Source organism: Luteibacter sp. 621 (assembly GCF_050435445.1).
Taxonomy (GTDB): domain Bacteria; phylum Pseudomonadota; class Gammaproteobacteria; order Xanthomonadales; family Rhodanobacteraceae; genus Luteibacter.
The window spans coordinates 1-44,552 of record NZ_JBNDKI010000030.1 but is presented as its reverse complement, the minus strand read 5'-3'; the positions used below and the strand labels follow the sequence as shown (position 1 = coordinate 44,552).

Annotated in this window: 33 protein-coding genes; 18 read left to right on the top strand and 15 right to left on the bottom strand. The window is 65.8% G+C overall.

Features of this window, described 5'->3' with window-relative positions:
* Nucleotides 1-195 precede the first annotated feature (195 nt).
* On the top strand, nucleotides 196-1,047 hold the full coding sequence (locus tag ABIE56_RS21760; protein ID WP_429245901.1) for an EamA/RhaT family transporter: 852 nt from the start codon (nucleotides 196-198) through the stop codon (nucleotides 1,045-1,047).
* Nucleotides 1,048-1,158: 111 nt separating this feature from the next.
* Here ABIE56_RS21760 and proP read toward each other — a convergent pair whose 3' ends face one another.
* The 3 genes from proP to ABIE56_RS21745 form a co-directional block, all read right to left on the bottom strand.
* Nucleotides 1,159-2,649, bottom strand: coding sequence for a glycine betaine/L-proline transporter ProP (gene proP, locus ABIE56_RS21755; protein ID WP_429245900.1), 1,491 nt, complete (start codon nucleotides 2,647-2,649; stop codon nucleotides 1,159-1,161).
* Nucleotides 2,650-2,930: 281 nt separating this feature from the next.
* Nucleotides 2,931-3,959, bottom strand: coding sequence for a LacI family DNA-binding transcriptional regulator (locus tag ABIE56_RS21750; protein WP_429245899.1), 1,029 nt, complete (start codon nucleotides 3,957-3,959; stop codon nucleotides 2,931-2,933).
* 65 nt (nucleotides 3,960-4,024) lie between these two features.
* On the bottom strand, nucleotides 4,025-5,314 hold the full coding sequence (locus tag ABIE56_RS21745) for a sugar MFS transporter (protein ID WP_429245898.1): 1,290 nt from the start codon (nucleotides 5,312-5,314) through the stop codon (nucleotides 4,025-4,027).
* A gap of 366 nt (nucleotides 5,315-5,680) precedes the next feature.
* On the opposite strand from ABIE56_RS21745, the gene glk reads away from it, so the two are divergent.
* From glk to ABIE56_RS21730, 3 genes are all read left to right on the top strand, one after another.
* Nucleotides 5,681-6,706, top strand: coding sequence for a glucokinase (glk, locus tag ABIE56_RS21740; protein WP_429245902.1), 1,026 nt, complete (start codon nucleotides 5,681-5,683; stop codon nucleotides 6,704-6,706).
* A 118-nt stretch (nucleotides 6,707-6,824) separates the two neighbouring features.
* Complete coding sequence (locus ABIE56_RS21735; protein WP_429245897.1) at nucleotides 6,825-9,557, top strand: TonB-dependent receptor; 2,733 nt, start codon at nucleotides 6,825-6,827, stop codon at nucleotides 9,555-9,557.
* A 156-nt stretch (nucleotides 9,558-9,713) separates the two neighbouring features.
* On the top strand, nucleotides 9,714-11,990 hold the full coding sequence (locus ABIE56_RS21730) for a beta-N-acetylhexosaminidase (RefSeq protein WP_429245896.1): 2,277 nt from the start codon (nucleotides 9,714-9,716) through the stop codon (nucleotides 11,988-11,990).
* A gap of 76 nt (nucleotides 11,991-12,066) precedes the next feature.
* Here the strand turns inward: ABIE56_RS21730 and ABIE56_RS21725 are convergent, their stop codons facing one another.
* Nucleotides 12,067-16,338: a DEAD/DEAH box helicase gene (locus tag ABIE56_RS21725; RefSeq protein ID WP_429245895.1), complete on the bottom strand. Its 4,272-nt coding sequence runs from the start codon at nucleotides 16,336-16,338 to the stop codon at nucleotides 12,067-12,069.
* A gap of 149 nt (nucleotides 16,339-16,487) precedes the next feature.
* Between ABIE56_RS21725 and ABIE56_RS21720 the strand changes: the two genes are divergently transcribed.
* Together ABIE56_RS21720 and ABIE56_RS21715 are read left to right on the top strand one after the other, a co-directional pair.
* Nucleotides 16,488-18,698, top strand: coding sequence for a glycoside hydrolase family 3 C-terminal domain-containing protein (locus tag ABIE56_RS21720; RefSeq protein ID WP_429245894.1), 2,211 nt, complete (start codon nucleotides 16,488-16,490; stop codon nucleotides 18,696-18,698).
* A 74-nt stretch (nucleotides 18,699-18,772) separates the two neighbouring features.
* On the top strand, nucleotides 18,773-19,543 hold the full coding sequence (locus ABIE56_RS21715; RefSeq protein WP_429245893.1) for a transporter: 771 nt from the start codon (nucleotides 18,773-18,775) through the stop codon (nucleotides 19,541-19,543).
* A gap of 3 nt (nucleotides 19,544-19,546) precedes the next feature.
* Here the strand turns inward: ABIE56_RS21715 and ABIE56_RS21710 are convergent, their stop codons facing one another.
* The 4 genes from ABIE56_RS21710 to mprF all read right to left on the bottom strand — a co-directional run bounded on the left by ABIE56_RS21710 (nucleotide 19,547) and on the right by mprF (nucleotide 23,750).
* Nucleotides 19,547-19,681, bottom strand: a complete 135-nt coding sequence (locus ABIE56_RS21710) for a hypothetical protein (RefSeq protein ID WP_429245892.1) — start codon at nucleotides 19,679-19,681, stop codon at nucleotides 19,547-19,549.
* 368 nt (nucleotides 19,682-20,049) lie between these two features.
* The gene (locus tag ABIE56_RS21705; RefSeq protein ID WP_429245891.1) at nucleotides 20,050-20,223 is read right to left on the bottom strand and encodes a hypothetical protein; all 174 of its coding nucleotides are present in this window, start codon (nucleotides 20,221-20,223) and stop codon (nucleotides 20,050-20,052) included.
* 120 nt (nucleotides 20,224-20,343) lie between these two features.
* The gene (locus ABIE56_RS21700) at nucleotides 20,344-21,144 is read right to left on the bottom strand and encodes an AcvB/VirJ family lysyl-phosphatidylglycerol hydrolase (protein ID WP_429245890.1); all 801 of its coding nucleotides are present in this window, start codon (nucleotides 21,142-21,144) and stop codon (nucleotides 20,344-20,346) included.
* A complete protein-coding gene (mprF, locus tag ABIE56_RS21695) occupies nucleotides 21,141-23,750 on the bottom strand; it encodes a bifunctional lysylphosphatidylglycerol flippase/synthetase MprF (RefSeq protein WP_429245889.1) in 2,610 nt (869 codons plus the stop codon). The genes ABIE56_RS21700 and mprF overlap by 4 nt, the downstream gene beginning before the upstream one ends.
* 214 nt (nucleotides 23,751-23,964) lie before the next feature.
* On the opposite strand from mprF, the gene ABIE56_RS21690 reads away from it, so the two are divergent.
* Nucleotides 23,965-25,890 carry an LTA synthase family protein gene (locus ABIE56_RS21690; protein WP_429245888.1) on the top strand — a complete coding sequence of 642 codons (1,926 nt, stop codon included), beginning with the start codon at nucleotides 23,965-23,967 and terminating at the stop codon, nucleotides 25,888-25,890.
* A 3-nt stretch (nucleotides 25,891-25,893) separates the two neighbouring features.
* Here the strand turns inward: ABIE56_RS21690 and ABIE56_RS21685 are convergent, their stop codons facing one another.
* Nucleotides 25,894-26,595, bottom strand: a complete 702-nt coding sequence (locus ABIE56_RS21685; RefSeq protein ID WP_429245887.1) for a pirin family protein — start codon at nucleotides 26,593-26,595, stop codon at nucleotides 25,894-25,896.
* A gap of 121 nt (nucleotides 26,596-26,716) precedes the next feature.
* Nucleotides 26,717-27,142 carry a hypothetical protein gene (locus tag ABIE56_RS21680; RefSeq protein WP_429245886.1) on the bottom strand — a complete coding sequence of 142 codons (426 nt, stop codon included), beginning with the start codon at nucleotides 27,140-27,142 and terminating at the stop codon, nucleotides 26,717-26,719.
* 183 nt (nucleotides 27,143-27,325) lie between these two features.
* Between ABIE56_RS21680 and ABIE56_RS21675 the strand changes: the two genes are divergently transcribed.
* Both ABIE56_RS21675 and ABIE56_RS21670 read left to right on the top strand, forming a co-directional pair.
* Nucleotides 27,326-28,333 carry an LLM class flavin-dependent oxidoreductase gene (locus ABIE56_RS21675; protein WP_429245885.1) on the top strand — a complete coding sequence of 336 codons (1,008 nt, stop codon included), beginning with the start codon at nucleotides 27,326-27,328 and terminating at the stop codon, nucleotides 28,331-28,333.
* The gene (locus tag ABIE56_RS21670; protein ID WP_429245884.1) at nucleotides 28,330-28,764 is read left to right on the top strand and encodes a putative toxin-antitoxin system toxin component, PIN family; all 435 of its coding nucleotides are present in this window, start codon (nucleotides 28,330-28,332) and stop codon (nucleotides 28,762-28,764) included. The genes ABIE56_RS21675 and ABIE56_RS21670 overlap by 4 nt, the downstream gene beginning before the upstream one ends.
* A gap of 22 nt (nucleotides 28,765-28,786) precedes the next feature.
* Here ABIE56_RS21670 and ABIE56_RS21665 read toward each other — a convergent pair whose 3' ends face one another.
* Nucleotides 28,787-29,434, bottom strand: coding sequence for a DUF6348 family protein (locus ABIE56_RS21665; RefSeq protein ID WP_429245883.1), 648 nt, complete (start codon nucleotides 29,432-29,434; stop codon nucleotides 28,787-28,789).
* Between the two features lie 30 nt (nucleotides 29,435-29,464).
* On the bottom strand, nucleotides 29,465-30,289 hold the full coding sequence (locus ABIE56_RS21660) for a DUF72 domain-containing protein (protein WP_429245882.1): 825 nt from the start codon (nucleotides 30,287-30,289) through the stop codon (nucleotides 29,465-29,467).
* A 100-nt stretch (nucleotides 30,290-30,389) separates the two neighbouring features.
* Between ABIE56_RS21660 and ABIE56_RS21655 the strand changes: the two genes are divergently transcribed.
* Nucleotides 30,390-31,010: a response regulator gene (locus ABIE56_RS21655; RefSeq protein ID WP_429245881.1), complete on the top strand. Its 621-nt coding sequence runs from the start codon at nucleotides 30,390-30,392 to the stop codon at nucleotides 31,008-31,010.
* A 6-nt stretch (nucleotides 31,011-31,016) separates the two neighbouring features.
* Here ABIE56_RS21655 and ABIE56_RS21650 read toward each other — a convergent pair whose 3' ends face one another.
* Nucleotides 31,017-31,988 carry a GlxA family transcriptional regulator gene (locus ABIE56_RS21650; protein WP_429245880.1) on the bottom strand — a complete coding sequence of 324 codons (972 nt, stop codon included), beginning with the start codon at nucleotides 31,986-31,988 and terminating at the stop codon, nucleotides 31,017-31,019.
* 139 nt (nucleotides 31,989-32,127) lie between these two features.
* Here ABIE56_RS21650 and ABIE56_RS21645 point away from each other — a divergent pair, with 139 nt between their 5' ends.
* From ABIE56_RS21645 to bla, 3 genes are all read left to right on the top strand, one after another.
* The gene (locus ABIE56_RS21645; protein ID WP_429245879.1) at nucleotides 32,128-34,350 is read left to right on the top strand and encodes a TonB-dependent receptor family protein; all 2,223 of its coding nucleotides are present in this window, start codon (nucleotides 32,128-32,130) and stop codon (nucleotides 34,348-34,350) included.
* Nucleotides 34,350-35,429, top strand: coding sequence for a PepSY-associated TM helix domain-containing protein (locus ABIE56_RS21640; RefSeq protein ID WP_429245878.1), 1,080 nt, complete (start codon nucleotides 34,350-34,352; stop codon nucleotides 35,427-35,429). The genes ABIE56_RS21645 and ABIE56_RS21640 overlap by 1 nt, the downstream gene beginning before the upstream one ends.
* Nucleotides 35,430-35,585: 156 nt before the next feature.
* Entirely contained in the window at nucleotides 35,586-36,395 is an 810-nt protein-coding gene (bla, locus tag ABIE56_RS21635) for a subclass B3 metallo-beta-lactamase (RefSeq protein ID WP_429245877.1), read from the top strand.
* Nucleotides 36,396-36,407: 12 nt separating this feature from the next.
* On the opposite strand, the gene ABIE56_RS21630 is transcribed toward bla, so the two are convergent.
* A complete protein-coding gene (locus ABIE56_RS21630) occupies nucleotides 36,408-37,304 on the bottom strand; it encodes an acyltransferase (protein WP_429245876.1) in 897 nt (298 codons plus the stop codon).
* A gap of 32 nt (nucleotides 37,305-37,336) precedes the next feature.
* Nucleotides 37,337-39,874, bottom strand: a complete 2,538-nt coding sequence (gene ligD, locus ABIE56_RS21625; RefSeq protein ID WP_429245875.1) for a DNA ligase D — start codon at nucleotides 39,872-39,874, stop codon at nucleotides 37,337-37,339.
* A 130-nt stretch (nucleotides 39,875-40,004) separates the two neighbouring features.
* On the opposite strand from ligD, the gene ABIE56_RS21620 reads away from it, so the two are divergent.
* The 5 genes from ABIE56_RS21620 to ABIE56_RS21600 all read left to right on the top strand — a co-directional run bounded on the left by ABIE56_RS21620 (nucleotide 40,005) and on the right by ABIE56_RS21600 (nucleotide 44,421).
* On the top strand, nucleotides 40,005-41,690 hold the full coding sequence (locus ABIE56_RS21620; protein WP_429245874.1) for a copper resistance system multicopper oxidase: 1,686 nt from the start codon (nucleotides 40,005-40,007) through the stop codon (nucleotides 41,688-41,690).
* Nucleotides 41,687-42,655, top strand: a complete 969-nt coding sequence (locus ABIE56_RS21615) for a copper resistance protein B (RefSeq protein WP_429245873.1) — start codon at nucleotides 41,687-41,689, stop codon at nucleotides 42,653-42,655. The genes ABIE56_RS21620 and ABIE56_RS21615 overlap by 4 nt, the downstream gene beginning before the upstream one ends.
* Nucleotides 42,656-42,787: 132 nt before the next feature.
* Nucleotides 42,788-43,693: a LysR family transcriptional regulator gene (locus ABIE56_RS21610; RefSeq protein WP_429245872.1), complete on the top strand. Its 906-nt coding sequence runs from the start codon at nucleotides 42,788-42,790 to the stop codon at nucleotides 43,691-43,693.
* 59 nt (nucleotides 43,694-43,752) lie between these two features.
* Nucleotides 43,753-43,902 carry a hypothetical protein gene (locus ABIE56_RS21605; protein ID WP_429245871.1) on the top strand — a complete coding sequence of 50 codons (150 nt, stop codon included), beginning with the start codon at nucleotides 43,753-43,755 and terminating at the stop codon, nucleotides 43,900-43,902.
* Nucleotides 43,903-43,941: 39 nt separating this feature from the next.
* Nucleotides 43,942-44,421 carry a VOC family protein gene (locus tag ABIE56_RS21600; protein ID WP_429245870.1) on the top strand — a complete coding sequence of 160 codons (480 nt, stop codon included), beginning with the start codon at nucleotides 43,942-43,944 and terminating at the stop codon, nucleotides 44,419-44,421.
* Nucleotides 44,422-44,552: the final 131 nt, after the last annotated feature.

The window sequence follows — 44,552 nt, the reverse complement described above, 5'->3', positions numbered from 1 at the left end:
CCCCGCCCCCCCCCCACACACCCCCCCCCCCCCCCCGCCCCTGCGCCGGCGCGCGGGGGGGGGGGGGGGGGGGGGGGGGCGGGGGGGCCGCCCCCCCCCCCCCCCCCCCCCCCCCCCCCCGCTCCTACAGGAAGCCGCCAATGGGACGCGGTTCGTGCGATGCTTCGCACCTTCGTATACCGCTAAATCGGTCCCATGGTTTACATCTTTCTCGCTGTTCTCTTCAGCGTCGCGGTCTCCGTACTGCTGAAGCTCGCCCGCCGCGCGGGTATCGATATTGTCCAGGCCGTGGCCACGAACTACGTGGTGGCCTCGCTGCTGGCGTGGCAGCTGTTGGGTGCCACGCCGCAGGCCGTGCTGGCGGCCAAGGCCACCTGGCCGCCGCTCATCGCACTGGGCATCCTGCTTCCCGCTATCTTTGTCGTGCTCGCCCATTCCGTGCGCATGGCCGGCATCGTGCGCACCGATGTCGCGCAGCGGCTCTCACTGTTCGTCTCGTTGTTCGCGGCCTTCGTGTTCCTGGGCGATGTGCTCACCGGGCAGAAGGCCTTGGGAATTGGCATCGCGCTGGTCGCCGTGCTCTGCGTACTGTGGCGCAAGCCCAAGGGCAAGGCAGAGGCAGGCAGCTGGTGGGCTCCCCTGCTCGTCTTCGCCGGTTTTGGTGCGATCGATATTTGCTTCAAGCTCGTCGCGAAGGCGGGCGCATCGTTTGCCGCCGGCCTTTTCGGCTCGTTTCTTATCGCGCTGGTGCTGTGCTGGATCGTGGCGCTTGTGCGCGCGGCGTCTGGCAAGGCGGCGATTACCGTACGCAGCATCGGCTTCGGCGTCCTGCTTGGTGCGTTCAACTTCGCCAATATCCTGTTCTACGTGCGAGGCCACCAGATGTTGCCCAACGATCCTTCGCTGGTGTTCGCGTCGATGAACGTGGGTGTGGTCGTGCTGGGTACCCTGGCGGGCGCCGTGGGCTTTCGCGAAAAGCTCTCCCTGGTGAACTGGGCGGGCATCGCCCTTGCTATCGCGGCCATCGCCGTGATGACGGCGCGCTAATCGAATCGCTGTCTGCAGGAGCGCGCTTGCGCGCGATGGGTGCTTGCGGCAAGACCGGATCGCGCGCAAGCGCGCTCCTACAAAAGTGAGGTAACGCTGCTGTGTGCGTGTCTACGCTGGCGTCGGATCGCTCGCGGTGTCTTCCGGCAGCGCGGGCAATGCTTCATCCACCGTCAGCGGTGCATCGCTCGCCAGCAGCTCTTTGGCTTCCGCATGATCGGCCACGGCCGGCGGTGAGCCGCGCAGCGGCAGCCCGGCGGTTTCGGTGACGAACAGCATGGTGATCACGCCGATGACGGCGGCGCCCATCAGGTAGTACGCGGGCACCAGCGGATCGCCGGTGCGTTCCACCAGCCATGCGGTGACCAGTGGCGTGGTGCCGCCGAACAACGACACCGAAACGTTGAACGCGATCGACAGTGCGCTGTAGCGCACCGGTGTGTAGAACAGCGCGGGTAGCGTCGCCGGCATGGTGCTGGTGAAACACACCAGGGCCACGCCGAGCAGCATCAGGCCGGTGAAGATCCACGCATCGTTCCCGGTGCCTACCAGCAGCATGCATGGGATGGCGAGGATGAACATCGCCGCGCACGCACCGATGATCATGGGCCGGCGTCCGAAGCGATCGCTGAAGCGGCCACCCAGAACGTTCAGCGGCATCATGACCAGCATGACGATCAGGATCAGCAGCAGGCCCTTGGCCTCGCTGTAACCCAGGGTCACGGTGAGGTAGCTCGGCATGTACGTCAGCAGCATGTAATCGGTGACATTGAACACCAGTACCAGGCCGATGCACTTCAGCAATTGCGAGCCATGCACGGACACCAGTTCCATCAAGCCGATGCGTGGCGTATCGCCAGCGGCTTCCATCGCCTCGGCATGTGCCTTGAATGCCGGTGTTTCCTCCAGCTTCATACGCATGTACAAGCCGAGCAAACCCAGCGGCCCTGCCACGAGGAACGGTACGCGCCAACCCCACGCGAGCATGTCGTCGTTACCCAGCAGCATGGTCAGCGCCGTGACGACACCCGCGCCGGCAATGTAGCCACCCAGCGTGCCGAACTCGAGCCAGCTGCCCATCTGCCCACGGCGTGCATCGGTGGAATATTCGGCGATGAACGTGGCCGCGCCGCCGTACTCGCCACCGGTGGAAAAGCCCTGCAGCAGACGCGCTAAAAGGAGTAGTACGGGCGCCCACAAACCAATGCGGTCGTATGACGGGATCAGGCCGATGGCGAACGTGCCCAGCGCCATCATGATCATGGTCGCGGCGAGGACACGCTGGCGCCCGAAGCGATCGCCCAGCGGGCCAAACACGAGACCACCGATCGGCCGCACGAGGAACGCGACGGTGAATGTCGCGAACGTGGCGATGACCTGCGCGGTGGGGTTGCTGCCCGGGAAGAACACGTGGCCCAGGGTGACGGCGAGGTAGCCGTACACGCCAAAGTCGAACCACTCCATGGCATTGCCCAGCGCAGCAGCGCCCACGGCACGCTTCAACATGGATTGATCCACGATGGTCAGGTCATCGGGCTTGAGATGTTTGCGGCGGCGGGTGAACCATCCGAAATGGGCATCGTGCCCGGCGGATCCTTGCATGGTGCGTGCTCCTGTTCGCGCGGACGTGCAGGCACGCAAACGCGTGGCCGGAACCAACCGTCCTGGAGATAGGGATGCGCAACGCGGAACGCGGCGCTCGGCGCGGTCCGCTCACGGGGGACACGCGGGATACCCACCGCATAAGGCACGCACAAGCGGCGCGCACGGTGGATATCCCGAAAAGATTAACAAATCACGCGTTAAGGCTATGTAGGAGCGCGCTTGGGCGCGATCCAACGTCACAGCAAGCACCTATCGCGCGCAAGCGCGCTCCTACAGGGTTACAGCCGGCGGGGGGCGGTGGAGCCGCGCACCACCAGGTCGGGGCTGAAGCCTTCGTTGTCGATGGGTGGTGCGCCGCCATCGCGTTCGATTTCGGCGATGAGGCGCTGTGCCGCGTGGCGGCCGATCTCCTCGGTGTTCTGCCGTGCGGTGGTCAACGCGGGCCAGCTTTGCTTGGAGAACGGGCTGTCCTCGAAACCGGCGATGGAAAGCTCCCACGGCACATCGACGCCACCCGACCGTGCGGCGGCAAGCACGCCCGCGGCGATCTCATCGTTGGAGCCGAAGATCGCGGTAGGCGGGTTCCTCAGGGCAAGCAGCTTGCGTGCACCGCGGAAACCATCGTCGAAGGAGTAATCGCCCTCAACCACAAGCGCCGGATCAATATCGATACCGTACTCGCGCAGCGCATCCTCGTAGCCCTGGTAGCGCTCGGGGCTGGAGCGGTGCTCCTTGCCGCCCCACAGGAAACCAATGCGGTGGTGGCCGAGCTGGATCAGGTGCTCGGTGATCGCGTAGGCCGCGTCGCGGTCATCGACGAACACGCAGGGCCAGCCATCCTTCGGATCCTGCCGTGCGGAAATGATCCGCACGAAGGGCACGTTTTGTTCGGTCAGCGTGGCCAGCAACTGCGGTTGTTCCGACATGGGCGGGCACAGTACAAGGCCTGCAAGACGGTTGCGCCGCACCAGGTCACCGAGCTGCTCGGCAAGGCGCGTGGCGGATGAATCGCACGGGTGGATCTGCAGGCCAAACCCGCGTTCCCGGCACACCGAAAGAACGCCGTTCTGCATGGCGATCACGTAGTGCGCATTGGGGTTGTCATAAACCAGGCCCAGCGCGTACGTACGCGAGCTGCGCAGGCTGCGCGCGGCCTGGTCGGGCTGGTAATCCAATGCCTCGATAGCGCGCTGCACCTTGTCGCGGGTGCGGGCGTGCACGGAGGGTTCGTGGTTGATGACGCGGGAGACGGTCTTGAGCGACACGCCGGCCCGCTCGGCCACGTCCTTGATGGTGGGGCTACGCAAATCACGACCCTCGATAGCAAGACGGCCATCCTAGCGGATGGCCGTCACCGAGCGAAGATGGGGCGTCAGTCCTTGACGTGCTGGCCGACCTTATGGCCTGCCGCGCCGTAATAAAGGATGTACAGGTAGCACGGCACCATGATGGCCAGGAACACGAGCTGGAAGTCGTGGCCTTGCTTCAGGTGGGCGAACAGCTGCGGGATGATGGCGCCACCGGCGATGCCCATGATCAGCAGGGCCGAGCCGAACTCGGTCAGGCTGCCCAGGCCCTTGATGGCGAGCGGGAAGATCGCCGGCCACATCATGGCGTTGGCGAAACCCAGCGCGGCCACGAAGGCCACGGAGGTGTAACCGGTGGTGGCATACGTACCGATCGAGAACAGCACGCCGAGCACGGCCGAGATAGCCAGGTACTTGTGCTGCGAGATCACTTTCGGGATCAGCACCAGACCGGCGACGTAGCCGATCAGCATGGCGAACAGCGTGTACGAGGTGAAGTGCTTGGTGTCTTCCGGCGTCATGCCGAAGCCCTGGCCGTAGGTGCCGATGGCGTCGCCCGCCATTACTTCCACGCCCACGTAAACGAACAGGCACAGCACGCCGAGCCACAGGTGCGGAAAGCTGAAAATGCCGCCCTTGCCGTGACCGATGGCACGCTCGGAGTTATCGGTGGAGGCCCGGATCTCCGGCAGCGACGAGCGCACCACCCAGATCGCCAGCACCACCAGCAGGCCGGCCATGGCCAGGTAAGGCATGTGCACCTTCGCGGCGAACGCGTTGAGCAGGGCCTCCTTCTCTTCCGGCGAGCCGGCGGCGGCGATCTGCCTGTCGAAGCCGCCGATGTTGCTCATCACCACCCAGCCGAACACGAACGGGGCCAGCGCGCCGGCGATCTTGTTGCAGATACCCATGAACGCGATGCGCTGCGCGGCGCTATCGATCGGGCCCAGCACCGAGATGTACGGGTTTGAAGCGGTCTGCAGCAGCGACAGGCCGGCGCCGATGATGAACAGGCCGGTGAGCGCGCCCGGGTACACGCGCATGGTGACGAACTGGCCGAACGTGGCCGCGCCGATCGCCATGACGAACAGGCCAAGGCCCATGCCCTTCTTCATGCCGGTCTTCTTCAGGATCAGGGAGGCGGGCAGGGCGAGGAAAAAGTACGACAGGTAGAACGCGCTGGGTACGAGGAACGCGCCCACGTCATCCAGGTTGAAGGCCAGCTTCACGAAGGTGATCAGCGGGCCATTGAGCCAGGTGACGAAGCCGAAGATGAAAAACAGGATGCCGATGATGATCATCGGCCCGACGCTCGAATGGCGCGTCTCGCCGACGGCGGCCGTGGTGGACGACATGGGTTGCTCCCCTTTGGATGTTTGGTGCCGCAGTTTTGTCCCTTTATTGACTCGTGCGAGCAACGTTGTCAATCCGCGTGATGCGCCCGGGCCGTGGGCTGCCGTTTCGCCATGACTTTCGATGTCGCGGCGCCGCAAGCGCCTGATCCTGCGCCTTCAATCGTTCCAAAAGGTCTTGTGGCGCAAGGTCTCGCCGGATACCGGCCCGGGTCGTAAACGTTTCCTGTTGCAGTGCACGATGGGATGTTGGCTGTCCTAGCCATTTGTCCTGTTGACAACGTTGTCATCGCGCTCACAGACTCGGCCGTAACAAGGGGGTCACAGGAATTTCATGTGACCGCATCGCAGGGAACCAAGGGGCAAAACGTGGGCGAACAGGCGAACAAGCGGGAAGCTGTGCGGACGACGCGTGCGGAGGCGTTCATCGCCGCCGACGTGGGCGGTACGCATGCCCGTATCGGCCTGGTCCGTCCCGAGCTGGCTGGGGGCACCTTCGAGGTGCTGCGCTATGAGCGTTATGCCTGCGCCGACTGGCCGAGCCTTACCGCCGTGCTCAAGGATTTCGTTGGCCACCTCGAGGGCCAGTTCGCCGTGCAGCACTGCGCGGTGGCCAGCGCCGGCTACGTGCTGGGCGATGCCATCGTCAACGAGAACCTGCCGTGGCCGGTCTCCATCGGCGATATCCGCGAAAGCCTGCATCTGGCGGGCCTGAGCGTGGTGAATGATTTCGAGGCAGTGGCCTACGCCTGCCAGTTCCTGCGCGACCACGAAACCACCGCCATCATTGAAACCGCCGCCGCTCCGGCCGCCGGCCCCATCCTTGTGATGGGCCCGGGCACGGGCCTCGGCTCGGCGGTGCTCCTGCCGGGCACGCCGCACGCCACCGTGCTGCCCACCGAAGCCGGCCAGATCTCGCTTGCCCCCGGCACCCCGCGCGAAGCCGCCATCCTGGCCGAGCTTGCGAAGAGCCGTGACTACGTATCGTACGAGACCGCCCTCTCCGGCCCCGGCCTCGTCAACCTCTACAAAGCCATTTCAACGCTGCGCGGCACCACTGCGACGCTTGCCGAACCTGCCGCTGTCACCACGGCCGCCCTCGCCGGGAACGATCCCGCCGCGGTGGAAGCCCTGGATGTGTTCTGCGGCCTGCTCGGCAGCTTCGTCGGCGACCTCGCCATGCTCTATGGCGCACGCGGTGGCGTGTTCCTGGCGGGCGGGATCCTGCCCCAGGTTCGCGAGTACCTCGCCACCAGCAGCTTCGCAGACAGGTTTTTCAACAAGGGCGTCATGCGCGCCTTTCTCCAGCAAGTGCCGGTACGTCTGATGGACCACGGACAGTTGGGTGTGATCGGTGCCGCCGGTCTCTACCTGCACGGTTCGATAGCTCATTGATGAGCGGGAAAGGAACGCAGGCTCAGTAAAAAACCGGGCCGAAAGGCCTTTCGATAGCAACGAAGCACGGCGCGGCCGCGAAACCCGCCGGAGCTACATCCTCTGAGGGGAGGACACCATGTCGCATCGTAGGAATCTGCTCACGGCGAGCATTATCGCCGGACTCTGTTGTTTCACGGGCGTTGTCGCCGCGCAGGATGCGTCGACGGACACCACGAAGACGCAGACCGCCCAGCAGAAAGCTGACGCTGCCAAGGCAGCCCAGCTCGAGGGCATCACCGTTACCGGCATCCGCGCCAGCCTCGAGAAGTCGCTCGATACCAAGCGCAATGCCGACGCCATCGTCGAAGCCGTCACGGCCGAAGATATCGGCAAGTTCCCGAACACGAACGTCGCCGAAGCGATGACGCAGATCCCGGGCGTCACCATCGATCGCCAGTTCGGCCAGGGCGACCGCGTGTCGATCGATGGCACCGATCCCAGCCTGAACCTCACGTTCCTCAACGGCCAGCCGGTGTCGCAGACCCCGTGGCAGTACGGCGCGCAGCCGAACCGCGGCTTCGACTTCACCATGCTGGCCCCGGAAATCGTCGGCCGCCTGGAAGTCTACAAGTCGCCCGAAGCCCGCCTGACCGAAGGCAGCCTGGGCGGCACCGTGCTGCTGCACACGCTTGAACCGCTCGACCTGCCGGCCAACACCATCCGTGGTTCGTTCGGCCTGAACTACAACGACCAGGCCACCCCGGGCGTGCGCCCGAACGGCTCGGCGCTGTACAGCTGGAAGAACGATTCCAGCACCTTCGGCGTGATCACCTCGATCCAGCATTACGAGGAAAAGATCGACCGCCAGGGCTTCGAAATCTTCAGCTACAGCCCGGTATCCAAATGGGCTTCCAGCCCGGCCGTGGCCGCCGGCATCGCCAACGGTTCGCTCGATCCGAACGCGAAGGTGCCCGATGAGGTCAACTCCGCCTGGTTCCAGCAGAAGCGCAAGCGCGATACCGCGACGCTCGGCTTCCAGCTGCGCCCGACGGACAATTGGGACCTCGAGTTCAACAACCTGTTCGTCCGCGAGAACTTCGATAACTGGAACCAGTCGCTGTACCCGTTCACCGGCGCCACGCCGGGTAACGTCACCAGCTTTAACCAGGGCCCGAACGGCGTGGTCACCGGTGGCCATGTCTGCGGCAACGATGATCCGACCTGCCCGGCTATCGCACAGGGCACGTTCGACAGCAACATCCGCAAGTCGGTGGTGCGCACGGTTGCGCATGACCTGAAGTCCACCTTCCACGGTGATGGCTGGCAGCTGGCCGGCGCCGCCGGTTACAGCAAGGCGATCAACGACAACATCTCGCAGGCCGTGATGGAGCCGGTGTACGCCGGTGGCTATACCTGGGATATCAACAAGGGCTTCAACTTCGACAGCCCCGCCGCTGCCCGTGACCCGGCCAACTGGCACATGGGTGACGTGGATGGCCTGGGTGGCTGGCCCGGCAACTACGGCTCGTACTCCGCGCACTCGCGTGACACGTATGCGCAGCTGGACTTCTCGAAGTTCTTCGATTCGTTCATCAACGAAGTGGCGGTGGGTTACCGCTGGAACCGCCACGAAGAGGGCATGAACGCCCACGTCTACGGCGGTAACGATCCGACCAACCTGGCGGCGCTCGGTTTTGGCGGCTACACCGATACGCTCGATGCGCTGAATGGCCTCGACGGCTCGGCCAGCCACGTCATGCCCGATCGCGATGCCCAGTACGCCTGGGTGCGCAACACCAACGGCGGCAACGAAGACCCGGGTACCTACCTGAATGGTACGTACAAGCTGGTCGAGAAGACCAATGCGGCCTATCTGCAGGCGAACTTCGCCGGCGGTGGCTTCCACGGCAACTTTGGTATCCGCTATGTGGATACCAAGACCGACGGCACCGGCTTCAACTACAGCGGCGCCCCGGTGCTGCCGGCACCCCCGGGCTCCTGGCAGACCTCGTCGCGCACCACCAAGAACTGGCTGCCCAGCCTGAACGTGGCGTACGACCTGACCGACGATATCGTGCTGCGTGCCGCCGCCGCCAAGGTGATCGCGCGCCCGCCGTACAACATGCAGGTGAACAACCTGTTCCTCAACGATTCGGTGCTGACCGGCTCGGGCGGCAACCCGAACCTGAAGGACTACAGCTCGAAGAATTACTCGGCCTCGGCGGAGTGGTACTTCGCGCCGCAGTCGTACCTGGCGCTGACCGGCTTCTACAAGAAGATCGACAACTACACCGTTGTCGATTCGGCCAACGAACTGCTCTACAACTCGGGCCTGGTCAACGACCCGACCACGTTCGCTCGCCAGGTAGCCCAGGGCCTGTGCTCGCCGGATGGCTTCTGCGAGTACTCGATCAGCCGTCCGCGCAATACCGGCGCCGGCAAGGTTCGTGGCGGCACGCTCAGCTACCAGCAGGCGTTCTGGGATACGGGCTTCGGCATGACCGCAAGCTACACGTATGCCAAGGGCACGCTCGATTCCGGTGGTTCGCTGCCGTACAACTCGAAGAACGCCTACTCGCTCAGCCCGTACTACGAGCAGGGCCCGTTCAGCGCCCGCATCACGTACAACTGGCGCAGCAAGTACCTCGCCGGCGGTTACATCGCCGGTGCGCCGCCGGCCACCACGGCCGATTACGGCGACCTGGGTGCCACCATCGGCTACAAGCTCAACAAGAACGTCTCGTTCACGCTCGCTGGCATGAACCTGACGAACGAGGAATACAAGCAGTACCTGACCGTTACGTCGTTGCCGGTTGCCAAGTACACCACCGGCCGTCGTTACATGGCCTCGGTGCACTTCGACCTCTAAGCGTTTGCGTCATGGCTTGGCGGCCACGGATGGCCGCACATAACCCTCGAAGCACCATTCCCCACGGGCCCGACACTTCCCTAGCCGGGCCCGCTTTTTTTGCTGCGCCATACCGGACACAATCGGACCCTCGCGAAGTCCACGATGGAGCTCTTGATGCGCCGTATCCTCCTCCTCGCCATGGCCACTGGCCTAGCCGCCTGTGCCAGCCAGCCGAGGCAGACCACCGCCCCCGTCGATACGACGCCGCTCTCGCTGATCCCTATGCCTGCCCAGCTGACCCGCGTGCCGGGCCACTTCCGCATCGATGCTTCCACGAAGATCGCCACCGCCGCTGGGGATACCCAGGCGAAAAAGGTGGCCACCCAGCTGCAGGGCTGGCTGCGCCAGGCGCGCGGCTTCACCCTGCCCATCGTGGAAGGCAAACCGGGTACAGGCACCATCTGGCTGCACACCGAAGCCTCGGTGAAGGGCATCGAGGCGTACGCGCTCGATGTGGATGACAAGGGCGTGCGCATTGCGGCCAACGATGAAACCGGCCTGTTCTACGGCGCGGTCACCCTGTGGCAGCTCGCTACCGACCCTGGCGCCCAGAACGGCCTTCCCGGTGTCCATATCGTCGACAAGCCGCGCTTCGAATGGCGCGGCCTCATGCTCGATTCCAGCCGCCACTTCCAGTCGGTCAGCGAGATCGAGCATCTGCTCGACCAGATGGCCATGCACAAGCTCAATACCTTCCACTGGCACCTCACCGATGACCAGGGCTGGCGTTTGCAGATCGAGAAGTACCCCAAGCTGACCGACGTGGCCTCGTGCCGCACGCCGGTGGGCCCGGATATCGCCCTCACCGGTGGTGCCGGCAAGCCCTATTGCGGCTTCTACACCAAGGAAGAAGCAAAGCAGATCGTGGCGTACGCCGCCGAGCGCCACATCACCGTGGTGCCCGAGATCGAAATGCCCGGCCATGCGCAAGCCGCCGTGGCGGCCTACCCGCAGTTCGGCGCCGGCAAGAAGCATACGGTCTCGGCAGACTGGGGCGTCAACACGGCGCTGTTCAACGTCGACGATGGCACCTTCACTTTCCTGGAAGATGTGCTCGACGAAGTGATGGACGTCTTCCCCTCCACGTATATCCACGTGGGCGGCGATGAAGCAGCCAAGGACGAGTGGGAACACTCGCCCAAGGTGCAGGCGAAGATGAAATCGCTGGGCATTACCGATGAAGAGAAGATGCAGGGCTGGTTCGTCGCCCGTATCGGTGAATACCTGGAGCAGCATCACCGCCGCCTGATCGGTTGGGACGAGATTCTCGATGGCAAGGTGCCGGCCAGCGCCACCGTCATGTCATGGCGCGGCACCAAGGGCGCGATCAAGGCCGCGAATGCGGGCCACGACGTGGTGATGGCCCCATCGCCCAACCTCTACATGGATTACCTGCAGTCGAGCATGGCCGATGAGCCTGCCGGCCGTCCGAACATCCAGTCACTCGAAAGCGTCTACAAGTTCGAGCCCGTGCCCGAAGGTATCCCGGCGGACAAGGCCAGCCATGTGCTGGGCGAGCAGATCACCCTGTTCACCGAGTACCAGCCCAACTGGCAGCGTGTGCAGCATGCCTTGTTCCCGCGCATGGCCGCCCTGGCCGAGCGTACATGGACGCCGATCCCGGATTGGAACGGGTTCCTTACCCGCCTGCCTGCGCAGTTCTCGCGCTACCGCGCGGCCGGCATCATGCCGGCGGATAGCGCGTTCGCGGTTTCGATCGATGCGAAGGCCGCAGGTAACGACAAGGCGATGGTGAGCCTGTCGAGCCAGACCGGCTTCGGCAAGATCCGTTACTCCACCGATGGCACGCCGCCGACGGCGCAGTCGCCGGAATACACCGCGCCCTTCGAGGTGTCGCTGCCGTCCACCGTGCAGGCGATCACGTTCGCCAACGGCTTTGGCCTCTCCGGCCCGCGGTCGGAAACCATCGATGCGAAGTCGCTACTGCGCCATAGCAGCGATCAGCTCGGCCTGTGCAGCAGCAAGCTGCCGGTACGCGTGGAATCGCCCACGCTGATCGATGGGGTGCGCCCGGTCTACAAGGTGGACATCATGGACACCTGCTGGACGTGGAAGGACGTGAAGCTGGATGGCCGCTACGGTGTCGCCATCAGCGTGAACCAGCTGCCGTTCAACTACGCGCTGTGGAAGGACACCGCCGGCATCGTGTCGCGCAAGGCCAAATCGCGCGATGGCGAGATCGAGATCCACCAGGACACCTGCGACGGCCCGAAGCTCACGACCATCCCGCTGGCCAAGGCCAAGGGTGGCCCGGCGGTGCTCGATGGCATCCTGCCCAAGCGCGAGGGCACGCACGACCTGTGCATCCTGATCACGGGCAAGCCGGGGCCGTCGACGTTCTGGGTCATCGGCGACGTGCAGTTGCGATAGGAACATAGCGCGCAAGCGCGCTCCTACAGGTCTGCGCAGGACGTGTAGGAGCGTGCTTGCACGCAATCAACGTCAATCAGGCGGGAACGCGCATATCCGCGCGGCGCTGCAACGCCGCGCGCGCCTCACGCTCCTCATCGGGTGGAAGCTCACCCAACACCACGAACTTGCCCGCCACCATCGCCGCCAGCGGAATGCCATCGCGAATCGCGATGCGGTTGCCAATGTTCGCCGGAACCTTCGCTCCCGCCACGATGCCGCCGATCAGGTTCAGCGGATCGTTACCGGCGATGCAGACGATCTCGCCATCGTGTTCGCGGTGGCGGATCTGCCGAAGCGCCGTCAGCGCCTCCGGCAACGCGAACTGTTCGCCGACCAGGCCATCCACGAAGCGGCCGCCGCGGATTTCGCCGCGTGCCTCAAGGCGGTGGTAGACCCGGCGCAGATCACGCCATGCGGGGAGCCAGGCTGCCTCGCGCTCCAGGATGCGCCAGCTCACCACACCGTAGCGGCGCAGCAGCGTGCGGGCGATATGTTCCAGGCCATCGGCATCGTTGCGCGCTTCGCGCGGGCGGCGGGCCAGCGCCCAGCGGCCGGCATCCTCGATACCGCTGAGCATATGCCGACGCGTGCGCCGCGCATGCCCGTTGTTGCGCTTGGCGGAAGGCAGTAGCAGCGCGCGCAGGCCGGCAAAACTATCGGCCGTGACCCGTCCCGCCGCCACCAGCTCGCCCAGCGCATCTTCAAGCTCCGTGCGCAGCAGGCGCGTGATCGTGGCGAGTTCATCAAAGAACAGCGCACCCTCATCGCGGAGCGCTTCCTCCACCGCTTCAGCGCGCGAAGAAAGCTTGAATGCATCAGAGATGGCCGGCGCCGCCGCGGACCACACGGGCAGTTGCCGGCGTGGCAGCAACACGATGGGCGTGGTACGCACCGGGCCACCGCTGCCGGTGCCAAGGCGCAGGCGGCTCCATACAACGCGGCCCGCGCGACACAAGTCATCCAGCCAGCCGATGCTGTAGTCGTTCACGCGCGAGGGCAGTAGCTCAGATTCCCACGCACCGGCGGCGGCCTCGAAACCCTCGAGCTGGCCGATGACACCCGCCAGCGCATCGGGGCCCGCCACCTGCGTCGCACGCGTCACGTGCTGCCAATCGAGCAGGAAGCGCATGAAGTCGCGTGGCGCCACCGGTTCAATCTCGCGGCGCAGCCGGCCGATGGTGTAGCGATGGATGCGCGCCAGCAGGTGGCGTTCGCACCACTCGGTGAGCCTGCTACCGGGCGAGAATGGCCCGCGCATGACATAGCCCTCGCTTTCCAGCGCAGCGAGGGCGAGGGACACATCCATGGCGTCGACGCCAAGCGTCGGTACGATGCTGTGCTCTTCCACCACGCCAAGGCCACCCAGGCGGCCGCGCACGATGTCGACGAGGGCGGCCTCGCGCGTCCACGACTGTGCCGCGTACTCCGCGGGTGCGGCGATGGCGGGTTGCATGCCAGCCGCGGGGTGAATCGCTTGCCACGCGGGCAAACGCTCCGCCGCAACCCACAACGACGTGCTGCCGGTCGAAAGCAGCGTGGCACGCGCATCCTTCGCGAGTGCCTGCAGCAGCTTCGCCCAGCCGTTATCGCGCGCTTCATCGGGCGTAACGGCACCGAGTTGCATCAGCGCCTCGTGCATCTCGTCTGCACTACGCGCCTCCGGCCATGCTTCCTCACGCACCGAGGCAATCGCATCGACGTCGAGCCGGCCCAGGTCATCCGCGCTTTCCGCCTCGTTCCAGCGACGCGATTGCACGGCCTGCGTGCGGCGCTCTTCCAGCGGCGCGTCATCGAGGAAGGCGTAGGGCGCGGCACTGAGTACCTCGGCGGCGAGCGGCGAGGGCGTGGCCAGGTCGCGTGCGATCACGCGGATGCTGCCACCCTCCATGCCACGCAGCACGGCCAGCCAACCTTCGGTATCCATCGCTTCGTGCAGGCAATCGTCGAGGGTCTGGTTCACCAGCGGGTGATCCGGCACTTCGCGTTCGCCCACGATGTTTTCCTGGCAGGCGACCTGGTCGGGGAATACCGTCGCCAGCAAGTCCTCGCTCTTCATCCGTTGCAACTGCGGCGCCACCTTCTTGCCGCCGGTGAAACGCGGCAGGGCCAGCGCGGTCGTGGCGTTCCAGCGCCAGCGCACGCCAAATAGCGGCGCATCGAGCAGCGCCTGGACCAGCACGTGCTCGGCGCTCGCCGAGTGCAGGTAGCGCGAGACTTCCTCCAGCGGGAAGCTGTGGCTGGTGGAAAGCGACAGGATGATCGCGTCTTCGGTCGCCGCGGCCTGCAGCTCGAAATTGAACTTGCGGCAGAAGCGCTTGCGCAGCGCCAGACCCCAGGCCTTGTTGATCCGGCTCCCGAACGGCGTGTGGATGATCAGCTGGGTGCCGCCGGACTCGTCGAAGAAGCGCTCCATGACCAGCGTATCGCGCGTAGGCAACGCGCCCAGCGCCGCGCGGGCGCGGAACAGGTAGTCCACGATCTGCTCGGCCGCCGCCTTCGTCATGCCGAGTTCGGACATGAGCCAGGCGAGGCCGGCTTCACGGCCGCCTTCGTCGAATTGCCCGCTAAGCTCGGTGCGCAACCGGGCGACGCCGACCGACAGCTCGTCAGTACGCCCCGGGGCCTCACCCAGCCAGAACGGAATGTTCGGCGGCGCGCCCTGTGCATCTTCCACGCGCAACCGGCCCATCTCCACGCGCAGGATGCGGTAGGAGCGGTTGCCCAGCTGGAATACATCACCGGCGAGGCTTTCGATCGCGAAATCCTCGTTCACGGTGCCCACGATGGTGGACTGCGGCTCGAGCAGAACGTTGTAATCGCCGGTCTCGGGTATGGTGCCGCCCGAGGTGACCGCCGTGAGTCGCGCGCCGCGCCGTTCGCGCAGGCGTTTGTTCACCGCATCGCGGTGAATGTACGACCCGCGTGGGCCCACGCGGGTGCTGAAGCCATCGGCCAGCATGCGCACGACTTCGTCGAACGATTCCCGTTTGAGTTCGCGGAACGGGTACGCGCGCCGGATCAGATCATAGAGGGCGTCTTCGTCCCATTCCTGGCACGCCACCTCGGCCACGATCTGCTGCGCCAGCACGTCCAGCGGCTGGTGCGGCATGATCAGCGCATCCAGTTCACCACGGCGCACGCAATCGAGCAGCGCCGCGCATTCCACCAGGTCATCGCGCGAGGTGGGGAATAGCCGCGCCTTGGGCGTGCCGCCCACGGCATGGCCGGCGCGGCCGGCGCGTTGCAGGAACGCGGCGATGGAACGGGGCGAGGCGATCTGGCAGACCAGGTCGACATCGCCGATATCGATGCCCAGTTCCAGCGAGGCCGTGGCGACCAGCGCGCGCAACGAGCCGGCCTTCAACCGCTGCTCCGCATCCAGGCGTTGCTCGCGGGAAAGGCTGCCGTGATGCGCCGTGACGGCTTCGTTGCCCAATCGCTCGGAGAGATGCCGCGACACGCGTTCGGCCATGCGCCGCGTATTCACGAACACCAGCGTGGTGCGGTGCTGCTCAATCAGGTTACCGAGCCGGTTGTAGACCAGCTCCCACATGTCGTTCGACATCACCGCTTCCAGCGGCACGGGCGGCACTTCAAGCGCGAGGTCGCGCTTGCGGGCATGCCCGATATCGACGATGGCGCACGCGTCGCCGCCGGTGAGGAACGCGGCCACCTTTTCAATCGGTTTCTGCGTGGCGGACAGGCCGATGCGCACGAGCCGGCGCTGGGCCAGCGCTTCGAGTCGCTCCAGCGATACCGCCATATGGCTGCCACGTTTGCTGGCGGCCACGGCATGGATTTCATCCACGATGACTTCGCGGATGTTCCGCAGCATGGCGCGGCCCGACTCCGAGCCCAGCAGCACGTAGAGCGATTCGGGGGTGGTGACCAGGATGTGCGGTGGCCGCTTGCGCATGCGTTCGCGATCGGCCGTGGGCGTATCGCCCGTGCGCACCGCCGTGCGGATCTCCACATCGGGCAGGCCCTGCTTGCGCAGTTCCTGGCGGATGCCCGCCAGCGGGGCTTCCAGGTTGATCCGGATGTCGTTGGACAGCGCCTTCAGTGGCGAGACGTAAAGAATGGTGGTGCGATCGCGCAGCCCACCCTCTTCCACGCCCACGCGCACCAGCATGTCGATGGCGGAGAGAAATGCGGTGAGCGTCTTGCCCGAACCGGTCGGTGCCGCCACCAGGGTGTGCTGGCCCGAACGGATGGCGGGCCACGCCGCCACCTGCGCCTCCGTGGGCGCCGGGAAGGTGGCTGCGAACCACGCGGAAACGGCCGGATGAAACGCGCTGAGTGGCATTGACGTTTGTGAATTCATTCAATGACATAGATGGGGGCGCAGGGCGCCACCGACAAGCTGCGAAGGTACACCGGATGCGTCTCGCCAGTTGCGATGAAACCGTTACTGGAACAAGGTGGGGCGTTTCGTTAACCCACGGATGCTCCATCATGGTCGATACCGCTCGCCGCACCGCCCTCGCCTTCGCCATCACCGCTGGCCTTGCCGGCACCGTTGCCGCCGCCACACCGCCGGCCCATCCCTGGATGGATCGCTCGCTGTCCGCCGACAAGCGCGCGGAACTGATGGTCGCCGCGATGACGGACGATGAGAAATATCGCCTGATCCGTACGGATTTCGGCATGAAGAGCGACAAGCATCCGCAGCCCGAGGGCGCGCTGGGCAACGCCGGCTTCATCCCGGCCATGCCGCGGATTGGCCTGCCCGCCATCCAGGAGACCGATGCCGGCCTGGGCGTGACTCGCCCGGGCGTCGATAACTCTGGCGCGGTGTCGCTCCCCGCCGGTCTTGCCACCGCCGCCAGCTTCGATCCCGCCGTGGCCCAGGCAGGCGGCCGCATGATCGGCGGCGAAGCGCGAGGCAAGGGCTACAACGTGCTGCTCTCGGGCGGCGCCAACCTCGTGCGCGATCCGCGCAACGGCCGTAACTTCGAATACGCCGGCGAAGACCCGGTGCTCACCGGCCTGATGGTGGGCGCCACCGTGAAGGGCGTGCAGGAGCAGAAGGTGATCGCCACGGTGAAGCACTTCGCCGCCAACGATATCGAGTCGGGCCGCAACACGATTAGCTCCGAGATCAACCCGGTCGCCCTGCGCGAATCCGACCTGCTCGCGTTCCAGCTGGCCATCGCCCATGGCGACCCCGGCTCGGTCATGTCGGCCTACAACCGCGTCAACGGCACCTATTCCGGCGAGGACGACTGGCTGCTCAACCAGGTGTTGAAGCAGGAGTGGGGCTTCAAGGGCTGGGTCATGTCCGATTGGGGCGGCGCGCACAGCGCGGCCAAGGCGGCCAACGCAGGCCTGGACCAGCAGTCCGCCGGCGAGGTGTTCGATGCCGAGGTGTTCTTCGACAAGCCGCTGCGCGAGGCGGTGGCCAAGGGCGAGGTGAGCAAGGCGCGCCTGGATGACATGGCCAGGCGCATCCTGCGCAGCTTCTTCGTCCACGGCGTGATCGATAACCCGGTACCGGTGAAGGCGGCCAAGGTGCCGTACGAAGCGGACCGCGTGGTGGCGCGCACGACGTTGGAAGCGGGTGCGGTGCTCCTGCGCAATGAAGGCGGGTTGCTGCCGCTGGCCAAGGGCAAGTCCGTAGCCGTGATCGGCGGTCACGCCGACAAGGGTGTACTCGCCGGCGGCGGTTCCTCGGCGGTGAGTGACGTGGATGGCGATCCGGTGCCTGGCCTTGAGCCCACTGGCTGGCCGGGCCCGGTGAAGTACCACGCCTCGGCGCCTCTCACGTTCATCGGCAAGCGTGCCAGCAAGGTCACCTTCGATGCGGGTACCGATCCGGCGGCGGCAGCGAAGGCGGCGGCGGGTGCGGATGTGGCCGTGGTGTTCGTAACTAAATGGGCGGCCGAATCGTTCGACACGCCGGACCTCTCCCTGCCGGATAACCAGGACGCCCTCGTCGCGGCCGTGACCAAGGCCAACCCGCGGACCATCGTGGTGCTGGAGACCAACGGCCCAGTGAAGATGCCCTGGCTCGATCAGGTCGGCGCGGTCATGCAGGCGTGGTACCCGGGCTCGGGCGGTGGCGAAGCGATTGCGCGCCTGCTTTACGGTGACGTGGCCCCGGGTGGCCGCCTGCCCCTGACCTGGCCGAAGGACGAATCGCAGCTCCCGCGTGCCACGGTCCAGGGTGCCGGCCTCAACAGCAAGGAAAAACCGGCTGATACGATCGATTACAACATCGAAGGCGCGGATGTCGGCTACCGCTGGTATGAGAAGACCAAGCGCCAGCCGCTGTTCGCCTTTGGTTATGGCCTGACCTATACGTCGTTCGACTACAGCGGCTTCGGCGTCGACAAGGACAAGGATGGCCGCGCCGTGGCCCACGTGACGGTGAAGAACACCGGCAAGGTGGCAGGTGCCGATGTGCCGCAGGTGTACGTCACGGGCCCCGATGGCGGCACGCGCCGCCTCGCCGGTTGGTCCAAGGTGACGCTGAAGCCGGGTGACAGCCGCCGTGTGGATATCCCGCTGGAGCCGCTGGCGCTGGCGCGCTGGGATGATGCCGGCAAGCGCTGGCGTGTCGCGGCCGGCAACTACCAGCTGAAGCTCGGCCGCTCGGCGGAAGATTTCGCAGGCGATGCAACGCTGGCGCTGCCGGAGAGCTTCCCGGTCGTCAAAGCCCCGTAACCCTGTAGGGTCACGCCGTGGCGCGCGGGGTCCTTCGCGCCACGGCGACGCCGCGGGTTGTCACAATGCGCCGCATGAACCTGCGCCCCACTCTCGCCGCCCTCCTTCTTCTTGCGCCTGCCGTCGCGCTGGCCGATCCGCCTGACTTCGACCGCCCCGGTGCAGGCTTCGCCACCAGCGTGCTGCCTGCCGGTACGGTGGCGTGGGAGCAAGGCGTGCCGACCTACGAACGCCAGCGCGCGGATGGCTTCCTCGACCGTACCTACACCGCCGACAGCGTCATACGCATCGGTACTGGCGGCCCCGTGGAGCTGCAGGTGGGCGGCTCGGCGTGGAACCGCCTCGAGGAGCGCGGGCAAGGCTCGCGCCGCCACGCGGTAGGCCACGGCGATACCAGCCTGGCCATGAAGTACGCCCCGGCGGGCACCGACGCCGATGGCGCCTTCAGCTGGGCCGCGCTGGGCGAAGTCACGTTCGCGAACGGTGACGAGGATTTCGGCAACGGCGCAAAGCAGTACAGCCTGGGCACCACGTTGCAGTGGAAGCCGGACGACAAGGCGCAGAACACGCTTTACGCGAACGTGGACCGGCTGAAGGGCCGTAACACCTGGACGCTGGCGCCGACATTCGGCCGCAAGATCGGCGAAAACTGGATGGCCTACGTAGAGGCGGACGCGATCCACGATGCCGATGACGGCAACGAGCTGCAGGCGGGCGGCGGCGTGGCGTACAGCATCGGCGACCACGTGCAGCTGGATGCGTACGCGCTACATCGCATCGGCCGGCATGGCCCGTCGATGCTCGGTGGCCTGGGTGTATCGATGTTCTTCGGCCACACCCGGTAGCGCTTAGCGGTTGCCCTTGCGCATGGCCCGGAACAGCATCACGGTGAGCACGGCACCGATCACAAGGCCGATGCCGGCGCCGTAGATCGAACCGGCTTTCTCGCCGGCCAGCCAGCCAATGCCGCAGCCAAGCAGCATGAAGATCGGAAGTGGTAAGCAGCCCATCGGGCGATTGTAACGGCGCCGGGGGCCGCCGCCCCATCAAGACATGGCCCTCGCGCTCACGCGGAGGGCCATGGTGACCGTCCCTGGGTCTGGTGGCGAGCCACCCTTACGCGGCCCGGCGTAGCCGGCGCGGCGTTACCGCCGATGAAGGGGGGGATCGATCCTGGCGCTAGGGACGGACGGCATCCTGCCGTCGGATCGGTCATCGGCGATTGGCGTGCCCGACGGATAGCGGCCGGGCACGGGCCTAAGTCTTACGTAGGCCGCTCGCCCGCGGATATAGGAGGATTCTTAAAAATAGGCCTGATGTGCCGTTCGGCGCATGGGCGCATGCCTTTCGTTCAGGCTGGCGACGGCGTCGGCCTGCGCGGGCGCTCCGGTTGCTGGCGCACATTGACCGGCCGCGGTGCCGGGCGGTCCTGTGGCGGGACGGGAATGCCGCGGCTGGCGAGTGAACGCAGCGCGGCGGCATCCGAAGTGCCGTAGTCGCGCTTTCCCGGTTCTCGTCGTTGCATGGCTGGTCTCCTGCAGGTCCCGCCCGAAGGGCCAGAGTGGGCGCGGGAGACGAAAATTTCGGTGGCAATGCGGTGAATTTTCAGTGACAGCCTTTCACACGCGGATTCGGCCAGATCGCGTTAAGGCGGCGTCGACGCGTTGGGCGCCAGTGGCCGCGGCGGCATCCGGGAAATCAGTTCCGTCGCCAGCCGTTCGTAGTCTTCATCAAAGTGATGAGAGCCCGGTTTCTTGTACACGGTAACGAACGGGGGCAGGTTGGGGTCGGTGCAGCCGCTATCGGCGGCATCCTCACCCCCGTAATAGCAGGCCATCGGCGGCTTGCCGGCCAGGGCCCGGATCGGGGGCATGGCGTCGTAATGCACAACCGGGTTCAGCCATTGCAGCAGGTTGTGCGTATGCGTGGTCCACCAGCCCTGCTGCATGTAACCCTCGAGCTCGATCTCGAAGTTCACGTCACGGCTGGCCGACAGCAGCACCAGCTGGGACAACCGGTTGCGGTTGTCCTGGCGCAGCTTGCCCACCAGGGTGGGGAGCACATCGGCACCGAAGGAGTAACCCACGAGCAGGATGCGGGTTTTCCCCCACTGCTTCGTGTACTTGTCCAGCAGCGTGTCCAGGTCGTGCGCGGATTCCTCCGGCGCACGGTATCGCCAGAAGTACTTGAACGTGCTGAGCCCCACCACGGGGATGCCGCGCTGGGTGAACACCGCGCCCAGGCGCTGGTCCAGATCCCACCAGCCGCCATCGCCGGAATAGATCACCACCATGAGGTCTTCCTCGCCGGTGGGCGGTGCCTTCAGCGCGGGCAGCTCGACCGTTGCACTCTCGAGCGAGGCCCGCGTCCACGGGTGCCACGCCAGCAGGCCGCCGAGCACCAGCGCGATAACCACGAAGGCGACGTTCCGAACGACTTTCCTCACCGCCGCACTACCCCACCCAGGCCGCCCGAGATAAGGCTGGCCACGTTGGCAAGCGCGAGCGGCAGCGCGATACCACCGGGCACGGCGATGTAGCGCGGCTCCCACTCCGGATCGAACTTGTCCTTGTACCGGTGCAGGCCACGGAAGTTGTAGAAGCGCTCGCCGCGGCCAAACACCATGGCACCAAAGCGGCTCCACAGGGGCGCGGTGCGGCGGTTCTGCAAGCCCGAAAGCGGGGCCATGCCCAGGTTGAACCAGCGGTAGCCGTTAGCTTTCGCCCACGACATCAGCTCGATGAACAGGAAATCCATGATGCCGGCAGGGCCTTCGGGCAGGTGGCGCATTAGGTCGACGGAGGCCTCCTCCTTCGACTCGGTGAGGAACATGTTGGCGAACGCGACGAGTTCTTCACCCTGCCAGATCACCGCCATGGGCGTGCGTGAGAGGTAACGCTCATCCCACAGGCCCAGCGAGAAACGCTTCTCGCGGACCTTCTTGTCGCGCATCCATGCATCGGAGATGAGTTTAAGCCTTGGCAGGATCGCAGGCACCTGTTCGGCCGGGATGATCTCCAGGCGAAGGCCATCGCGCGACAGCTTGTTCACCGTGCCACGCAACGTCTTCTTCGATTTGCCGTCCAGGTTGAACGTCTCCAGGCGCACCCGGGCTTCCTCGCCGATCTTCAGCAGGTTCATGCCCACTTCGAGGTACAGATCCAGGTCTTCCGGGCGTACCTGATAGAACAGTGGCCATCCGCCGGCACGCTCGCACTCCTCGCGGAAGGTCCAGACCAGTTCACGCCGCGCACCCTCGTCCTCGCCGACCGGGTCGCCCATGGCCACCCAGCTGCGTCCTTCGATGTCGTACATGATGAAGGCGCGGTCGTCCGGGGCGAACATGAGGGTTTTGTCCGCCACCAGCGCGAGGTGGGCCTGCGCCGAACTGAACTGCTTGAGTAGCGGCATGGCGCGGGCCAGTTCGGCCTCACTGGGCCGGGCACGGCGAGGGCGAGCGGGGCGAATGAGATTGGCCAGGGCGAACAGCATGACCACCGCTGCGGCACCCACCAGGGCACGCAAGGCGCGGGGCGCGCCACCATGGTGGAAGCTGAACTCCCACCACAGGTTGTTGCTGTATTCGACGTGCTTGAAGCTGAAGAACACCAGCCAGGTGGCGCAGGCGAACACCGCCGCGATGGCGATGACCCAGCCCGGCGAGAACGATGCGCGGAACAGCGAAGCCCGGCGGTAGAAATGGCGGTGCGCTGGCGCGAGGGCCAGCGCAAGCAGGGTAAGCAACGTGGCCTCTTCATAGTCGATGCCCTTCAGCATCGACAGCACCGCGCCCAGGATGAGCAGCACCAGGCTCAGCCAGTAGGCCGCATCAAGCCGCCGTTGCAGGCCGCGCGCCAGGATCAGCAGCAACATGCCGACCACGCTGGACAGGAAGTGCGAGACCTCCACCAGCGGCAAGGGCACGAAGCCACGCAGGATTTCCATGCGCCCCGGGATGGCCAGCGTGGCCCCCGAGAACAGCAGCACCGCACCGCAAACCAGGGTAAGCCCGGCGAAGAACGGTGGCAGCAGGCCGGAGAACCAGGGCGTGATCAGGGCGGCGTGGCGCAGGGCGCGCAGCTCGCGGATGATCACCATGAGCGTGGCAACGCACAGCGGCAGCAGGTAATAGACGGCCCGGTAAGCGGCCAGCGAGCCCAGGATCGGTGCCTCCAGCCCGTGGTTCCCGGTAGCGCCGAAGCCCGCCAGCATCACCGCCTCGAACACGCCCAGGCCGCCAGGCACGTGGCTGATCAGGCCGGCCATCTGGGCCAGCACGAAGATGGCCAGGAAGTGGCCAAAGCCGCCGACGATCGCCTCGGGCATGAGCACGTACAGCACACCCGCGGCCAGGCCCCAGTCCAGCGCGCCGACCAGGATCTGCCGTGCGGCCACGGCCGGCGTGGGTGAGCTGATGGCCCAGCGCCAGATGCGGATGGGGCGGCGCACGAACACGGCCACGGCGAACCAGGCCAGCGGCACCGCAGACAGCACGATGGCCAGCGGGATACGCAGCCCCGAGAGCGGTACTTCCGGCGGGATGGGCACGAACAGCAGGATGGCGCCGGTGAGCGCCATGAGGCCCAGCCAGAAGCTCAGCGTCGTATAGAGCACCACCCGGGCGATCTCGCCCGTGGTCAGGCCCGCCTGGATGTAAAAGCGATAGCGGATGGAGCCTGACACCAGCAGCGACATGCCCAGCGCATTGGAGAAGGCATAGCTGATGAACGAGATGAGCCCCACGCGTTTTGCCGGAAGCCGTTTGCCCACGCTGGCCAGGCCAAACCAGTCGTAGAGCGTCATCACGGCAAAGCCGGCACCGGTCAGCAGAACCGCCAGGCCGATATCGGTGTTGGGCAGGTTGTGCACGTAGTTGCCGATCTGGCGGTACGTGACCTCGCTGGCCATGAGGTGCAGTGCCCACAGGGCCAGGCATAGCAAGGCGACCGACAGCAGCGGGCCGCCCGCCCTGCGCAGCAGGTTGGCGTAAAGCGCGCGCTTGCCAAGGGGCGGTTGGTTAGGCGACAGCTCCGTGCTGGGTGCTTGCTCCACGGTGCCGCGGCTCCACGTCTGGCTCGTAAGGTCGTGTAGGGTGCCACATAGCGCGCCGGGGCGGCAGGGAGTAAGTTCATGCCGTATTTGCATCGCCTCGGCCGGCGCGTCGAAAGCTGGCGCTAAGGTTCGGGAAAGGAGCATGTAAGCGCTGGTTCTTACGCTGCCATGACAAGGTGGGCGTGCGCGCCAGCCTGTCTGTCCGCGAGGCCTCATGCATCCTGTTTCCCCTGCGCTGCGCCAGCGCTTCCGGCCCCTGGCCTGGTACGGCGCCCTGTTCCTGGTTGTGGCCTTCGTGGTCCGGCTTATCCTCCTGATCAAGACCGGCAAGGATGTGCCCCACTCCCCGGGCGCCCTGCTTTACGTCTTCGGCGTGGGCCTGGCCTACGACCTGGTCACCTTCATTTACATGGGCTGGCCCATGCTGCTGGTGCTGTGGCTGCTGCCGCGGCGAGCGGCCATGTCCGTCTGGGGCCGGCGCATCTTCCTGGGCTTCGCCTGGGTGCTGGCCTTTGCCACGCTGTTCGTCGCCGTCGCCGAGCTGGTGTTCTGGGGCGAGTTCAGTGCGCGCTTCAACTTCATCGCGGTGGATTACCTGGTCTACACCCACGAGGTGGTCGGCAATATCCAGGAGTCCTACCCGATCGGTACCTGGATCACGATGATCGCCCTGCTGGCCGTGGGCATCATCTGGCTCAGCCGCCGCAAGCTGGCGCTGGGTGACGATGGTTCACGCTTCGGCGGCCGCAGCCTTGTCGTGCTTGGCTGGCTGGTGGCTACCGTCGCGGTGAGCTTCGGCGTGGATGCGGCCATGAAGGATGGCCAGCGCAACCAGTACATGAACGAGCTGGCCGGCGACGGCACGTACGAGTTCTTCGCCGCGTTCCGCCAGAACGAACTGGATTACGCCAAGTACTACCCTTCGTTGCCGAAGGAGCAGGCGTTCGGCGAGCTGCGCACCTTGCTCAAGACCCCCGATGCGACGTTTACCAGCGATGACCCGATGGACATCACCCGCCGGATCGAGAACGCGGGGCCGGAGAAGAAACTCAACATCGTGCTGATCAGCGTGGAGAGCCTTTCAGGCGATTACGTGGAAGGCCTGTCGGTCAGCAAGCACAAGCACCTGATGCCCAACCTCGATGCGCTCGCATCGAAGAGCCTGTTCTTCACCGAGCTGTACGCCAACGGCACCCGCACGGTGCGTGGCCTGGAGGCGCTGGCGCTTTCGGTACCGCCCACGCCCGGCGAATCCATCGTGAAGCGCCCTGGCAATGAAGGCTTGTGGTCGCTGGCCGATGTGTTCAACGCGAAGGGCTACACCTCCGAGTTCGTCTACGGCGGCTACGGCTACTTCGACAACATGAACCACTTCTTCGCGAGCAACGGCTACAACGCCGTCGATCGCAACGTCATCGCGGACAAGGACATCCATGCGGAGAACGTGTGGGGCGTGGCGGACGAGGATCTGTTCACGCTGGTGATGAAACGCATGGACGATGCCTACGCGAAGGGCAAGCCGTACTTCGGCCATGTCATGACCACGTCGAACCATCGTCCGTTCACGTTCCCGGCAGGGCGCGTACCGCTGCCGCAGGGCTCCCGCCGTGCGGCCGTGCAGTACACCGACTGGGCGATTGCCGATTTCCTGAAGCGCGCCGCGACCAAGCCGTGGTTCGATGACACGATTTTCGTGATCACCGCCGACCACTGCGCGACGAGCGCGGGCAAGACCAGCCTGCCGGTCGATCGTTACCACATCCCGCTGTACATCTATTCGCCGAAACACGTGGCGCCGGGCCGCGTCGATCGCCTGATGAGCCAGATCGATATCCCGCCGACGCTGCTGGGCATGCTCAACTTCAGCTACACGTCACGCTTCTACGGCTACGACCTGTTCAAGCTGGAGCCGGGCCGTGAGCGCGCGTTCCTGAGCACCTACCAGGAACTGGGCTACCTGCATGGTGGCGTGCTGTCATCGTTGGTGCCGCGCCAGCCGGTGAAGGAAATGCTGCCGCAGGAAACCACCGGGGATGCGACCCCGGTGGCTACCTTCAACGACAAGGATGCGAAGGACGCGATCACCTACTACCAGACCGCGGCCTACCTGTTCACCAACGGCCTGATGAAGCGTAAATAGCGATTACGCCGCCGAGTCCACCAGGACGAGTTCAGCATCTTCCTTCGCGGTGATGCGCAGCACGCGCTCATCGCGGATGGCGGCGCCATCCCCCTTGCCCAGGGCCTCGCCATTGATCTCCACGGCGCCGGCGGCCGGCACCATGTAGGCGTAGCGGCCTTCGCCCAGCGTGTACTCCGTGGTCTCACCGGCCTTCAGGCTGGCGCCCAGCACGCGGGCATCCGTGCGGATCGGCAGGGCATCGGCATCCTCCTCAAAGCCACTGGCCAGGGTCACGAAGCGCCCCGAGCGCTCGCCCTTGGGGAACGGGCGGGTGCCCCACGACGGTGCCTTGCGTTCGCCATCGGGGATGATCCAGATCTGGAAAATGCGGGTGTCACTCGGCTCAGCGTTGTATTCGGCGTGGCGGATCCCGGTGCCTGCGCTCATCACCTGCACATCGCCGGCTTCGGTGCGGCCCTTGTTGCCCAGGCTATCCTCGTGGGTGATCGCGCCTTCGCGGACGTAGGTGATGATTTCCATGTCCGAATGCGGGTGCGGCGGGAAGCCGGTGCCGGCGGCGATGGTGTCATCGTTCCACACGCGCAGTGCGCCCCAGCCCATCCGCTTCGGGTCGTGGTACGAGGCGAACGAGAAATGATGCTTCGCATCGAGCCAGCCGTGGTTGGCACCACCCAGGGTGTTAAAGCGGCGGATGTCGATCATGTTCATGCTCCCCCGGTGTTCACCGGAATGGTTGAGTGGATGGGCGTATTTTCCGCTTCCACCGGGGGCTGCGGCGCATCGGCCGGCCGAACGGATCGTTTCCTCAGGGAATCAAATGGACTCAGTGGTTCGCGTGTGGGTCGATTTCGCGAACGACGCGAACCGCCGGGCACCATGCACTGCCATGCACCTTCGAACCCCGGGCCATGACTTGCGCGACCTGCACCGGCCCGTGCGATGAGCAACGGGAAACCAGCGTTTCGGTGGAAATAAGCCGGTGCCGCTCGGTGTAGAACGGCCACGCCGCGTTCCATGCGGCCGGGCGTTGGACGATGCGGCTGGTCATGCGCAACGGTTGCCCGTGTCGTGCCGCCTGGGCGAACGCCTTCGCGCGTGCCGTTTCGCTAATACGCACGATGAATTCACCGGAAGCGTGGTCCGGATCCACCGTCTGCACCGCGAAGTAGTGATCGGTCTGCACCTCTGCGGCCGTGGTGGCAGAGGGAATGGCCAGCGCCAGGGCGAATAGGGAGCGGAGCGGTGACATGGGTTTGTCCTTCCTTGGAGGGAACTCAAGGGAAGCACGGCCCACGTATCGGATCCACGGCCGGCCCTGCCGGCGGGTGCTGCGCCTACGGATCGTGCCGGCGTTCCCCTACACGGTTGCCTTTAGGCGAATGCTGCCCATATGGGAAAGATCGGTGCCCGTCGCACCCCAAGGATTGCGCCCATGATTCCGTTTTCCGTCCTCGACCTGGCCCCGGTGCCACGCGGTTCCACCCCCGGCGACGCCCTGCGGCACTCGCGCGACCTGGCGGTGCATGCCGAAGCCCTTGGCTTCCATCGCTACTGGCTGGCCGAGCACCACAACATGACCGGCATTGCCAGCGCCGCGACGGCGGTGGTCATTGGCTATATCGCCGAGGCGACGAAGACGATTCGCGTGGGCTCCGGCGGCATCATGCTGCCCAACCACGCCCCGCTGGTGATTGCCGAGCAGTTCGGCACGCTGGCCTCGCTGTACCCGGGCCGTATTGACCTTGGCCTGGGCCGGGCGCCCGGTACGGACTACGCGACGGCGCGCGCCCTGCGCCGCGCGATGGGCCCGAGCGACGATCGTTTCCCGGACGATGTGGTCGAGCTGCAGCACTACCTTGGTCCCCTGCAGCCCGGGCAGAGCGTGCGAGCCGTGCCCGGCATCGACACGAACGTGCCCCTGTGGCTGTTGGGCTCGAGCCTGTTCAGTGCGCGCCTGTCGGCCGAACTGGGCCTGCCGTTCGCCTTCGCCTCGCACTTCGCGCCCGACCTGATGATGCAGGCACTCGAGGTGTACCGCACCATGTTCCGCCCCTCGGCGGTGCTGGCCAAACCGTACGCGATGCTGGGCATCAACGTGGTCGCGGCCGATACCGACCAGGAGGCGCAGCGCCTGTTCACCTCGCAGCAGCAGGCGTTCTGGAACCTGCGCCGCGGTGCGCCGGGCCAGCTGCCGCCGCCAGTGAACAGCATGGAAGGCATCTGGACCCCGATGGAGAAGGCGCAGGTGGATCATGCCTTGTCGTGCGCAGTGGTCGGCTCGCCCGATACGGTGCGCGAGGGCCTTGCAGCGTTCATTGAGCGCACCCAGGCCGATGAGCTGATCATCACCGCCCAGGTGTTCGACCACGAGGCGCGCAAGCACTCGTACACGCTGGTGGCCCAGCAGCACGCCCGGCTGGCCACGGAAGCCGCTGCATGACGGTAAGGGTCGTCCTCGACACGAACGTATGCCTGGATGCGTTTGTTTTCTCCGATCCCCGCGCCGCGACGCTTGTCGCGGCGATCGAAGGTGGCGAAGTGGAAGCCGTGACGCGTGACGATTGCCGGCAGGAATGGCTGGCCGTGCTGGATTATCCGGCGCTGAAGCTCGATGACGCGCGCCGCGCTGAAGCGCTCTCCCGCTTCGATACGCTGGTGCGCGTGTTGCCGAAAGCGACGTGCGAACGTGCACCGCCACGCTGCAAGGATCCCGACGACCAGAAATTCCTGGAACTCGCCACGTCCACACGCGCTTCGATCCTGTTCTCGCGCGATGCCGAGGTGCTACGCCTCGGCCGCCGTACGAAACGCGAAGGGCTATTCGAGATCATGCGCCCGGAAGAGTGGCCGGCATTCCGCGATGCGGATTAACCGGTGCGTGTAGGAGCGGCCTTTAGTCCAGTGGGACCAGCGCGATGAAATTGCGCAGGCTGTAATAGCGCTCGTGCTGCGGCCAGTCCACCGAGGCGATGGCCTTGTGGCCGGCTGCCCACGGCTCGTTATCCAGCAGCACCTCGACCTGGGTCTTGCCGTCGCCCACGTTGCCGTAGAACACACGGATCCAGTGCACGTCGTTGGTAAGCGGCGCGGTGGCGATGGCGGCTTCCAGGGCCGACAGGCCATCCTCCGGGATCTCCATCGGCGCATCGCTTTCGCCGCGCAGCGTGAAATCGCCGATGTAGGCGGTGAAGCGGTGAGCGCCTGCGTTCATCTCGCGCACGGCCAGCTTCTTCTTTTCCACCTGGTGCCAGCACGCGGCGAGCACGACGAAGAAATCGTTGCGCGCGAAGCTATCCAGCGCGTCACGGCAACCGGCCTTGCCCGTGCCGATACCGCCAAAGCTCTCTTCGATGGTGCGTTCTTCATCCAGCACGATATCCAGGTCCAGCCGGCCCATGCCGCCGTCCTTGCCCTCGTGCCATATGCCGCGAATGGCGGGGAAATCGTCACCCTCGGTGAGCAGCCAGTCCTCGTCCGGCTCCAGGCCAATATCGTGTTCGGCGAAGAGATCGATGAGGTGGTTCTGGATAAGTCGGTCCATGGAGGTTCCGCAAAAGATCAGTGGGAGACATTATGCGGCCCCGGCGAGTTCGCCGAGTGCCATCGCGGCGGCGGGGTTGCGTTCCTTCGCCGCGGAAATAAAGAAAACGAACACATCCCTTGGCACGCCCCCGACGGCAGCCTTGCCTACGTGGGGCAAGTCGGCCGGATCCCCACCCCCAGCCCAGGTGGCAGCCCGCGAGGCCCATTCGGCCAGGGCTGGCGCGGTATAGCCGGTTTTGCGGTTAGCCTGGCTACGCATCAGCCGGGCGTACACAAAGGGGCCGGTCAGGTCCGCCAGGTTCGGGTAATCGGGCGAATCGGTGTACACGGTGGCGATGCCACGTGCGCGGGCGAGTTCCAGCCAGCGTGGGTCGAGGAAACTGGGGTGGCGCACTTCCACTGCGTGGCGTAACGGCACGCCGTCGATGGCATCCGGCAGCAGCGTGAGGAACGCGGCGATGTCGTCCGGATCGAACACACGTGTGGGCAGGAACTGCCAGAGCACCGGGCCAAGCCGGTCGCCTAGCGCGGCGACGCCTTCGAGGAAGCGCCCTACCCGCTCACCCGTCGATGCCAGCGCCTTCGTCTGCACGATGTGCCGCGGCGCCTTGACCGAAAAGACAAATCCGTCAGGCACGGTGGCGGCCCACTGGCGGTAGATCTCCGGGGCAGGCGCGCGGTAGTACGTACCATTGATCTCGATCGCGCTGACCTGGCGGCTGGCGAACTCGAGCTCGCGTTTCTGGGCCAGGTCATCCGGGTAGAAGAGCCCGCGCCACGGCGCGAACGTCCAGCCGCCCATGCCGGTACGGACGTTACCCTGTTTAGCGCGCTGCTTTTTCTCGGCCATCATCGTTGCATGCTCGCAGGTGGCGGGTGGAGGACATGTCGTTGCATGCCGTACGGGAGCGGATCGGCCATACTCCTGCCCCAGACCTTGCCACCTCAGCGCCATGCCCACCATCCGCATCATGACTGTCGACGACCATCCTCTCCTGCGCGAGGGAATCGCTGCCGTGCTGGAAGGCCAGGCCGGGCTGGAGCTGGTCGCCGAGGCCAGTACGGGCGAGGAAGCGATCGAGCGCTATCGTCAGTTGCGCCCCGACCTGACGTTGATGGACCTGCAGATGCCCGGCATGGGTGGCATCGCGGCGATCGAGGCTATCCGTGCGGAGTTTCCTGATGCACGGATCCTCGTGCTCACCACGTACCGTGGCGATGTGCAGGCGCTGCGCGCCTTTCGCGCCGGCGCCCAGGGTTATCTGCTGAAGAGTGAACTGCGCAAGGACATGCTCAGCACCATCACCCAGATGATGGATGGGAAACGCCGCGTGCCGGACGAGATCGCCAGCGAGATCGCCGGCCACGCCAACGATGATGAGCTGACCCCTCGCGAGACCCAGGTGCTGACGCATGTCGCCACGGGCGCGGCCAATCGTGATGTCGCCACGACGCTGGGCATCGCGGAAGAAACGGTGAAGGCGCACATGAAGAGCATCCTGGCCAAGCTGCAGGCCAACGATCGCACCCACGCGGTGGCCATCGCGCTCCGCCGCGGCATCATCGAGCTCTGATGGGCCTCAGGTGCGCGCGTGTGCGTATCGCTTGCGGTAATCCGCAGGAGTGACGCCAAGCCGGCGCATGAAGGCCCGCCGAAGGCCGTTGGCGTCCGCGTAGCCCAGCTTCGCGGCGACCCGCTTGGGCGTGTCGTGGCCTTCTTCCAGCCAGCGCCGTGCGGCTTCCACGCGCATGGTTTCCACGAACTCGGCAGGCGTCATCCCGACCTCGCGGTGGAAGACGCGAGCGAAGTGTCGCGGGCTCATGCCTGCGCGCGCCGCCATGCCCGGCACCGAATGATCCTCGCCGGGATGGGCGGCCACGTAGCGCTGTAGCTCCTGCAGGGCGCCGCGCCCCGCCGGGGCGGCCTCGCCATGCCGGCTGAACTGCATCTGGCCGCCCGGCCGGCGGTAGAACACCACCAGTTCGGCGGCGACCGCCATGGCCACGTCGCGGCCCAGGTCCTCTTCCACCAGGGCGATGGCCAGGTCCATGCCGGCCGTGACCCCGGCGGCGGTGCACACGGGCCCGTCGCGGACCACGAACGCATCGGCCTCGACGGTGAGGGAGGGGTGGCGGCGCCCGAGCAGCTCGGCGACCTTCCAGTGCGTGGTCACCCGGCGCCCATCCAGCAAGCCGGTCTGGGCGAACAGCAGGGCGCCGCTGCAGATCGAGCCATAGCGGCGCGCCCGCACGGCATGGGCCTGCAGCCAGTCGAGCGTGTGCAGGTCGGTCGCGGCGTTGGCCAGGTCCGGCGAGCCGGCCACCAGCAAGGTATCCACTACGGTGATGTCGTCCTGGGTGCTGCGGTCGGGCAGGAAACGCATGCCCGACGAGGCGGCTACCGCGAGAGGTGCCGTGCCCACCGTCAGCACCTTGTAGAACTCGCGCCCCGTCTGGCGGTTCGCCTCCGCGAAAACATCCGCGGGGCCGGAGACGTCCAGCATCTGGACGCCCGGTGGCGCGACGATCGCGATGGCCAGGGGCTTGGGCATGGGCCGATTATGGCTGGATATGGCATTCCGTATCAATTACCGCCGGATTTCCCGCCGATGTGATGACGGATTTGATCTGATAATCAGTCGTATTTACGATTAACACCTTTCGCCCCCCCCTTTCCCCAAGGTTCACCCGATGTCCATCCGCCCTACCGTCCTTGCCGTCGCGCTGGCCGGCGCCCTTGTCGCGCGCGCCGCCGCCGCCCAGGATACCGCCGCCCCGCCGCCGCCCAGCCCCACCAACCTGGAGGGCGTAAAGGTGGTCGGCGACTGGCTGGGGGATGCCCAGCAGAACGTGGTGCAGAACCACCCGGGGGCGCGCACCGTGGTACGCCGTGAGGAACTGCGCGAAGCGGGCGCTACCAACCTGCGCGATGCGCTGCGCCGCATCCCCGGGGTGCAGGTGCAGGAGAGCAATGGCACGGGCGGCAGCGATGTCTCGCTCAACGTCGGCGTGCGCGGCCTCACCTCGCGCCTGTCGCCACGCTCCACCATCCTGCTCGATGGCGTGCCGCTGGCCGTGGCCCCGTACGGCCAGCCGCAGGTCTCCATGGCCCCGGTGGGCCTGGGCAACCTGCAGGCGGTCGATGTCGTGCGCGGTGGCGGCTCCGTACGCTACGGGCCGCAGAACGTCGGCGGCATCATCAACTTCGTGACCCGCGATATCCCCGAAACGTTCGGCGGCAGCGCGGGCGTGCAGTTCCAGGGCAGCGAGCACGGCGGCATCCGCACCAACACCAATGCGTTCGTGGGCGGCACCACCGACAAGGGCCTGGGCATCGCCTTGCTCTACAACGGCCTGCACGGCCCGGGCTACCGCGAGCATGAAGACAACGAAAGCATCGACGATGTGATGCTGAAGGCGAAGTACGCCATCACCAGCGAAGACACGCTCACCGGCAGCATCCACCACTACGACGGCCAGGCGGGCATGCCGGGCGGCCTCACCCAGGCCGATTACGATGCCGATCCGTTCCAGTCGCGCCGCCCGTACGATGATTTCCACGGCCGCCGTACGGACTACGTGGTGAAGTACAGCCACGTCGAAGACCGACGCTCGTTCGAAGTGCAGTCGTATTACTCCGATAGCTTCCGTGGAAGCCATATCGAGACCATCACCGAGAACCCGAACGGCAGCTACACGCACCAGCTCAACGCCTACCCGCGCAACTACCACGTGTTCGCGATCGAGCCGCGTTATTCGCAGCTGTTCGATTGGGGCCAGGTCACGCACGAGATCGGCATCGGCTACCGCTACACCAGCGAGGCCATGCACGAGCAGACGTATCGCAACAACAAGTTCACGTCGAACCTCTGGTACACGCCGTTCACCGGCGATCCGTACAGCGGCGCTTACGTGCTCTCGGGCAACAACACCGGCAGCAACGAAGCGCATGCCGTGTATATCGATGACACGATCAACGCGGGCGACTGGACGATCACGCCGGGCCTGCGCTACGAGCGCATTCGCAGTGAATGGCAAGCACACCCGAGCAGCACGGTGATCGTGAAAGGCCCGAGCGAGCGCCGCGAGGAGTACTCCAAACCGCTGCCCTCGCTGAATGTCATGTACCACCTGAGCGAAGCGTGGAAGCTGTACGCCAACGCGGAGACCTCGTTCGGTTCGCTGCAGTACTTCCAGATCGGCCAGAAGGATTCCACTGGCCAGTTCGCGCAGGGCCTGGAACCCGAGCTCGCCCGCACCTATGAAATCGGTACGCGCTACGACGACAAGGCCTGGGGCGGCGAGGTCAGCCTGTTCCGCATCAACTTCGATCACGAGCTGCAGCTGGTGGGCAAGCTGCCCAACGTGCCGGATTCGTACGAAGGCTGGACCAGCCTGGGTGCCACCACGCACAAGGGTGTGGAAACGTCGGCGCACCTCGACTTCGGTTCGTTCGCCGATGCACTCGAAGGCCTGACGCTGTGGGGCACGGCCACGTATACGCATGCGTTCTACAAGCATGGCTCGTTCGCCGGCAAGGACCTGCCGTTCTATTCGCGGCGCACGGCCAACCTTGGCCTGCGCTACAACGTGGCCGCGTGGACGTTCAACCTGGATGCGTTCTCGCAATCGCGCCAGCATTCGCCGGGCTCGCCGAGCTTCGATCCGGCCAACCCCACCGAATACGTGACCGAACCCTCGGCAGATGGCGACCTGGGCAATATCCCGGGCTGGACGACCTGGAACGCGCGCGGTGAATATGCGTTTGGCCCGTCGCTCTCGAACCTGCGGGTGGGCGTGGGCGTCAAGAACCTGTTCGACCGCCGTTACTTCACCCGCTCCACCGATAACAACGACGGCCTCTACGTCGGTATGCCGCGTACCTACTTTGTCCAGGCTTCCGTGGATTTCTGATGACCCCTCGCCCGCGCCGATTCCGCAGCACCCTGAAGACCCTGCACCTGTGGCTGGGCCTGTCGCTTGGCTTGCTGCTGGCGCTGGTGACGCTCTCCGGCAGCGTGCTGCTGTGGGAGCAGCCGCTGTTCGCGGCCGGGCATCCTGAGCTCGTATCCCGGCCGCTCCCCGCGCTTGCCACCCAGGCTCGTTCGCTCGACACCGTGCTGGCTTCGCCGCAGGCAAAGGGCTTGCGTGGCCTTTCGCTGCCGGACGCCGAGATGCCCGTGTGGGAAGCACAGGCACGCGGTGGTGACCGGCTGTATTTCGATGCCACCACCGGCGAGCTACTGCTTACCCGGCACAAGAGTGGCGATGTGCTGCTGACGTTGCTGGACTGGCACACCCACCTGCTGACCGGCGACGTGGGCGAGACGGTGCTCGGCGTGGTCGCGTGCACCGGGCTGTTCATGCTGTTCTCGGGCGTGTGGCTGTACTGGCCTGGGCGCCAGCGTGCGCTCAAGCACCTCAAGCCGCACGCGAATCCGCCGGTGCTGCGCTGGGCGAGCTTTCACCGCGCCGTGGGCGTGGTTGCCCTGCCCTTGCTCATTGTGATGATCGGCACCGGCACCACCATGGCGTATCGCGGTGCGGTACGTAATGGCCTTGCCGCGGCATTTGGCGAGAAGGCGCCGGCCAAGCCGCCGAAGACCGCACCGCTGGATGGCAAGCCAGATTGGGCGGCCGTGCTGGCATCGGCCCGCGCCGCCGCACCCGATGCGGAACTCACCCGCGTGACCCTGCCGGGCAAGGATTCCGGCACTATCGCCATGCGCGTGCGCCGCGCGGGCGAATGGAACCTGGCGGGCCGCAGCACGCTGTTCATCAACGGCCACGACGCCAGCGTGATCGGCGGTGAGGATGCGACGAAACTGGGCCCGGGTGGCCGCCTGGCCAACGCCCTGTTCCCGATCCATTCCGCCGCCGTGGGTGGCATCGTGTGGCGCACGCTAGCCTGTATCACCGGCCTGCTGCCGAGCTTCCTGCTGGTCACCGGCTTCCTGTTCTGGCGCGCCCGCCAACGCCGCAAGCACCTGTAGGAGCGCGCTTGCGCGCGATAGGCGTGCCCCCAGGCCATGGTTCTGTCGCAAGCACCCATCGCGCGCAAGCGCGCTCCTACAAAGAGTCATGCTATTGCCCGGGTTTCGGCTCTTGCGGCTCGTAACCTGCGCGCTCAACCCGCCAGGATCACGACCATGCGCCGCACCCTGCCCCTCATCGCCGCTTTAGCCACCCTGCCCGCTTTCGCACAGTCACCGACCGCGCCGGTTCCCGAGTGGAGCGAGCCGGCTGCACCGCACGTGATCTACGGCAACACCTACCAGGTGGGTACGAAGGGGCTGTCGTCCATTCTCATCACCTCGCCGCAAGGGCACATCCTTATCGATGGCACGTGGACGCAGAACGCGTCGCTGATCGAGGCGAACATCCGCAAGCTGGGTTTCCGTGTCGAGGACATCAAGCTCATCCTCAACTCGCACGCGCACCATGACCACGCGGGGGCCATCGGCCAGCTGGCGAAGGACAGTGGCGCCACCGTGCGCGCCACCGCAGCGGGAGCGAAGGCGATGCGGCTGGGGGGACACGACCCGGATGATCCGCAGTACACGCCGGGCTCGAAGGACGCGTATCCAGTGTTCCCGGTGACCGGTGATATCACGGATGGCAAGGTGGTCACGGTCGGCCCGTTGAAGCTTACGGCACACATCACGCCGGGCCATACGCCCGGTGGCACCGCATGGACGTGGGATGCTTGCGAAGGCAGCACGTGCAAGCACATCGCCTACGCGGATAGCCTGTTCGCGTTCTCATCCGGCACCTATCGTTACAGCGATCACCCCGCTTACGTCGCCGCGTACTGGAAGACGTTTGATCGCGTCGCCGCACTGCCGTGCGACATCCTGGTCACGCCGCATCCCGAACAGGGCGAAGGCGAGACCTGCAAGAGCTACGCGCAGGCCGGCCGCGACCGCCTCAAGGAAAAGCTGAAAGAAGAAGCCAGGTAACCGCGGGAGCGGTTACGTGGACCTGGCGAGCATCTGGGTGATGCGCTCGTCCTTGTCCTGCCACAGCTGGTTGATCCAGGCCTGGAAACGTTCGCGGAACGCGCTGTCGTTCTCGTAATCGCCACGCATGCTGTCCATGAGCGGCAGCTTGCGCACGTGGATGCGGATCTCGCGGATGCGCCCGGCGATCATATCCATCATGGAACCGGGGCCATCGGGGTACACGATGGTCACATCCAGCATGTGGCGGATCGCATCACCCATGGCATCCACCACGAAGGCCACGCCGCCCGCCTTCGGGCGCAGCAGGTGCGTGTACGGCGATTTCTGCGCGTCGTGCTTGGCCTGCGTAAAGCGGGTGCCCTCCGTGAAGTTCATGATCGCCACGGGGACGTGGCGGAACTTCTCGCATGCACGGCGCGTGGCATCGCGGTCGCGCGATTTCAGCTCCGGATGCTTTGCCAGCTCTTCGCGCGAATGGCGTTTCATGAAGGGGAAATCCAGCGCCCACCAGGCCGGGCCTAGCAACGGTACCCAGATCAGCTGGCTTTTCAGGAAGAAGCGCATGAACGGGATGCGTCGGTTGAAGATTTTCTGAAGGGCGGGGATGTCGATCCAGCTCTGGTGGTTGCACACCACCAGATAGTTATCGCGCGGCGCCAGGCCATCCACGCCATCGATCGTCCAGCGCGTGCGGGTGAACGCACCCCACAACCATCCATTGAAGCTGAGCCAGCTCTCGGCGATACCCACCAAAGCTTTGCCGCACGCCGTGCGCAGCCCGCGCAGCGGCAACACCATGCGTACCAGCGAAAGCAGGAGCAGCGGTGTCACGTGCAGCACCGTGTTGCCCAGCAGGAACAGGCAGGCAAGGGGGACGCGCAGGAAGACCGGTAGCGAGGCGAACATGGGGCTTGGGTTCGGATTAGGAATCGCCAAGTCTACAGGCCCAGCCGCTCCACGACGTCATCCAGGCTCTGGCGCACCTTGTCGATGCCCTCCCAGGGGTCTTTCTTCTGCCGGGCCAGGCGTTTGGGTACGGAGTGGATGGTGAAGTCCGCGCCGGATTTGAGCTTGCCCAGGTCCTCCCAGCGCAGCGGGACCGCCACCGGTGCGCCCGGGCGGGCGCGTAGCGAGTAGGAGGCGACCGCGGTAGCCCCGCGGCCGTTGCGCAGGTAATCCAGGTAGATCTTGCCGCCGCGCACTTTCTTCGCCGCCGTGGCCACGAACTCCAGCGGGTGCGCCTGGGCCAGCGCCTCCGCGAAGCCGCGGGCAAACGTGCGAACGGTATCCCAGTCCGCGCCCGGGGCCAGCGGCACCACGATGTGCAGCCCCTTGCCACCGGTGGTGCGGACAAAGGATGTCAGCCCGAGTTGCTTGAGAGAATCCCTAACCATACGTGCTGCCGCCACCACGCGCTTCCACGCCACGCCATCACCCGGATCAAGGTCGAAGATCACCCGATCGGCGACGTCCGGTGTCTTGACGTGCGAGCCCCACGGGTGGAACTCGATCGCGCCGAACTGCACCAGTTCCAACAGGCCGGTCTCATCTTTCGGATACAGGTAAACGGCTTGCGCACCGGTTTCCTCCTTGAGCTTTGCCGAACCGACATGGTGCAGGCCGGCGATCATGTGCTTCTGGAAGAAGCAGTGCTCGCCGATACCTCCCGGGCAACGCAACATGGGCATGGGCCGGTCGGCCACCGGTGGCAGGAACCATGGCATGACCGCTTTGTAGTAATCGGCCACGTCCTGCTTGGTTATCCCATCGTCCGGGTACACCACCCGGTCGGGGTGGGTAATCGTGATCTCATCGGTCGCCACGGGCTTCGTCCTCACGGGCTTCTTTGGTTCGGGGGAGGCGGCGGTGCGGCGATCGCTATCGCGCAGATCCTTCGGTGCCTTGTCGATGCGCAACGCCTTCAGGCTGGGCTGGCGCAGCAGGCCCAGGTTGCCGATGCCACGGTAGTAGACCTCAGCCACCACGGTGGGTTTGACCCATAGGGCGCCGCGGAGCAGGGGGTCAATGCCATCCAGCGGCACGGGTGGCGCTTTTTGCCCGCCTCTCGCAAGCGTTTTGCCGAGATCGCGCAGCATCTCATCGGTAAAGCCGGTGCCGACACGGCCGATGTAGGTCCAGCGCCCCTTCGTGCCCGGTTTGGCAAGCAGCAGTGAACCGAACGAAAGTCGTGAGCCCTTCGCAGGCGTGTAGCCGATCACGGCGAACTCGTCCGCTTCAAGGCGTTTGATCTTCAGCCAGTCATCGTTTCGGCCGCTGTGGTAAGGCCCGTCAACGCGCTTGGAAATGATGCCTTCGAGCTTCTGCTCCATGGCCATGGCAAACACGGCGTCCCCATCGCCCATGTTGTGGCCGCTGTAGCCAAGGTGCGGTGGCGCGTGCGCCAGCAGGCGTTCCAGTAACGCCTTGCGCTCGGACAACGCGGTTCGCGACAGGTCATAGCCTTGCAGGAACGGCATATCGAAAAGCATGTACACCAGCGGTGCCTGCGCTTCGCCTGCGAGTGTCTTCTGCAGTGCATTGAAATCACTGCGGCCGTTCGCGTCGAGCGCGATCAGTTCGCCATCGAGACGCGCACTGTCCAGGCCCAGCGCTTCAATAGCCTGCACGATCTCCGGGATGCGATCGTTCCAGGGAAGCGCGTTGCGTGACCACACGTTGACTTCGCCCCTGGAGATACCGGTAAGGATGCGATAACCGTCCCACTTCACTTCGTGCAGCCAGGCGTCGCCCTGAGGTGGCGTCTCGCGCAGGCGCGCCAGCTGTGGCGCAAAGAATGCCGTGCTGGATCGCGCTTTCTTCGCGCCCTTGATGGCCCCGGCTGCCTTGCTGAGCGAAGCCAGCGGCACGCGTCGAGCCCTTGGTGCCACCTTCCTGCGTGCGGTGCTCTTCGTTGCAGCCGCTTTCGTTGCCGGTGTTTTTGCCGCCTTCCGGGTGCTCTCTCGCATCGTTTTGTCCAGCAGGTCGTCAGCCTCCACATCCCCCGCGTACGCGTCGGCGGCCTTGATAAGGAACCATGCAGGCTGGCGTTCCTTCTTGCCACTACGTACCAGGTGCCAGGCACCTTTCAGGCGTTTGCCGAACAATTCGAAACTCAGGTGGCCCTTCGCGAGCTGCGCTTCGACATCGCCGGCAGACGACCACACGCCACGATCAAATGTATCGACGTGCCCCTTGCCATAACCTTCGTCGATATCGCCTTCGAACTCGGCGTAAGACAGGGGGTGGTCTTCCACTTCGACGGCTAGCCGCTTCACCTTTGGGTCGAAGCTGGGGCCCTTCGGCACAGCCCAGCTGCGCAGCACGTCGCCCACCTGCAGCCGGAAATCGAAATGCCGGCGCGATGCGTGGTGCAGTTGCACGACGAAGATGGTCCGCCCGGTGCGCGCTGACCGTTCCGGGGCGGGCTCACGCGTCCGCCCAAAGTCGCGTTTCTTCCGGTATTCCTGCAGGCTCATGGCAAGGATGATTGAAGCGTGGTGGTGAACGGGCCGTGCAGCCCGCACGGAGCCTTCTCCAGAGTTGTCGGCGCGCGCGTGGCATGGCTACGCTCGCGGTCCCAGTCACGTCACCGGATGTTCGCACCCCATGCACGGCTCCCGTCTTGCCCCCTTTGATCCTGCGCGCCGCCGCTTTGTCCAGGGCCTGGCCGTGGCGGGGGTGGGCCTCGCTACCGGTACCGTACGCCCGGTGCTTGCGCAGGCACCGCTGCCGCGCGTGGCCAGCCTGCAGGGGCCCGCGTTCCAGTTGGCGGTGAGCGAGGCAGCGGTGGACTTCACCGGGCGCGCCCGCCAGGCGGTCACCCTGGGTGGAGGCGTGCCCGGGCCGACGCTGCGCTGGCGCGAAGGCGACGACGTGAGCATCGCGATCGAGAACCAGCTGGATACCATCACCTCCATCCACTGGCACGGCATGATCGTGCCCGCGGATCAGGATGGCGTGCCGGGCCTGAGTTTCGATGGCATCCCGGCGCGGTCCCGGTTCACCTATCGCTTTCCCGCGAGGCAGGCGGGCACCTACTGGTATCACGCACATAGCCGCTTCCAGGAACAGAGTGGCCTGTACGGGGCGATCGTTATCGAGCCGGCCGGTGGTGAGCGCTATCCGGCGGATCGCGAGCACGTGATCCTGATCAGCGACTGGACCGATGAAGACCCGGAGCGCGTCTATGCGAAGCTGCGCACCCGCTCGGATATCTACAATGATGGGCAGCCCACGCTTGCAGGCTTCCTGCGCGACGCACGAGAGAAGGGCTTTCACGATGCGGTCGCCATGCGCCGCATGTGGAACCAGATGCGGATGAACCCGACCGACCTGGCCGATGTCTCGGCCAGCACGTACACGTACCTGGTAAACGGCACGGCGCCGGCGGGAAACTGGACCGGTGAATTCAAGCCTGGCGAGCGCGTGCGCCTGCGCCTCATCAATGGCTCGTCCAACTCGATCTTTGATTTGCGCATCCCCGGCCTGCGCATGCAGGTCGTCGCGGCCGATGGCCAGGATGTGCTGCCGGTGGATGTCGACGAACTGCGGCTTTCCGCCGCCGAGACCTACGACGTGATGGTCACGCCCACGGAAGACCGTGCCTACACGGTCTTCGCCCAGTCCATCGATCGCTCCGGTTATGCGCGCGCCACGCTTGCGCCGCGAACTGGCATGCGCGCCGAGGTGCCGGCGCTCGATCCACGGCCACGGCTGGCCATGCGCGACATGATGGGATCGATGGCTGGGGACGCGACCGATGGCGCCATGGTGATGGCGCACCACGCCAGCACGGAATACGGCCCCAACGTGGATATGCGCGTGGACATGCCGCGCACCAATCTGGATGACCCTGGCGCGGGCCTGCGCGAACGCACGCATCGCGTACTGACGTATGCGGACCTGCACTCGGTGGGCGGCGCGTACGATACGCGCGAGCCGTCGCGCACGATCGAACTGCACCTCACCGGAAATATGGAGCGTTTCGCGTGGGGCTTTGATGGCCTGAAGTACTCGCAGGCGAAGCCCGTGCACTTCCGAAAGGGTGAGCGCCTGCGCGTGACGCTCGTCAACGACACCATGATGAACCACCCCATCCACCTGCATGGCATGTGGAGCGATGTGGAAACACCGGGCGGAGCGTTCCAGGTTCGCAAGCACACGGTCAACGTGCAGCCCGCGCAGCAGGTGAGTTATGCGGTCACGGCCGACAACCCCGGGCGGTGGGCGTTCCATTGCCACATGCTGTACCACATGGAAGCGGGCATGTTCCGCGAAGTGGTGGTGTCATGAGGCGCTGGTGGTTGGTCGCCGCGTGGTACCCGTTCGCCGCATTTGCGCAGGAGATGCCGGCGATGGAAGGCATGGACCATGCCGCCATGCATCATGATGCCGCGCAGCCCGCGTCGTCGGCACAGGGCGCGCCTGCTGTACAGGACCCGCATGCCGGCCACGACATGGCCGGCATGCATGGCCAAAGCGACGCGCACGATATGGGCGGCATGGGCGACATGAAGATGGGCGCGATGCAGGGCGGCAGCGCGCCCGCGGATGCGCGCAGTCCCGACTGGTCCGACGGTGTGGCCCCCGCGTCGATGCACGGCATGGCCATGCATGACATGGACGACACCGCAGCGAACGCGATGCTATTGCTCGATCGCCTTGAAGCGTTTTCAGGGCAGGGCGGCCACGGCCAGTCGTGGGAAGCCGAGGGTTGGTACGGCAACGACAGCGACAAGCTATGGTTTCGCAGCGAAGGCGAGCGCGAAGACGGCCGTCCGCACGACGGCGATGCCGAGCTGTTCTGGAGCCACGCCATCGCCACGTTCTGGGATACCCAGCTCGGCGTACGCAGCGATTTCGGCGAAGGCCCGAAGCGGCAGTGGGCCGCCTTCGGCTTGCAAGGCCTGGCGCCGTACTGGTTCGAACTTGAGGCCACGGCCTACGTGGGGCAGGGTGGGCGCACCGCCGCGCGGGTCCGCGCCGAGTACGAGCTGCGCATCACCCAGCGCTTGATCCTGCAACCCGAGCTGGAAGTGAATGCCTACGGCAAGGATGACGAACGCCGCCTGCTGAGGTCCGGCATCTCATCCGTGGAGGGTGGGCTACGCCTGCGCTACGAGTTCACCCGGACCTTCGCCCCGTACGTCGGCGTGGCCTGGGAACACCTTACGGGCGGCACGGCGGACCTGGCTTCCGATCAGGGCCGCCGCATAACGGACCGCCGCTGGGTCGCCGGCCTCCGCCTCTGGTTCTAACCCTGTAGGAGCGCGCTTGCGCGCGATTGCCGAAACCGGTGCGCTACAGGCGCGCGCGCCCGATGCGAGGCATTATTGACTCAACAGCACCAGGGGCGGATCGTTCATGCATCCAGCTCACGAGCGCCTCCCATGCCCAACGACGGCCGCCTCCTCGGCAACCTAAGCGTCCTCGTATCCGTCGTGGAAACGGGCAACTTCGCTCGCGCCGCCGAAGCGCTCGGCCTCTCGCCCTCCGGCGTAAGCCGCGCCATCGGGCGCCTGGAAGCCCGGCTGGGCGTGCGGCTGCTCCAGCGAACCACGCGTTCAGTGCACCTCACCGACGAAGGCGAGCGGCTGGTGGCGCAGGTGGGTCCGTTGCTATCGGGCATCGAGGACGCCGCTCTGTCGGCGGCAGGCGATGCCCAGGCCGTGCGCGGCCGTCTCCGGGTGAGCCTCGATCCGATGTTTTCGCGCCTGATCGTGGCACCCAGGCTCACGGCGTTCCTGGCCCAGCATCCCGCGCTGGAGATCGAGATCGTGACCCGCGACGAGCTGGGCGACCTGGTTGCGGAAGGCATCGATGTGGCCGTCCGGTTCGGTGTGCCGCCGTCCTCATCGCTGGTGGCGCGCAAGCTGCTCGATACGCGTGTGCTCACGGTAGCGGCACCCGCCTATCTTGCCGCCCATGGCCAGCCGCGTACGCCAAAGGAGCTGGCGGCCCACGGTTGCATCCAGTTCCGCGACCCGGTCACCCGGCGGCCGTTCGAGTGGGAGTTTCATCGCCGCGGTAAGGTCACCGTGGTGGAGACCACGGGCCCGATTCTCGTGACGGATTCGGCGACCATGTACGGCCTGTGCGTCGCGGGTGCGGGTATCGCCCAGGTCCTGGAAGCGAGTGTCCGCGATGCGCTGGAGGATGGCCGCCTCGTGGAACTGTTCCCCGAGCATGCCGAGGAGACCTTTCCGCTCTACGCGTTCTACCCCTCGCGTCGACACGCGCCCCCCAAGGTGCGGGCTTTCGTGGACTTCTGCGTGGCGCTGGGCCGGCGTGCGTGAACGCGGCGTTGACGGCCGGGGTGGTTCGCTCTGTGGACCGACCTGCCGGGAGTGCCGCCATGCCACCGCGCGAAACCTATGACGACCCCACGACGGGCTCCGGCGACCCGACCCATGGCCTGCCGCCGGGCCCGGTGGAGCCAGTGAACCATGGCTCGGGTGATCCGCAACACAAGCGCGATGCGGATGTCGAAAATGGCGGCAGCTGATCGACGTAAGGGTAGATGCCACCACAAAGGGAGCACGCCATGAGCCGTCCATTCCGCCGCATTACCCCGTTTCTCTGGTTCGATACCCAGGCCGAAGAGGCCGCGACGTTCTACACATCGATCTTCCCGAACTCGCGGATCACCGCAGTCACTCGCTATTCGAAAGAATCATCGGCCGCTTCCGGGCGCCCGGAAGGTTCGGTGATGACCGCCGCATTTGAGCTGGACGGTGAGCCAGTCACGGCACTCAACGGCGGCCCCATCTTCAAGTTCAACGAGGCCCTGTCCCTGGTGGTGCATTGCAAGGACCAGACGGAGATTGACCACTACTGGAACAAGCTATCGGAGGGCGGTGATCCGAAGGCCCAGGCGTGCGGGTGGCTGAAGGACAAGTACGGCCTGTCATGGCAGATCTGCCCGGTGGATATCGAGGCGCTCGTGCAAAATCCCGGCTCGGTTGCTGCGCTGATGCACATGACGAAGATCGATATCGCCGCGATGCGCGCCGCGGCCACGTGAATCGCGGGGGGGGCCGGGCCCCCCCCCCCCCCCCCGGGGGGGGGGGGGGGGGGGGGGGGCGCGCGGGCGCGCGGGGGGGGGGGGGGGGGGGCGGCCGGGCCGACGCCAAGCACGAGCCCCACGGCGGCGCG

Coding starts and splice junctions, on each gene's coding strand:
- ABIE56_RS21670 (WP_429245884.1), top strand. CDS start 28,330: ATGACGGTAAGGGTCGTCCTCGACACGAACGTATGCCTGGATGCGTTT.
- ABIE56_RS21680 (WP_429245886.1), bottom strand. CDS start 27,142: ATGTCACCGCTCCGCTCCCTATTCGCCCTGGCGCTGGCCATTCCCTCT.
- bla (WP_429245877.1), top strand. CDS start 35,586: ATGCGCCGCACCCTGCCCCTCATCGCCGCTTTAGCCACCCTGCCCGCT.
- ABIE56_RS21615 (WP_429245873.1), top strand. CDS start 41,687: ATGAGGCGCTGGTGGTTGGTCGCCGCGTGGTACCCGTTCGCCGCATTT.
- ABIE56_RS21730 (WP_429245896.1), top strand. CDS start 9,714: ATGCGCCGTATCCTCCTCCTCGCCATGGCCACTGGCCTAGCCGCCTGT.
- ABIE56_RS21600 (WP_429245870.1), top strand. CDS start 43,942: ATGAGCCGTCCATTCCGCCGCATTACCCCGTTTCTCTGGTTCGATACC.
- ABIE56_RS21650 (WP_429245880.1), bottom strand. CDS start 31,988: ATGCCCAAGCCCCTGGCCATCGCGATCGTCGCGCCACCGGGCGTCCAG.
- ABIE56_RS21630 (WP_429245876.1), bottom strand. CDS start 37,304: ATGTTCGCCTCGCTACCGGTCTTCCTGCGCGTCCCCCTTGCCTGCCTG.
- ABIE56_RS21620 (WP_429245874.1), top strand. CDS start 40,005: ATGCACGGCTCCCGTCTTGCCCCCTTTGATCCTGCGCGCCGCCGCTTT.
- ABIE56_RS21715 (WP_429245893.1), top strand. CDS start 18,773: ATGAACCTGCGCCCCACTCTCGCCGCCCTCCTTCTTCTTGCGCCTGCC.
- ABIE56_RS21640 (WP_429245878.1), top strand. CDS start 34,350: ATGACCCCTCGCCCGCGCCGATTCCGCAGCACCCTGAAGACCCTGCAC.
- proP (WP_429245900.1), bottom strand. CDS start 2,649: ATGCAAGGATCCGCCGGGCACGATGCCCATTTCGGATGGTTCACCCGC.
- ABIE56_RS21725 (WP_429245895.1), bottom strand. CDS start 16,338: ATGCCACTCAGCGCGTTTCATCCGGCCGTTTCCGCGTGGTTCGCAGCC.
- ABIE56_RS21710 (WP_429245892.1), bottom strand. CDS start 19,681: ATGCTGCTTGGCTGCGGCATTGGCTGGCTGGCCGGCGAGAAAGCCGGT.
- ligD (WP_429245875.1), bottom strand. CDS start 39,874: ATGAGCCTGCAGGAATACCGGAAGAAACGCGACTTTGGGCGGACGCGT.
- ABIE56_RS21665 (WP_429245883.1), bottom strand. CDS start 29,434: ATGGACCGACTTATCCAGAACCACCTCATCGATCTCTTCGCCGAACAC.
- ABIE56_RS21685 (WP_429245887.1), bottom strand. CDS start 26,595: ATGATCGACATCCGCCGCTTTAACACCCTGGGTGGTGCCAACCACGGC.
- ABIE56_RS21655 (WP_429245881.1), top strand. CDS start 30,390: ATGCCCACCATCCGCATCATGACTGTCGACGACCATCCTCTCCTGCGC.
- ABIE56_RS21645 (WP_429245879.1), top strand. CDS start 32,128: ATGTCCATCCGCCCTACCGTCCTTGCCGTCGCGCTGGCCGGCGCCCTT.
- ABIE56_RS21610 (WP_429245872.1), top strand. CDS start 42,788: ATGCCCAACGACGGCCGCCTCCTCGGCAACCTAAGCGTCCTCGTATCC.
- ABIE56_RS21675 (WP_429245885.1), top strand. CDS start 27,326: ATGATTCCGTTTTCCGTCCTCGACCTGGCCCCGGTGCCACGCGGTTCC.
- ABIE56_RS21720 (WP_429245894.1), top strand. CDS start 16,488: ATGGTCGATACCGCTCGCCGCACCGCCCTCGCCTTCGCCATCACCGCT.
- ABIE56_RS21705 (WP_429245891.1), bottom strand. CDS start 20,223: ATGCAACGACGAGAACCGGGAAAGCGCGACTACGGCACTTCGGATGCC.
- ABIE56_RS21660 (WP_429245882.1), bottom strand. CDS start 30,289: ATGATGGCCGAGAAAAAGCAGCGCGCTAAACAGGGTAACGTCCGTACC.
- ABIE56_RS21760 (WP_429245901.1), top strand. CDS start 196: ATGGTTTACATCTTTCTCGCTGTTCTCTTCAGCGTCGCGGTCTCCGTA.
- ABIE56_RS21745 (WP_429245898.1), bottom strand. CDS start 5,314: ATGTCGTCCACCACGGCCGCCGTCGGCGAGACGCGCCATTCGAGCGTC.
- ABIE56_RS21735 (WP_429245897.1), top strand. CDS start 6,825: ATGTCGCATCGTAGGAATCTGCTCACGGCGAGCATTATCGCCGGACTC.
- ABIE56_RS21690 (WP_429245888.1), top strand. CDS start 23,965: ATGCATCCTGTTTCCCCTGCGCTGCGCCAGCGCTTCCGGCCCCTGGCC.
- ABIE56_RS21605 (WP_429245871.1), top strand. CDS start 43,753: ATGCCACCGCGCGAAACCTATGACGACCCCACGACGGGCTCCGGCGAC.